The following is a 57,671-nucleotide window of genomic DNA, read 5'->3' as shown; positions in this document are numbered from 1 at the left end:
GTTAATACAGGGAAAATAATATATTTGAATAGCTTTATTTTAACCATCTTAGAATTAAAAAAAATGCATATAACAGCAAATGATCCAAAAAGAAAAACTTGGCTAGAGGTGCCAGAAAATTCTGATTTTCCTATCCAGAACATCCCTTTTGGGGTTTTTCTAACTCGAGATGATATTATTACAATAGGGACACGAATTGGTAACTATGCAATAGACTTAGGCGCACTACACCAATTGGGTTATTTTAAGGGTATTCCCTTAACGGATGATATTTTTTTACAAGATACACTTAATGATTTTATTGCCGATGGTAGAAAAACTTGGCGAACCGTACGCAACCGCATTGCTGATATTTTTGATATTAATAATACGACATTAAAAAATAATGAAGAACATCAGCGGGTGATCCTTTTTACAATGGATGAAGTTGAAATGCAACTTCCTGTTCAAATTGGAGATTATACCGATTTTTACTCTAGCGAGGAACACGCACGCAATGTTGGTGAAATGTTTCGTGGAAAAGAAAATGCTATGGTGCCCAATTGGTATCACATGCCTATTGCTTATCATGGTAGAAGCTCGTCTATAATCCCAAGTGGTATTGCCATTAATAGACCATTAGGGCAAAAAATGCCAAAAGGAGCTAAAACCCCAATTTTTGGTCCAACACGTGCTTTAGATTTTGAACTTGAAATGGCCTTCATTACAACAGATGCCAATAATATTGGTGAATCTATACCTGCGCATGAAGCAGAAGATCACATTTTTGGAATGGTACTTTTTAATGATTGGAGTGCGAGAGACATTCAACGTTGGGAATATGTACCCTTAGGTCCATTTTTAGGCAAAAATTTTGCAAGTACTATTTCTCCCTGGATCGTCACCTTAGATGCACTTGAACCTTTTAGAACAGAAGGACCCAAGAAAAATTCAGAGTATAAACTTTTAGATTACTTGAAAACCGAAGGAAAAAAAACCTTTGATATCAAATTAGAGGTTTCTATTCAACCAGAAAATGATGAACCTACTTTAGTTAGCAAATCAAATTTTAAATATTTATATTGGAATATGAGTGAGCAATTGGCGCATCACACCATTAACGGATGCCCCCTTAACAGTGGAGACATGTTAGCTAGTGGCACTATTTCCGGGTCAAGAGAAGGTACATTTGGTTCTATGCTAGAATTAAGTAAAAATGGTGAAAACCCGATTAAATTGAGTAATGGAAGTGATCGCAAATTTATTCAAGACAATGATACAGTGATATTAAAAGGATTTTGTGAAAACAAAGATGTTAGAATAGGTTTTGGCGAATGTAGTACCAAAATTTTGCCTCATTTATAATATAATCAACACAGGGCTTGCTAATTAGCAGGCTATTTCTGCTTAAATAATATGCAATCCATTTTTATAGCTGCAAAAAATAATAATACCCTGAAAATTAAAAAGCTGACCGAACGGAATAGCTCAATAAACTTGAGAAATGAGCAGCAACAAACTCCGTTAATGGTGGCAACCTATAATAATAATATTGAGGCTGCTAAACTTTTGATAAAGCGAGGTGCCGATGTAAATGCACAAGATAATCGGCTAGAAACTCCTTTTTTACACGCTGGTGCTGCTGGTTATTATGAAATTTTAAATGCGTGCTTAGGAACCGACAACGTGAATTTTTTAAAGCTAAACCGTTACGGTGCTACGCCTTTAATCCCTGCCTGTGAAAGAGGACATGTAAAATTGTGAAACGGTTACTTAAAATAGAAAACTTCCCTGTAGACCATATCAACAACCTAGGATGGACGGCCCTTTTGGAGACGGTTATTTTGGGTGATGGAACACAAAAATACATTGATATAGTACAGATGCTCATTGAGGCAGGTTGTAATATTTATATCGCCGATAAAGATGGAGTAACAGCATTAGAACACGCGCAAAAATCGGGATTTACAGAGATGGTTAATCTACTAAAAGCAAACGGTTAATATTTCCGTTTATAGCAATAGCTGTAGTGAAAATAAATAAGATGTTCTTTTATTGCTTTACCGAACTGTTACAATAGGTTTTTTCTTTTTCTCTCGAATCAGATATATTCCTATTAATATTAAAATAGCACCCAACAGGTAATAAAAATTGAATTGTTCACCATCAATAACTCCCCAAATAACCGCCACAATAGGAAGCAAATAGGAAACCGTACTAGCAAAAACAGCCGAAGTATCTTGAATTAGCTTATAAAATAGAATAATACCTATAGCCGTACCAAAAATACTCAAGAAGCTTAAGTATCCTAAGGCTTCTAATGCTTCAGAAGAGAACGATACATTAAAAAAATCGGTAAACAATAAGATTATTAATGAAGGGATCATCCAGAAGGTAAAAACACTGCTGGATACTTGTATTGATTTTACGTGTTGTAATTTTAATTTGATGATTAAAGCCGATAAAGCATAGGAGGCAGACGCAAAAACCATAAGCAAGGTAAAACCAATTTGACTTTCTTGGGTACTTACTTCTGAAAAATATAATAAAGTAGCTGCCCCCAAAAAGCCAATAAATGCTCCCATTACCTGGGTTGGTTTACTTTTTATTCTAAATATTAAGAAGCCTAACATTAGAACAAAAATTGGTTCTAAACTATTTATTATTCCAGCCAGAGAACTACTTACCTTAGTTTGCGCAATAGGGAATAAAAACATGGGTAAGAAATTGCCAAAAAAACCTGCAAGAATTACCCATAAAAGATCCTTTTTAGGCATTTTACGCATAGCTGGTATACCTAATGAAGCTAATATCAATCCGCTTAAAGCGACGCGAAAGGCACCAATTTGAAAAGGATTAAAAACAAGTAAAGATTTTTTGATTAAAATAAAAGAGCTACCCCACGTAAGCGCCATTATACTCAGTAAAAACCACTTATTTTTAAGTAATGTAGGCATTGAATTTGGTTTAAAGAAAAAGGCAAAGTTAATTGTAATTATTGATTTTTTAGGTTTAAACTTAGATTTAACATCCTATTTTAATATTAGGTGCTTTGCTATTTTTTAATAAAAAAAGCCTAAAAAGAAAAATTTACTTTTTAGGCTTATATGATATTATTTAAGTAATTTACTCCGCTTTCTCTAATTCAATCTCTACTTCATCTTGAAAAGCTAAATAGCGCTCTTTACTGTCGTCGAGTTCCTCCATCCATTCGGTATGATGTTCTTCGGCCTTGGTTCCTGTTACAACACTGGTAAAAGTTTTGTCTCTATAGGTTAAGATGTTTTCTTCTTTATCGCCTAACCATTCCTTAAACATTTCGGCCACCTTATCTACATTAAAATCGGGGTAATCAGATAAACTTAACAAGTCTTTAATGTAATCTGATTGAAAATCGACAGCATCATAGCAACCATCTAAGTTGTTTAATCTTTTCAACCAATCATCCATATCTTTTCTTCGTTGGTCTTTTTCAGGAAGCACTAATTCTTCCATCATAAAATCTCTTGCCACCCAAGCTTGTGCATCAAACATGTTAAAAGTATAATATTGATCTTGCATCCCTAAATAAATTAATTGAGGTAAATCATTGAAGAAAATACCTTTATACACTTGATCTGGATATAAATTATTCTTGGTTTTTAATCTTAATTCATCTGGCAAAAATGGAAATTTATGCTGGTAACCCGTACACATTACTACGGCATCAAATTTTTCTGAAGTACCATCTGCAAAATGTGCAATATCTCCTTCAAAATGAGTAAGTAAAGGCACTTCTTTTATTCCATCTGGCCACTCCACTCCTATTGGGTTGCTTCTATAACTTAGGGTTACCGATTTGGCACCGTGCTTGTAACATTGCACCCCTATATCTTCGGCAGAATAGCTGCTACCAATTAATAATAAATTTTGATTTTTAAATTGGTCTGCTCCCCTAAAATCGTGCGCGTGCATTACACCGCCTGGAAAATCTTCAATTCCTTTAAAGTAAGGCATATTTGGCGTCGAGAAATGACCAGAAGCCACCACTAGATAATCGAATTCTTCGCTATAAGTTCTGTTTTCTTTTAAATTATCTAAAACTAAAGTGAATTTTTGATTGGCATTATTATAATCTACCCAGCGAGCCGTAGTATTAAAACGAATGTATTTTTTTGCATTACTTTTCTTAATACGCCCTTCTATATAATCAAAAAGAACTGGTCTTGGGGGATAAGAGGAAATTGGCTTTTTAAAATGTTCATCAAAAGAATAATCAGAGAATTCTAAACATTCTTTCGGACCGTTTGACCAAAGGTACTTATACATTGAACCGTGAACAGGTTCACCGTAACGGCCTACACCAGTTCGCCAAGAATAATTCCACATTCCTCCCCAGTTCTCTTGCTTCTCAAAACAAACAATTTCAGGTACCTGAACTCCATTTTTTTCTAAGGCTTCGAAAGCCCTTAATTGTGCCAATCCGCTTGGCCCTGCTCCAATAATTGCTACTCTTTTATTTTTCATCTTATAGTAATTTTTATTTATGGCTGTTACTGCCAATTTAATAATAACTTAAACTTAATATCTCTAGGACTTATAGAGGATAAGTAAAATATTTTAAATAATCAAATTATTCTAAATGAAATTAACTATTAAATATAAATAATATAATAATCTTGAATTTTAATGTAAAATATTGTGATTTTATTAATTTGAAACCTGTATTCTATGAAAGTTTTTTAAATCTAGCTGCTTAATTTTAAGTAATAACTCATTCGCAAAAGGGCCTCTTATATTGGTGTGCTACATAATATCTCTAGCGGCTATAAAATTTATTGGAGATTTACCTAAATCAAATTGTTCTCTCCATATCATTTGGTGCTGGCTAGAACATAGAAATACCATATTTCCTATTTCAGACCAAGCGTGAGCACCTGCACACATAGGGCAATGCTCTCCAGATGTGTATAAAGTAGCTTTTAATGAGTATCTGATGTATCAACGCAAACACAAAAAGGAGATTTGCTCGATTGACTTTTTAAAATACGAGGCTATAGAGACACAAGACTATTCGAGCAAAGAACAACTTGAACAAAAAAGCGAAGCGATACAGCAAAGCATTTCTAATTTACCTCCGACCTGCCAAAAAATCCTACGATTAAAAATGAGTGGAGCAAGCCAAAAAGAAATTGCAAATGAGCATAGCTTATCAAAAACTTAGAGTACCACTAAAACATCTTTTTTTGCTATTTTGGTCAAAAATTCGTCTTTAAATCTGGATTATTTATAAATTTAAACTTTTATTCCCCATCCAACATTAAACACACTATGAAAGTCAACTATTTAATTTATTTGTTTGCCACCCTAATTTTAATGAGTTGTAGTGGTTTAAAAAAAACCAAACAAGCCCTTAATAGTGGTAATTATGAACAGGCTATTTATATTGCTACTTCAAAATTGCAAAGAAATAAAGATAAAAAATCGAACGAATCCTACATAAAATTATTAGAGCAAGCTCACAAAAAGTTTGTTCAAGAAAAGGAAGCCCGGTTAAGGTTTTTAAAAAAAGATAAACTAAGCAATCATAATGAGGAAATTTATGACACTTACGCTCAATTAGACGCCATACAGAGAAAAATTAATGCCTTAGTGCCGTTATATTACCAAAACGGTAAAACAGCCAAATTTAATATTCGTGATTATTCTGCTGAAATTATTAAAGCTAAAAACAACTATGTAAGCGATTTATATAATCAATCGCAAACATTGCTGAATGAGACACCAAAAGAATCAGCACGACTAGCTTTTGACAAATTGCAGTTAATCAATCAACTTGCTCCAAATTATAAAAACACGATAGAATTATTAAACCAGGCACATATTCAAGGTACAGATTATATTTATTTGAGTGTTGAAAATCACAGCGATAAAGTAATTCCTAAAACTTTAGAAAAAGATATTTTAAACTTTAGCGGATATGATTTAGATAATTTTTGGCAAAGCTACCATGCTTATATCAATCCAGAAATTAACTACGACTACGGAATTCATTTAGATTTTAAAACCATTGAAATAAGTCCCGAAAAGTTAAATGAGAGAGAGGAAGTAATACAAAAAGAAATTACAATCCGTAAAGGATATCGAAAGGACAGGAATGGAAATTACCTTAAAGACAACGAAGGAAACAAAATAGAATTAAACGAAACAATAACTGTAAAAGCTACATTATTAACTACCACTCAATTTAAAGCTATTTATGTTAAAGGTCAAGTAGATTATCTAGACACCAAAACCAATCAAGTGCTTCGTTCTTTTCCATTAGACACTGAATTTATTTTTGAAAACATTTTCACAAGATTCAATGGTGATAAGCGTGCTCTTAATAAAAAAAAATTAATTTTAGCGCAAAACAATTTTGTCGGTTTCCCGACATCTGAGCAAATGCTTTTTGATGCGGCAACAAATATTAAAGAAAAATTAGCTAGCATTATTAGGCAAAATCGGTTCAATTAAGTAAGTCGGCAACAACATCGGCTTCTATTTCGTGGTGAGAAAAATGCCCTACCACTTGACTATTCTGAAGTATGATAATTTGAGGGGATTGATGCGTTACCTGAAATTTTTCGGCAATTAAGTTAGAAACTTCACGGTATTGGATTAAATCTAAAAAAAAGAAAGCTACTCGGTTAGCATCAAAATCAGCTTCAGCTTCAAAACGATTTAGAGCCATTCTACTTACGGGGCATCTTGTAGAATGTTTAAAAACAATTGCCGTTTGCTCTTTAGAAGCCTCTAATATAGCTTCGACATCACATACTTTTTTAATCTCTAGCCAATCAATTGAGGTTTTTGAATTACTCTCTTTAGCCTTTAAAAATTTATCAAAAAATCCCATATATCATTTTTAAGCTAAACTTACAAAAAATATAATAAAAGTGATTTTTGCGAGTAAATACCAAAAGTTTTTAGATTTAGGGTTTTCTTAAAACTGCTCTTCTTAAATCTACACTCGTATAAACAGAAGTTCGATAATAGACGGCTAAGCAGCTTTCGGTTTGTCTGATTTGCTCAACAACTGTATTTAATGAATCACCATCTAATTTTTTGATAATCTTATTTATAGAAACAGATAAGCTTAGTACAACAACAAGCAAGACAAGCACAACTTTAACAAGAGACATATAACTTTTTTTGCTAAATTAGAGACAAAGCGGTTGGTTTACCATACCCATAATCGGGTATATTAACGTCATTTTGTCATTAAATCAAAACAAAAAACTGCCTTTTTGTCTTGTTTTTGTTAAGGCATAAACTTTGTTAAATTCAAATAAAAATTAAAATTATGAATCTAAACAATTTTACAATAAAATCGCAAGAAGCCATTCAACAGGCACAGCAACTTGCACATCAATTAGGTCATCAACAAATTGAAAATGAGCATATCTTTAAAGGAATTGCTACAGTAGATGAAAATGTTACACCTTTTATTTTAAAAAAGCTAGCCATTAACGTGGGACTGTTTAATCAACTATTAGATAAAACCCTAGAAAGCTTTGCCAAGGTAAGCGGCGGCGATATTATGCTATCGCGAGAGGCTTCAAAAAGTTTGACCGAAGCACAAAGCTTGGCAAAAAATATGAACGATGAATATGTTTCTATAGAGCACCTCATTTTAGCTATTTTTAAGTCAAATTCTAAAGTTGCACAAATTTTAAAAGACCAAGGAGCTTCAGAAAAAGGCTTAAAAGCTGCCATAGAGGAATTACGCCAAGGTGGGCGAGTAACATCACAAAGTGCTGAAGAGACCTATAATTCGCTCAATAAATTTGCAAAAAACCTCAATGAATTAGCAGAGACAGGAAAACTAGATCCAGTTATTGGCCGTGATGAAGAAATACGCAGAATCTTGCAAATCCTCTCCAGAAGAACTAAAAATAACCCGATGCTAGTGGGAGAGCCTGGCACAGGTAAAACAGCAATTGCCGAGGGTTTAGCACACCGTATTGTAGCAGGCGATGTACCCGAAAATCTAAAAAATAAAATTATTTATTCTTTAGATATGGGCGCCTTAATAGCCGGAGCCAAGTATAAAGGAGAATTTGAAGAGCGACTCAAGGCAGTGATTAAAGAAGTAACTTCTAGCGATGGAAACATTGTGTTGTTCATAGACGAAATTCACACCTTAGTAGGAGCTGGTGGAGGCCAAGGTGCTATGGACGCTGCCAACATCTTAAAACCAGCTTTAGCACGAGGCGAATTAAGAGCTATAGGAGCAACCACTCTAGATGAATACCAAAAATATTTTGAGCAAGACAAGGCATTAGAAAGAAGATTTCAACGCGTTACAGTAGACGAACCCGATACAGAAAGTGCAATCTCAATACTACGGGGTATAAAAGAAAAGTATGAAACACACCATAAAGTAAGAATTAAAGACGAAGCTATTATAGCCGCGGTCGAATTATCTCAACGCTATATCACCAATAGATTCTTACCCGATAAAGCTATTGATTTAATGGATGAAGCAGCCTCTAAGCTTAGAATGGAAATCAATTCTAAACCAGAAGAGTTAGATGTACTTGATCGTAAAATCATGCAACTAGAAATTGAAATAGAGGCCATTAAACGCGAGAAAGATGAAGAAAAATTAAAATCGCTTAAAGCGGATTTAGGCAATCTTAAGGAAGAACGTAGCGAACTGAATGCTAAATGGCAAAACGAAAAAGCAATTGTAGATAACATTCAACAAGCTAAAACCGATATTGAGAATTTTAAATTAGAAGCAGAACGAGCGGAACGTGAAGGTGACTACGGAAAAGTTGCCGAGATACGCTACGGGAAAATTAAACAGGCACAAGAGCAGCTTGATAAACTGCAAAAAGAAATGGCCGAACAAAAGGCCCAAGGAACCAAAACACTAATACAAGAAGAGGTTACCAACGAGGATATTGCAGAAGTAGTTGCGAAATGGACTGGAATTCCAGTTACAAAAATGCTCCAAAGTGAACGCGAAAAACTATTACTACTTGAAGAAGAACTCCATAAAAGAGTAGTTGGTCAAGAAGAAGCTATTCAAGCAGTTAGTGATGCCATTAGAAGAAGCAGAGCGGGTTTACAAGATCAAAAAAGGCCTATCGGGAGCTTCCTTTTCTTAGGTACCACGGGGGTTGGTAAAACTGAGTTAGCCAAGGCTTTGGCCGAGTATTTATTTAATGACGAGGCTGCCATGACTAGAATAGATATGAGCGAATATCAAGAAAGACACGCCGTTAGTAGATTGGTTGGGGCACCTCCGGGCTATGTAGGCTATGATGAAGGAGGTCAACTTACAGAAGCGGTAAGACGTAAACCATACTCTGTGGTTTTATTAGATGAGATCGAAAAAGCACATCCTGATACATTCAATATTTTATTGCAAGTACTGGATGAAGGCCGTTTGACTGATAATAAAGGAAGGTTAGCAGATTTTAGAAACACTATAATTATAATGACATCAAATATGGGAAGTCAAATTATTCAAGAAAAATTTGAAGCTAGCCAAAATACAGAATCCGCAACAGAAGCTGCTAAAATTGAAGTTCTTGGCCTGCTAAAACAGCAAGTGAGGCCTGAGTTTTTAAACCGAATTGATGATATTGTTATGTTTACTCCTCTAGATGAGCAAAATATCAAAGCAATTGTTCGCTTGCAACTAAAGGGTTTAAGCAAAATGTTAGCACAGCAAAACATTACCATAGACGCTACAGAAGAGGCTGTCAATTGGCTAGCTCAAAAAGGTTTTGACCCGCAATTTGGAGCAAGACCGGTGAAGAGAACCATCCAAAAAGAGGTTTTAAATACCTTGTCAAAAGAGATCTTGGCTGGCAAAATAAGCGCAGAGAGTATAATATTAATCGATGCTTTTGACGACCAATTGGTCTTTAGAAATAACGCCTAATAGTAATTATCATATTTTTAATAATAGCAGGTGGTTTTTCACCTGCTATTTTATTTTTATGGTATTTTTGTTTCTTTTCATTTACCTTTATGTATAAATTTATTTTTTTCAAATTACTTGGTTGGGAAATTGAGGGAGGTTTTGATCCCAAAGTTAAAAAATCAATCATCATTGTTGTTCCTCATACCAGTTGGCACGATTTCTATATTGGCGTTCTTACGCGCGGAATACTAAATATACCTATTCATTTTATTGCTAAAAAAGAACTTTTTAAATGGCCATTTGGTGCTTATTTTAAAAAAATGGGAGGTCACGCATTAGATCGTACACCAGGACAAAAAAAGGTTGATGCTATTGCTAAAATGTTTAAAAATGAAATTGAGTTTAGACTGGCCTTGGCTCCCGAAGGAACCCGAAAGAAAGTAAACCAATGGAAGACTGGTTTTTATTTTATTGCCTTAAAGGCGAACATACCAATTATACCCGTGGCTTTTGATTACAAAAGAAAGGTAGTTAGAATAGGCACTACCTTTTACCCATCAGGAAATTTAGAGCAAGATTTGAATCGCTTACAATTGTTTTTTAAAGGAATTAAAGGCAAAACAGATTTATAGGTCTTCATTTTTTTAATTTGAAGAAAAAGCTTAACTTCCCTTCATTGGTCTAGTAATATTATGAGAATTTTACATACGGCAGACTGGCATATTGGTAAACGCTTACATAAACATTACCTATACCAAGATTTTGATTTATTCATAGGTTGGTTGTGCGATATTATTTTAGAAGAAAAAATAGAGCTTGTTCTTGTTTCTGGAGATGTTTTTGACTTGGCTAATCCTTCCGCAGAAGCTAGAAAGCAATATTACCAAGCCTTGTTAGCTATAAAGAACTTAAACTGTAAACTTATTATTACGGGAGGCAATCATGACTCCCCTAGTATGCTAGATGCACCCAAAGAATTACTTAATGCTTTAGATTTAAATGTAATTGGCGGTTTACCTGAAAAAATTGAAGACTGCATCATCGCTTTGCCTCAATCCAAAAATCCCGAAATTGTAATAGCCGCCCTACCCTATTTACGTGATGCCGATATTAGACAAGCAAGCGACGGCAATACCTATGAAGATAGACTGAAGGCGATGCGAACGGGGATTCAATTAAAATTTGATGCAGCGGCCAATTGGTGTGAAAAAAATTACAATGGAATTCCTGCTATTGCTATGGGGCACTTATATGCAGCAGGAGTAAGTACTTCTGAAAGTGAAAGAGATATTCAAATTGGTAATCAAGCCGCCTTTAAAGCCGAACAGTTTAATGGCTATTTTAAATACATTGCTTTAGGACATATTCATCAGCCTCAGCAAGTTAAAGCTAAAGTACCTACTTATTATAGCGGCTCACCTATACAGCTTTCCTTTAGTGAACGCCAAGATGAGAAACGCGTATTAATTATCGATACTAAAAAAGGTTTTACTCCAAAAAGTATCACCATCCCAAAGTTTAGAAACCTAAAAAAAATAACGGGTACGCTTGAACAAATTAAAGACAAACTAGCCAAATTAATCTGGCAGGGTACCTTAACCACCTTAATTGAAATAGAGCTACGAGAAGAAAATTATAGTCTTAAAAAGTTAGCTGAACTGGATACGCTTATAAGTGATTTTAGTTTACCAAATTTTGAAATTATAAAGCACCGTGCTCAATTTAGCAACCAACAATTGCAAACGGGAGATGTGTTCTCTGGCAAGCAAAAACTTGAAGACTTAAAGCCTAAAGAAGTATTTGAGTCCCTATTAAATCAAGAAAGCTATTTACCCGAAGAACAGATTGAGTTACGACAGACTTTTGATGAATTGTATGAATTATTGCATACCACCGATTGATTTATAGCCATGAAAATTTTACAGCTAAGTTTTAAAAATATTAATTCCCTCAGGGGCGAACACCATGTCGATTTTACCCAATCGCCTTTTGTTCAAAATAATTTATTTGCCATAACTGGGCCAACTGGTAGTGGCAAAACAAGCTTATTAGACGCAATCTCGTTGGCGCTATTTAATCAAGTACCAAGATTAGGCAAACTAAGCACCACAGAGGTTATAAAAAAAGGAGCTATTCTTACCCGCAATCAAACAGATGCATACGCTCAAGTTACCTATTCTTGTGAAAGTGGAATTTTTGCCTCCCGTTGGGAAATTTCAACCGCAAGAACAGGCAACTTGCGCGATTATGAAATGCGTATCATCTCTTTAAAAGAGGATAAGACCTTAGATTTAAAAAAAAGTGAGGTGCCCAATCATAATGAAAAGTTAATAGGCTTAAATTATGAGCAATTCATTAAATCGGTAGTCTTGGCTCAAGGTGAATTTGCCAAGTTTTTACAGGTTAATAAAAAAGACCGTGGCGCCCTTCTAGAGAAAATAACAGGAACGGGAATCTACAGACAATTAGGACAATTAGCATATAGAAAATACGGTGAGTTAGAAAAACAAATACAGAACCAGAAAGAAAAGATAAACACCTTCAGCGAACAGTTAATCTCTGATGAAGTGTTTAAACACAAAAAAAAGGAAGCGGCTGAAAAGCGAAATCTTAAAAAGAGAATTGCCAAAAAAATAGATGATTTAAAGGAACAAATAAGAATAAAGGAACAAAGCCAGGCAATTCTTAAAAATTTAGTCGAAACTGAGAACAAATTAAATGAGCACAACCTTAAACTTGAAAATTTTAATAAAGAAAAAGGTTTAGCACTTAAAAAGCATCTAGCACTACAGGCTACAGTTACAGAAATTAACGAAGAAAAAAACCTGAGTGTTCGCTTGGGTGACATCACTAAAAAAATTGATAGTAATCAAAATAGTATTCAACAAAATCAGAAAGAATGGCAAGAAAATCAAAATCTTTTTCAATTAAAATTCAAACTAAACAGCTCGGCTTCAGATTTTGAAAATCATCTCCAACAGTACAAACAACACATTCGTAATCTAGAGTCAAACCGTCAAAAAACATTGAATGACTTTAAAAGCTTGGTCAATCAAATTACGTTTAATCTAGAGCCCTTATCTATTCTATTAAAAACCAAAAATCCTCAGCTTACCAAAGTTGAAACTGTAGATATTTTTAGGAAAAATCAGGTTGAATTAAAAGCACTCGAGCAGAAATTTAGTTTTGACACCGTAAATGATTTGGATCATGAAGATAGGCAAATTACCCTTCGTTTAAATAAAATCCGTCAAGCGGAATTAAATTATTTACGTTTTCTCGATATTCAGAAAGACATTAAACAGAAGCAAGAAGAGAAATTAACAAAAGAAAAAAGCATAGCCTCGAGTCCCCAAACCATTACTATCGCTAAAAAAGAAATAGAAAAGCTTGAATTGCAATTGGACAATGAAGAAAAAGAGGAAAAAATTGCCTTTTTACAAAAGAAACTAAGTCATTACCGCGAAGAGTTGCAAACGGGTGAGCCATGCCCCCTGTGTGGAAGTTTAGATCATCCATTTGCCAATCATACACCATTACAAAAAACGGAAAAAAACTTAATAGCCTCATTGAAGGAGAAAATTAAACATCATCAGCTTCAATTAACAAAACAACAAGCAGAGTTTAAAGCTGCAAATGAGAATTTAGAAGCTATACATAATACAATTCAAACCAAGCAAAAAGAACTCAACGCTGAAAGGCAAAAATTTGAGGAATTATTTTCAAAAGACATTAATCAAATCCGTGCAAACGATTTGAAAAATTCAGTAAAATTACTCGAAGAGCGACGAGAAGAATTAAAAAAATACACGTTAATAAAGCAACAACAAAAAGGGCTTAAAAAGGCAATTGAAGATTTAAACAGTTTAGCGAAACTATTGGACAATGGTAGGGCTATTAAAAAGCAAATAGAACAACAATTTAATGGGGAGAATTTCGAAAATGAAATTGAGCAAGCCGAAAAACAATATTATAAGTTAAATCAAGAATTTTTTCAATTAAAATCGACTCAAGAAAGCCTTAAAAAAGAGCAGGATGCTTTAAGTATAAAGCATAAAAATTTGGTAAGCGTGTTAATCCCTCAACTGTCAAAATTAGGCTACAAAAGCGTAGAAACAGCCAGAGAAGATTTATTAAACCATTCAGAGTTTAAGGAATACCAAGAAAGACAGGAGAACTTAAAACGTGCTATTTTAACTTTAGAAACAAGTTTAACAGATTTACGCAATCAAAACAAAAAACTTGAAGCGAACACCAGTGTTTTAAGTCTAGACGAATTAAAAAAATCGCTGGAAGAACATCAGCATACAATGCACTTGAATGACGAGTCTTTAAACGAATTAAATCACGTACTCAAAAATCAAACTACTTTTATAGAAAAGATAGAAGAGCTTCAAGCAGAAATTAAAGCCCAAACTAAAATTAACAAACGCTGGAAGATAATGCGAGATTTAATTGGCGATGCTACCGGTAATAAATTTAATGATTATGCTCAAGATTTAACATTAAGCCAATTATTAATTTTAGCTAACAAACGCTTAACCCATTTGACCGATAGGTATAAAATGGATAAGCCCCTCTCTCAAGAAGATGATAGTTTAATTGCAATCGACCAGCATATGGGTGGCCAACGCAGGTCTATTAAAACCTTATCGGGTGGTGAAACCTTTTTAATGAGTTTGGCTTTGGCTTTAGCCTTGTCTGATTTAGCTTCACACAAAGTAGAAATAAACAGTCTTTTTATCGATGAAGGCTTTGGAACGCTTGATCCCGAAACTTTAGATCAAACCCTAGACACGCTTGAATTGTTACAAGCCAAATCAAATAAAATGATTGGTATTATAAGCCACGTAACCAGTTTAAAAGAGCGTATATCAACACAAATACAAATCAATCAAAACGGTCAGGGCTACAGTAGTTTAAAAATAATTGGATAATAGGGTTATCTCACGATAAAGTCAAAATAAGTAGAAGGAAAAGGCTCATTTTTAAGCGTATAATGCCACCATTCTTTTGCATAAGATAGAAAACCAAATTTTCTCATCCCAACTTTTAGCATTTTTCTGTTCTTCTTCTGGATTTTGGTTAACCCTTTGGCATTATGATGAGAAATTTCATCAAAAAGATCATAGGGGGCACCCATATCTAATTCTTTACCAGTTTTTAAATCTACCAGTGTCAAATCGATGGTACTACCTCTTGAATGCCCAGATTTTGTTGCGATATAACCCAAAGCAAATAGTTTTTCCTTATCTAATCCTGGGTAAAATTCGCTCTTCATCAAGGTATCTTCGCTTATTTTTGACCAATCAAAAAACTGATCTACGGCTCGCTGCGGGCGATATGCATCGAACACCTTAATAATATATCCTTTGGCTAAAAAATATTCACTAGCCTGTTTTAATTGCTTTATGGCTTTTTTAGACATTATCGCTTGTGGTTGCTTATAACCTTTGATGGGTCGCCCTACAAAGTTATGCTTACCCGCGTATCTAATGTCTAAGATTATTAAATCTACATGCTCATCTATATAAGCAAACTCGGGCGGAATTTTATTGTTCTGAGTATAGAGTATACTTGAAAATAGAATTCCGCACAGAATAAGCAAATATTTTTTTCTTAAAACCAATTTTTAATTTTTGGTTTTTTTAGCAAATCCGCGGTCACGCAAAAGCGCTTCCACATCGGCCTCTTTTCCTCTAAATAGCTGATAAGCTTCGGCGGGATCGATAGCATTTCTAGGGGCAAATAAATAACGAACCAATTTATCTGCTAGTTGTTCATCATAAAATCCGCCAAAAGCTTCGGCAAAAGCCTCTGCCGCATCTGATGTAAGCACATCTGCCCACAAATAGCCATAGTAGCCGGCAGCATAGCCCTCGCCTGCAAATATATGCCCGAAATGCGGCGTGCGATGACGCATAACTATTTGTTCTGGTAAACCAAGGCTGTCTAATGTCTTCTTTTCAAAATCAGCTATATCTATATCGGTAGGGTCTGTCATATGCAGTTTCATATCTATCAGTGCCGATGCTAAGAATTCTGTTGTGGCAAAGCCTTGATTAAAAGTAGCGGCCTGTTTAATTTTTGCCACTAATTCTTGAGGGATAACTTTATCTGTTTTATAGTGACGCAAGAATCTATTTATCACCTCATCTGTAGATAGCCAACGCTCTAATAACTGCGATTGAAATTCGGTATAATCACGAACTCCTCCATTTAAAGTAGGGTAATCTACCTTAGCCGATAAAAAGTGAAGTGCGTGACCAAATTCGTGAAAAAAGGTTTCGGCATCATCCCAAGAAATCAAAACAGGTTCTCCTGGTGCAGGTTTAATAAAGTTAGAATTATTCGATGCTAATACAGGCTTATTACCTTCTAGCTTGGTTCTACTTCGATAAGTAGTAGCCCAAGCTCCCGAGCGTTTTCCTTGTCTTGCATACGGATCTAAGTACCAAAGCCCAACCAAATTATTACTATCTTTTTGCCGCACTTCATAAACTTCAACATCTTCATGAAAAACAGGAACACTGCCTTCTTTCACGGGCTCAAATTGATAGCCAAACAATTCTTCGGCAGTAAAAAACAGAGCTTCTTTTAGGTTGTCAAGCACTAAATATTGTTTGATTTCTTCACCATCTAAATCATATTTTTCTTTTCTTACTTTTTCGGCATAGTAGCGATAATCCCAAGGCTTAATTTGAATTTCGTGTCCCAGTTTATCGGCTAATTTTTGCATATCGGCAACTTCCTCTTTGGCTCTATCTACCGCCTTTGGCCAAACATTCAGCATTAATTCCATTGCAGCTTCAGGTGTTTTTGCCATCCTATTTTGCAACCTCCAAGATGCATAATTATCAAACCCTAATAATGCCACTCGTTCATCTCTTAATTTTAAAATTTGAGCAATTATATTCTTGTTATCATAGGTGTCATTGTTGTCGCCACGGGAATAATAATTCTTCCAAACCTTCTCTCTTAAATCTCGATGTTCTGAATAAGTTAAAAAAGGATCTATTGACGATCTTGTATTCACAATAGCATAGGCTCCTGGTTTTCCTTGCTTTTCTGCCGTAGTAGCAGCTGCTTTTATAAATGAATTAGGAAGACCATCTAACTGATCTTTATTTAAAAAGACAACATAATTTTCCTCATCGGCTAATACGTTGTTTGAAAAATCGGTATAAAGTGCAGATAACTCCTTTTGAATTTGTGCATAGCGTTCTTTATCATTTTTTGACAAATTGGCACCATTCATAGTAAATCGCTCATAAATTAAATTTAGTGTGCGCTGTTTTTGCTCGTCAAGCGGATTTTTTTGTGCGTTATCATAAACTTGCTTAATCCTTTTAAACAAGTTTTCATTTTGGAGAATATTAGACTGATAATCTGCTATTTGAGGGGCTAAATCCTTTTGTACGGCTCTAAATTCTTCTGAGGATTTATTGCTGCTATATATACCATAGTAAGTAAAAGCTCTATCTAAAGCCTTACCCGCTTTTTCTATGGCTACAATAGTGTTTTCAAAATTCGGTTCACTTTCTAGATTGCTTATACTATCTAATTCTTTTAGGTGTAAAGCCATACCTTGCTTAATAGCAGGTTTGATTTGGTTCACCTTCATTTTGTCAAAAGCCGGTACACCTTCATAAGGCCCTTCCCAGTCATTTAAAAGCACTGCTTGATTCAAGGTTTCTTTTTCTTTTCTAGGTTGTTGAGAATTTTCTTGGCAAGCACCAAATAAAATTAAAATGGCTATACCTATTCCTGTTGTTGTTTTCATTTTACTTTTTAAAGCTAAAGATACTGTATTTTTTGTGGATATAAAATTAAGTGAGTCGCTACAATAACATATAAACAGCTATTAAATATCACCTTTCTATTTCTAATCTTCGCCTTCTATTTCTTATTTCGAAAAAGCTTCAATGGCGGTTTTTTTTGAGTTTTTTAAATAAAAAATCCACCTTAAAATACATTTAAAGTGGATTGATTTATTTGAAAAGCCTTTGCTTATTTTGCAATATTGACTGCGCGGGTTTCCCGGATTACGGTAACTTTTACCTGACCAGGATAAGTCATATCTGTTTGAATTTTTTGTGAAATTTCAAAAGACAAATTTGAAGCCTTCTCGTCATTCACTTTCTCACTCTCAACAATTACACGTAATTCTCGACCAGCCTGAATCGCATAGGCTTTTTTCACGCCATTAAAACCAAAGGCAATATTCTCAAGATCCTTTAAACGTTGAATATATGAATCTAGGACCTGTCTTCTAGCTCCTGGTCTTGCTCCGCTAATAGCATCACACACTTGTATGATTGGCGACAATAAAGAAGTCATTTCTATTTCATCGTGGTGAGCTCCTATAGCATTACAAACATCTGGTTTTTCACCATATTTTTCTGCCCACTGCATTCCTAAAATAGCGTGTGGTGTTTCTGTTTCGGTTTCGGGCACTTTACCAATATCATGTAAAAGTCCGGCTCTTTTAGCTAATTTAGGATTTAAACCTAACTCAGAGGCCATAACACCACAAAGTTTAGCCACTTCTCTTGAGTGTTGTAGTAAATTCTGACCATAAGAAGATCGATACTTCATTCGGCCTACCGTTTTGATCAATTCTGGATGCAAACCGTGAATTCCTAAATCGATTACAGTACGTTTTCCTATATCAATGATTTCTTCTTCAATTTGTTTTTTGGTCTTTTTAACCACTTCTTCTATACGTGCCGGATGAATTCGACCGTCGGTCACTAATTTATGCAACGAAAGTCTAGCAATTTCTCTTCTAACCGAATCAAAGCAAGATAGAATAATAGCTTCTGGGGTATCATCTACAATAATCTCTACTCCAGTAGCGGCTTCTAAGGCTCGTATATTTCTTCCTTCTCTACCAATAATTCGGCCTTTAACATCGTCGCTCTCTAAGTTAAAAACCGAAACGCAATTATCTATAGCTTCCTCGGTTCCTATACGCTGTATAGTACTAATTACCACTTTTTTGGCTTCTTGTTGAGCTGTCATCTTAGCTTCCTCTATAGTGTCTTGTATAATAGCCATCGCATCGGTTTTTGCCGACTCTTTTAGCGATTCGATGAGTTGAGCCTTAGCATCTTCTGCACTTAATCCACTAATCACCTCTAATTGTTTTACCGTACTTTGGTGAATCTTGTCTATTTCCTCTTGCTTTTTTTCCAAATAAGAAGTTCTGTAGTCGTAATCCTTAAGCTTAGCTTCTAAATCTTTGTTTAACTTCTTGTTTTTTGAAAGTTCATTTGATACTTGAGATTCTTTATCACGTGTTCTTTTTTCTGCATCGGCTATTTTTTTATCACGAGATAAGATTACTTTTTCGTGTTCGGCTTTTAGCTCAATAAATTTCTCTTTAGCCTGAAGTATTTTATCTTTCTTTTTACTTTCTCCCTCGGCATTTGCCTCTTTTACAATGGCATGGGCTTCTTTTTTTGCTTCGGCAACAATCGAATTAGCATCTTTTTCTTGATTTGACTTTAACCAAAAATAAACCGCAATTGCACCTATGATAACACCCCCCAGGGCGCCAATAATAATACTTAATATTTCCATAATTGTTATATATATAAATAAAAAAAGCCTGTATCGGCAAAGATTTTGTATAAACTCCTTTAAACAAGTTTAGGGCTAACAAGCTGATCAAGAATCCGCTCTAGACGGCGCGCTTTTACAACTTAGACTCACCCTTTTTAAAAGAATAAGTGTTGAGTTTATCAAATATAAATAACCAATACAGGCAGTAAAAAAATTTATTTTTAAGAACGTTCAGATAAATGTAGGTCTATTTTGTTTTCTAATTCAACCAACTTTTCTTTAGACCACTCTATCTCTTTATCACTATTTATTGACTGCTGTTCGAGTTTTGCTGCAAATTGTAAGGCGCACATTGCGAGTACATCTTGCTTATCTCGAACCGCATAACTTTGCTCAAATTGCTTGATCACCCCCTCTATACTTTTTGCCGCTTTGCGTAAACCCTCTTCTTGCTCGGGTTTTATGCTTAAAGGGTAAACCCTGTCGGCTATAGAAAGTTTAATTTTCAGCTTATCATTCATGCTCCTTTTCTATTCTGAAAGATGATAAATACAATCATCTATCTCCTTTATCAAGCTATTTATTTTGAGTTTTGTCTCTCTTTTATATTCTTTACTGCCAAGCAAGGCATTTGCAGATTTTAAAGTAGCATTTTTTTGCTTCAGTTGGATCAAATCTGTTTCTAACAAAGCTACCTCTTGCTTTTTTTTAGCTAAGGCCTCTCTTAAGGCTTCGTTTTTCTGCTCCAACAATTGATTTTTTTGTATTAAGCGACTAACTTTAACACGCAGGCTTTCAACAACATCAATCAATTTTGTCATCTACAAAGTACTTATTGCTTCTTGCACAAAGTTAATATTCCTAATTGAAACCTCAATAGATTTTCTTTATATTTTTAATGTCAAGCTTTGTAATTTACTACGGTTATATTTTTTAAATTTGAAAATCAACACTTTTACTCACTCAAACTATGCGTATAATTTATAGCATTTTCTTTTTTTCACTCACATTGTTTTTTTGCCTAAATACAAGAGCGCAATCAACTGGAAGTGGCGGTAAAGAGAATTACTTTGAAAGCCCATTAGAAATTCCATTAATTTTATCAGGAACTTTTGGTGAACTTAGAAGCAATCATTTTCATAGTGGTTTAGATATAAAAACACATCAACGTATTGGTTTAAATGTTTTAGCCAGTGCTTCGGGTTACGTGAGTCGTATAAAAATTTCTCACTTTGGATATGGCAAAGCCATTTACATAAAACATCCTAATGGTCTAACGACCGTTTACGGCCATTTAAATAAATTTGCTCCGCAAATTCAAAAATACATCCGTAAAGTACAGTATGAAAAAGAGCAGTATGAAGTAGAAGTTTTTCCAAAGGCCAACGAACTGCCCGTTGAACAAGGAGAACTTATCGCTCTTAGCGGAAATAGCGGCGGTAGTGGGGGCCCTCATTTACATTTTGAAATTCGTGATGAAGCGCAAAAACCAATGAATGCTTTAAATTTTGGATTTACAGTTCCCGATAATCACGCCCCACTTCTAGAAGGGCTTTATGCTTATACTTTAGATGAAAATAGCCATATAGAAAGTCAACAAGGTAGAATTCAGCTAAGGCCAATACACAAAGGAAATCACCGCTATACCACCGAACCAATTCAGGCGTATGGAAAGATCGGGTTTGGGGTGATAAGTCGCGATTTACTAAATAACGCCTACAATAAAAACGGTATTTATAAAATACAAACTTATTTAAACGGAGAAAAAATTTTTACGGCAAGCTTCGATATTTTTTCTTTTGCAGAAAGCAGATACATCAATCGTTTTATCGACTATGAGTTTTACAAAAGCGATAAAAAAAAGATTCAAAAACTTTTTATCGAAAAAAACAACCCACTTAGTTTGCTAGAACATACTGGCAGTAATGGGTTAATAAATTTTGAAGAAGAACTGGATTACAACTATAAAATAGTAATTACCGATTTCGCCAATAATACCACCGAAATCACACTACCTATTCAAGCTATAAAAAGAGATAAAAAAGAAATAAAAACCCCTACCCCTCTTAAAACAGATTATTTAGTTAAGGCCAATCATGCCATCGCTTTTGAGGAGGGCATTTATGATATATACATTCCAAAAAACGCTCTTTATGATGATACTTACCTCGATATAAAAGCAGAGGAAGATTACATTAAGATTCATAACGATAAAACCCCACTTCATAAGAATTTCACTCTTGGTATTGACGTGAGCGGTTATAAAACAGAAGACAAAGAAAAAATGTATATCGCCCGATTAACAGATTGGGGGAAAGCCTATTATGTCAAAACCTATAAAAAACCAAATCGTTTCACCATAAGAACCCGAACTTTTGGTAAGTATACTTTAAAGCAAGATTGGGAAGGCCCAAAAATAGAACCGGTAAATTTTGTGAATAAAAAATGGATGAGTAAAGAAAAAGTACTTCAATTTAAAATTGAAGATGAATTGACAAACATCCAAGCTTACCGGGCAACGGTCAACGGTAAATTTATTTTAATGGAATATGATTACAAAACCAATATGCTTACACACTATTTTGAAGATGGTGCCGTTGTAGATACTGAAAACCATTTACAATTAATTGTTATAGATAATGTAGGAAATAGCACTACCTTTGAGGGCATATTTTACAGAAAAACTAAACCTTAATCTTTTGAAGAATTTTTTCTTATGGCTCTTTTTCCTTTACGGATTTATTTCCTTGGGTCAAGAAGCACAGCTACAAGGCATAATCCTAGATGAAAACAACGTACCCGTTGTAGGAGCAAATATCAGTACATCAACCAACGGAACCCAAAGCAACATAAATGGGTTTTACACCTTAACTTTACCGGCCAATAAAATTACCAGGGTTAAATTTAGTTATTTGGGCTTAGCACCAATGCAAGTGCAATTTAAACTTCAAGAGGGTGAAACCAAAGAATTTAATCCGGTTCTCAAAACAGATGTTGAACAAATAGGAAGTGTAGTTATTACAGGTGTTAGTCGCAACAAGGTAGAAGGTATTACCTCAATTGAACCAGAAACGATTCGAAGAATCCCTGGTGCCAATGCTGGGGTAGAAAACCTACTAAAGACATTACCTGGTGTTTCCTCCAATAATGAACTTAGTACGCAATATGCTGTAAGAGGAGGAAATTATGATGAAAATCTTGTGTATGTAAACGGAATCGAAGTCTATCGACCGTTTTTGATACGATCTGGGCAGCAAGAAGGTCTTAGTTTTGTAAACACCGATTTGGTTAGAAATGTCAATTTTTCGGCGGGAGGTTTCCAAGCCAAATATGGCGATAAATTATCTTCTGTTCTAGATATTACTTATCGCAGGCCAACTAATTTTGGGGCATCACTTGATTTAAGTATGCTTGGGGCGAGTGCCAGTGTTGAAGGCATTTCAAATGATAAAAAATTAACTGCTATATTAGGTTTACGTTATCGCAACAATGGTTTGTTTGTAAACAGTAAAGAAACAGAGGTAGACTTTAACCCCATTTTTGCAGATGCACAAACTTATCTTACTTATCAATTTTCAAAAAAATTCAGCTTAAGCTTTTTGGGTAATATTTCGCTTAATGATTACCGCTATGAACCTAAATTCAAGGAGACAAAATTTGGTACCATACAAGAAGCTCAGGCACTTCAAGTATTTTACGAAGGGCAAGAAGAAGATCGATACACAACCTACCTGGCAGCCTTAAAGGCAGATTATCAGCTTAACGCCAATTTTGAAACCAGTTTTATTGGATCAATCTATAATACCCAAGAGCAAGAGTACTTTGACATTTTGGCCGAGTATAGATTAGGACAGCCCAATACAAATATTGGTAGTGACGATTTAGGTGAAGTTGAGTTTACAGAAGGCGTAGGCGGTCAATTAACCCACGCACGTAATGATTTAGACGCTCTTATTGTTAATTTTCAACATAAAGGTAAAATTACCATAGAAAATAGTGAAATTAGCTACGGTTTAAAATATACACACGAAAATATTCGTGATCGTATTCAGGAATATGAAATCATAGACTCCGCTGGCTATTCCATTCGTCCACCACTAGAAGGTTTTGAAAATAATCAGCCCTACGAAGCTTTTGAAGCTCCTTTGGCTCCCTACTACTCCATTCGAGCCTATAACGAAACCCAAATTAATCGAATTCAAGCTTATGCACAATACAGCTATAAAACTAAGATAAAGGAGGCCGACTTTTGGCTAAATGCAGGCGTGAGAAGCCACTACTGGCAAGTAAAAGGAAAAGGCATTGACAAACAAGCCTACAATGTAATAAGCCCCAGAGCACAAATAGCTTTAAAACCCAACTGGGAAAAAGATATGCTCTTTCGCCTTTCGGGCGGATTTTATTACCAACCTCCATTTTACAGAGAACTTCGCGGTGAAACAGGTGCGGTAAATCCAAAAGTAAAGGCTCAACAAGCTATACATATTGTCGCCGGAAATGATTATAGTTTTAAGCTAGGCAAAAGGCCCTTCAAATTAATTACCGAGGCTTATTATAAAAATTTAAATGATGTAAATCCTTACACCCTAGAAAATGTTCGCATTCGGTATGCAGCGCAAAACAATGCTAAAGCGTATGCGTACGGCGCCGATCTTCGCTTAAATGGTGAGTTTGTTTTAGGAACCGAAAGCTGGGTGAGTGTCGGCTACTTAAAAACAGAAGAAAATATTGAAAATCGAGGCTATATTTCAAGACCAACCGATCAACGTCTAAAATTTGCCATTCTTTTTCAAGATTATGTACCCAATATTCCAAGACTCAAGTTATACCTAAACATGGTGTATAACACAGGTTTACCCGGGGGTGTACCCAATTATGCCGACCCCTATGTTTACCAAGTTCGTTTAGATAATTACCATCGCGTAGACGCTGGTTTCTCATACGTTTTAGTAGATTCTTCTAAAAAGGAAAAAGAAGAAAGACCCAATTGGCTCAAATCTTTTAAGGATTTAAGTATCGGTTTTGAAATTTTCAACATTTTTGATCGTCAAAATTCAATTACTAACACCTATGTTCGTGATGTTTATTCCAAACGATTATATTCGGTACCTAATTATTTAACGCCTAGAGTATTCAATCTTAGAATGAGTATGCGTTTTTAGAATTAACTAGATACTCCTTTTAGTTTATTTAAAATGGCTTGACGATGAAGCGGTTGCCAATTTAATTTTTAGCACGGTATAAATCCGTAAAAAAACCGACTAGCAAAAGCTGTCGGTTTTAAATAGGATATAATTAATAATGGTGCTCTTCAACAAATTTCTTAAGTACATCAACCACATAATCTAATTCCTCTTTGGTGTTATATGCCGAGAAGGAGAAACGAATTGAGGGTTTTTCAAGATCTTCATCGCTTAAAACTTGAGAAAGTACGTGTGAACCTTTGGTGCTTCCACTTTGACAGGCACTTCCTTTAGAACAAGCAATTCCGTTTAAATCTAATTGAAACAGAAGTAATACCGCTTTTTCTTGAGCTACGGGCAAGCATACGTTCACCAAAGTGTAAGTACTTTTATCAAAGTCTGAACAACTGCCGTTAAACTTTACCCCAGGTACATTTTCTTTTAAAGCATTGATAAAGTCTTTTTTTAATTTTTCGATGTATTGCTTTTCTTCTTCTAAATGCTCATAAGCCAAATCTAAAGCTTTTTGCATTCCTACAATATTATGAACGCTCTCTGTACCAGCTCTTACACCACGTTCTTGTGCACCTCCAAAAATCAATGGCTTGAGGCCTGAATTTTTTCGCACATAAGCAAAGCCTACCCCTTTTGGCCCGTGAAATTTGTGAGCACTTACCGCGGTAAAATCCACTGGTAATGCATCTAAATCTATATCGAAATGCCCGATACTTTGCACGGTGTCACTGTGAAATAAAGCGCCGTGAGCTTTACACATCTGCCCTACTTTCTCTAAAGGTAAAATAGTTCCTATTTCATTATTAATGTGCATTAAGCTTACCAGAGTTTTTGGGCTATCTTGTTTTAGCATTTCCTCTAATTGATCAAGATTTACTTGACCGCAAGGCTTTATGGCTACATAATCTACTTGAATATCATAACAATGCTTAAGCTGTTCAACCGTATATAAGACAGCGTGATGTTCTACCTTACTGGTAATAATTCTTTTAACGCCTAAATCACGAACAGCACTATTTAAGGCTAGGTTATCGGCTTCGGTCCCACCAGAAGTAAAAATGATCTCTGCAGCGGTAACGTTTAAATGCTTAGCGATGGCCTTGCGCGCGTTCTCCATATAAGCCTTGGCTTTTCTACCAAAAGCATGTGTTGAAGACGGATTACCAAAGCTATCTTCAAGTACGCTAGTCATTTCCTTAATTACTTCAGGTCTAACTTGTGTCGTTGCGGCACTATCTAAATATACACTTCTCATAGGGCGAAAATATTTTTTTTGCGAAAATAAGTATTTAAAATTCTTTTTACGCCTTTTAAATTACTCAAATAATTAAATTTGTTGTTATGAAAAAAATAATCCTACTTTTAGCTTTTGCAGGGGTATTACAAGCCTGCGACGACGGAGACCTCATTGTGACCAACTTTTTATTTGATGAAAATAATAAGCTTGCTTATTGTCAAAACAACAATACAACGGTGGCCTTTAGTATTAACACAAGTCCCGATGAAAGTATATTTTTTAAGTTTAATGATTCAAATTTTAGTCCTATTATAAGTGATCTAAGTGAGCAACGCACCCAGAGTTACCCTATTAGTTCCAGCAATATATTGACCTACAGGGCATTTTCTCAACCTATAAGCGCTTCTTATTTCTGCAATAGCGTACCACCAGCAAATAATAATATCACTCAAGAATATGAAGCTGACAATGGAGGAAGTGTTGATTTTATTACACAAGCAATTTTAACCGAAGACTCAGATGGTGATGGCATACCAGATAATCAAGAAGGAAGAAGCAGTAACCAAGATACCGATGGCGATGGTATACCCGATTATCTCGATATGGATGACGATAACGACAACGTAAGTACCTCGATAGAAATTTCGTTAATCGGGCAACCGCTAGACAATTTAAATTTTCCGGATACAGATGAAGATGGTATCCCTAATTATTTGGACGAAGATGATGATAATGATGGTATTCTAACACGTAATGAAGATCTCAATGCGGAAGCCGGTGAGGACGTAATTTTAAACCCTACCGACGATGACACCAACAATAATGGAATCCCTAATTATTTGGATCCCGCAGACCAGGGTGAATTAATTCTAAATCTCTATAAGGACAATACTATTCTTAGAAGATTTAAAACCATTGTAACAGCGAAAAATTTTACGTTCAAAAATTTAAACGCCAATGAAAGCATAAGTATTGAGGAGCTAATTCTTGGAAGTTTTGAAGAAAGCGCCAACGTAACTACCGAAATCAATCCAAACTAGGAAATTGATTTTTGATAAATATATACGGCTGTGGCCGCATCAAAACCATACTTGGTGCTGTCTGCATCTTCATATGCTACTTGGTTATATCGGCTAAATAAGGTTCTAAGCTCTTGTTTCAACACTCCTTCTCCAACACCATGAATAAAAACCAAGCGTTGATTTCTATTTTTTATCGCCTTTTCTAAGTGATGCCTAGCCGTATCAATCTGAAGATTAAGTATATCATACTTGTCCAATCGATTTACCCGATGAGTCAATTTTTCAATATGCAAATCAATTTCTATAGCGGGAATAGTTTTCTCCCTTCTTTTGGCTATAACTTGTTTCCGCTTACTGGGTTGCTTTTCTTTTAAAGCTTGTCGCAATTCCGCCTCGGTAACCTTTAAGCTTGCGTTTTCTAATTTTATTACTTCATCAGATTCTACCTGTAAAATAAAACCATCTGACGTTTGAATGGTTAAACTACTGCCAGAAACATCCTCTACCCAACCGCTAAGATTTTCATCTATAAGTTCAACTTCATCTCCTGGCTTAAAATTCATGAGGTTGTTTTTCTTTGTTATTACTGCTCAAGCATTTATTAATTTGATACAAAGCCAACATCAATAAAATGATGCCAGCAACATTAAGAAAAACGTTATACTTTTCTATAAACAAATTACTCACCAAAACGATTAAGGCTAAAAAAAGCAAAATGTATTTCAGCTTTAGCATAACAGTTAATTATTGAATATAAATTTTAATTGCTTAATTTATATCTGATTTCAACTCAAATATATTATTTTTGAATAAAATACCTAGTCATGCGGCCAATATTATTTATTTTTTGTTTTTTTATGTACGGGCTAATCTCTGCTCAAATATCCGTAAAGGGGGGTGATGATAATACCGAAAGCCCCACAAACTATATATATGTAGAAGGAGGTTATCTATTTAGTACCGGGAAACTGCTACTTACCCGCAACTCAGATACAGAAATTGCCAACATTTATTTACGGAATAACGCCCAATTTATACAAGAAGATGATGTAGCCAATGAAGGAAATGGTACTTTATCTGTTTTTCAAGAAGGAGCTGCCGACCAGTATGCCTATAATTACTGGGGTGCACCCGTTGGCTTAATTAGCAATGGTAATCCTGTAGGAAATTTATCTTTTGGTATTAATGAATTGAGTACTCCCAATTCTAGATTAAAAAGTTCTGGTGTAAATATAATTTCAGGATACAACAGTACGACAACTAATACAACTCCAAATAACTCGACTGCTGTTTTAAATTTGGCTAAATATTGGATTTTTAAATACATCAATCAATCGGGTAACGCATACGCTAATTGGATATCTGTACAAGATGTCAATAACATTTATCCAGGTGAAGGTTTTACTATGAAAGGAGTTGACGGAACCGACAATTTTACACTTTATGGCGTACAAAACAATCCCGGTTCTGCGCAACGTTATGATTTTAGAGGTAGACCTAATAATGGTGACATACAGGTAACCACCTTTACTTCAGCTAATGACATTGCCTTATTAGGTAATCCCTACCCTTCTGCTATCTTTCTATCTAAGTTTTTAATTGAAAATTCAACTGGAGCTTCCCCTACTGATTGTAATTTGAGTATCACACGGCGAAATGCAACCACTGGTGTGGCTTATTTCTGGGACAGTGACCCCAGGGTACAATCTCACAATCTTAGAGATTACAATGGTGGCTATGCTGCATTCTCTCCCAATGGCAGTTGTATAGGTGGGACCTATACCAATGCGGTGTTTTACAATTATGACGCCAGCGGGAATCCTATTGGTAGTGGTAACGGAACAAACAGTCTCGATATAAATAGAAAGTTTATACCCATTGCTCAAGGTTTTTTTGTACAAGCACCCGATACTGGGACCTTAGAAGCGATTCGGTTTAACAACTCTCACCGCGTTTACCAACCAGAAGGGAAGGATAATACTAATTTTGATCGACAGAAGACAATATCCAGCTCTAGCCCAACGGACAGCATACCCCTATTACGTCTTAATTTTGTGTTTGATAACCTGTATACACGTCAAGTTGCCGTAGTCTTTAATGATGCCGCGACAACTGGTGTTGACATGGCTATGGATGCGGCCAATATAGACGCCGTAAATTCTGATGCCGGTATTTTTAATAACAACAGGAATTATGTAATTGATGTGCGACCCTTTAACCAAGACGAGCATATACCACTTTATATTTCTTTAAATGAAGATAAAGAGGTTACTTTTAAAATCAATAATCAAGAACACATCGATTTAGAGCATATTTACATTTATGATTCCCAATATAAAATGTATAATAAAATAAATGACGGCAAGTATTTTAATATCAATTTACCAGCAGGGAATCATCACAACAGATTTTATTTAGCTTTTAAAGATCAACGCTTGGGTATTGATGAATTAGAAGGAAGCAATTTTATTATTACCCAAAATAACAGTTTGCAGACGTTAAATATTGGCAACCCCAATAACGCTAGCATAACGGCAGTACGTGTTTTTGACATGATGGGTAAGCGAATTCTTTTTAAAAACCAACTAGGAAGCAATTCTAATTATAGCTTCTCAACCCAAAACCTAGCGGCAGGAATTTATATTGTACAAATTGTAGATGAGAATCAAAACGCATTTACCCAAAAAGTGAGCATTTACAACAAATAGATATTTTGGAAGATTATCTACTTACTTGTTATACCAAAAAGTTTTTCGCTTTCCCATGTCCAGGTTGCGGCGGTCAGCGGGCTGTATTATTATTAAGTGAAGGCAACCTTAAGGAGAGCTTTTTGATGTATCCTGGTCTTTATCCTTTATTGATTTTTTTACTACTTTTACTTGTAAACAAGATTTACCCTTTTAAAAACTACCATAAATGGATAACACCTTTAGCTTTTCTAACAACGATAACTATCGTTGTTAGCTACGTTTATAAACTTTATCATATATATTTTTAACTTCAATATTTATCAACTAAATACTTAACTCAAATTTTAAAAAATGGAATTAGAAAATCGGAAATTACCCAATGCTACACTATCTTTAATTTTAGGAATATTATCTTTTATAGCCTGCTGCTTTAGTGCAGGATTAGGAGGCGTGATATTATCTGGTGTAGCATTTTATTTAGCGAATAAAGACACACGCTTATACCATCAAAATCCTAATGGATTCGACAACTATGGCCAAGTAAAAACTGCCAAAATTATTGCAATTATCGGATTGGTTATAGGCTTATTAGTTTTAATCTCTAGCATTGCGTTCATCGTTTCTTTAGGCGGAATTAACGAGTACTTTGATTATATTCAAGAAATGCAAATGAAACAATTAGAAATGCAGGGGCAATAACAGCTTCTAACTTTTCATTTTATTACAAACCTTTTTCTGTTTGATTATTTTTTATATTCAGACAGGAAAAGGTTTTTTGCATTATGCCCTACTTCCGTAAAGGTCTTTAGAAGCCATTAGCAGCAAAGTTGACTTAACTAGTAAAATATAATTTAGCGATATATAAGCTAAAGCGCATCAACTCTACTTCCATAAACCCTATAAGTGCATTGTCATTAAAAGCCTAAAAAAAAAAGGTTTAGAATGCTCCCCCATACCTGAATTTAAATAAATTAATAGTCTAATCGAATATTCAAATATGAAAAATTTGAGTTTGGGTAATTCAAGGAATGAATTAAACATATAAAAGTTAAAAAATTTGCTTACAAAAAAGACCCTCAAGCGAAAGCTTGAGGGTCTTAAAATATAAGAACAAAATTTAAGTAAAATTAGTTTTTACCTTCCATTTTATCTTTTAAAGCTTGAAGATCTGCGTTAGCATCACCTATAGTAGGCTTATTCTCTTCTTGAGCTTTTTTAGCTGCTTGTGTAACTATCTTAGCCTCTTCCTCTTTGTGAATAGACATATGAGAAGCCACAACACGCTTAAATTCTTTATTAAATTCGATGATTACAAATTCAGCTTCATCTCCTTTACCTAACTTGGTACCGTCTTCTTTTTCTAAGTGACGAGTAGGAACAAAAGCAGTAATATCTTCATTAAACTCAATAGTAGCTCCTTTGCTTACAACATCTGCAATTGTTGCTGTATGCTTAGTACCTACTGCGAAATCTTGCTCATATTTATCCCAAGGGTTTTCTTCTGTTTGCTTGTGACCTAAGCTCAATTTGCGTCCGTCAACATCAAGTTCAAGAACAACAACATCTAATTTATCACCTACATTACAGAATTCTGATGGATGCTTAATTTTCTTAGTCCAAGAAAGATCTGAGATATAAATAAGACCATCGATACCTTCTTCAAGTTCAACAAATACACCAAAGTTTGTAAAGTTTCTTACAATTCCGGTATGTCTTGAACCAACAGGGTATTTAGTCGTAATGTCTGTCCATGGATCTGGTGTTAATTGCTTAATACCTAGAGACATTTTACGCTCTTCTCTATCTAAAGTTAAAATTTGTGCTTCAACTTCATCGCCTACATTTACAAAATCTTGTGCAGATCTTAAGTGAGTAGACCAAGACATTTCAGAAACGTGGATTAATCCTTCTACACCTTCAGCAACTTCAATAAACGCACCGTAGTCTGCAATAACAACTACTTTACCTTTAACTTTATCACCTACTTTCAAGTCGGCATCAAGTGCCTCCCAAGGGTGCTTGTTCAATTGCTTAAGACCTAATTGGATTCTAGTTTTAGCCTCATCAAAGTCTAAGATTACTACGTTTAATTTCTGATCTAATTCTACAATCTCGTTTGGATGATTGATTCTAGACCAAGACAAATCAGTAATGTGAACTAAACCGTCTACACCACCAAGGTCAACGAACACACCGTAAGAAGTGATGTTTTTAACCACACCTTCTAACACTTGTCCTTTTTCTAATTGACCAATAATTTCTTTTTTCTGCTCTTCGATATCTGCTTCGATAAGCGCTTTATGAGAAACTACTACATTCTTAAATTCGTGGTTAATTTTCACCACTTTAAACTCCATAGTTTTGTTTACGTAAGCATCGTAATCTCTAATTGGCTTCACATCGATTTGCGAACCAGGTAAGAAAGCTTCGATACCAAATACGTCTACAATCATACCACCTTTTGTACGGCATTTTACAAAACCGTTTACAATGGTACCTTCTTCGTGCGCTTTATTTACGCGATCCCAAGCCTTAATTACACGAGCTTTACGGTGAGAAAGAATTAATTGCCCTGTAGCATCTTCACGTACATCAATTAAAACCTCAACTTTATCGCCAACCGCTAAATTAGGATTGTATCTAAATTCATTTAGTGAGATTACACCTTCACTCTTAGCGTTGATATCGATAATAGCATCACGATCGGTGATATTGATTACCGTACCCTCAACAACTTCATCATCAAGTGTATCTACAAAGTTTTCCTCTACAAGTCTCTCAAACTCATCTAACTTACCATCATCAATTGGGTCGATACCCTCTTCATAATTGTGCCAGTTAAACTCCTTTAAAAATTGTTCTGGATTTTGTTGTTGCTCGCTAGGAGCTGGTTGAGAAGAAGCGTCCATCCCGGCTACTTCTTGAATCTCTGGATTGTTTTTTTCTTCAGCCATTGCTGATCTATTCATTTGTATTCTACACACCTTGGAAAATTAAACAGCTGATGCACAGAAGATTGTTTAAAAATAAAAATTAATTCCGCTTGATTTTCCAAATGCTGCCAAACGGATTGCAAAAGTAGCTATTATTTTTTGATAATCAAATACTTATTCTTGTTTTTTTATTATGAGATAACTTTATATTTGTAGAATAACCTAGCCCTATGCATCCTAATAAAAATCACCTATTAATTCTTGTTTTTCTTTTTCTTATATTTCCAATATTAAGCTCAGGGCAAGCCCAAAAATTGGTTTTTGAGCTTGTATATAAAGATAAAAACCTAGGTAAACTTACTGCCCGGCACTACAAAAAAGGCGACACCTTATTTTATATAAGCAATACGAGCATCAAGACAAGAATAATTACTCCCCTTAACGTTGAGTACACTTATTTAGTTAAAAAAGACCTCAACAAACAATTGCTTTTTGCAGAAGTTACTATAGTAGTCAATGGCAAAACTAGAACGCATAGTTTTACCCGTAAAAAAGAAAACGCCTATATTTTTACAGAAAGTAATAAGAGCCATAAAATTAACCGCCCCATAAACTATTCTAGTGTACAACTTCTTTTTGAAGAGCCCGCCGGAGTCAAAGAAATTTATTCTGAAGAACAAGGTAAATTTCTCACTTTGCAACAAGAATCGCGTCACAAATACATTAAATCTTCCAAAAATGATTCAGAATACCATTATGTAAATGGCAACTTGCATAAAGCTGTTTTAGATATAGGAATAATTTCTTTTGAAGTGTTAAAAGCTACCGTTTCAAAATAAAAAGAATTTGGCTTATTCTACAAAATCTGGTGTCCGTAAATTAACCGAAATTTAAGCTATCGAATGAAAACTGGTTCATTTGATTTATCAGTATGCTCTTCGCTGTACTTATAATCCATCCCAGTAAAGCCCAGTAAATCTTCAAATTTACTCACCTGATGGTCAATTAAGTAACGCGCCATAGCACCACGGGCTTTTTTAGCATAAAATGCAATAGTTTTAAGCTTATCTCCTTTAAAATCTTTAAAAATAGGCGTTACTATTTGACTTTTTAATTTGGTTTTATCTACCGCCTTAAAGTACTCATTGCTAGCTAGGTTAACAAAAAGTTCGTTTTCTTGTAACTCTTCATTCAATTGCTTTGTAATTTTGGTTTTCCAAAAAGCATAAAGGTCTTTGTTGCGCTCAATACTCAATTTTGTTCCCATTTCAAGTCGGTAAGGCTGCATCAAATCAAATGGTTTAAGAATTCCATAAAGTCCAGATAAAATACGTAGACTATTTTGCAGGAAATCGGCTTGTTTTTCTTCTATTGTTTCTGCCTCTAATCCAGAATAAACATCACCATCAAACATATAAATCGCCGGTTTAGCATTTTTAGCTGTAGGTTTAGCTTCAAAATCTTGGTTACGGGTGTAATTTAAATCGGCCAATTGGTCGCTGATATTCATTAAATCGGCTAATTCTTTTTTCGAAAAACGAGCCAGCTTTCTATTAATTTGAGCTGCTTCTTCTAGAAATACAGGCTGTGATGATTTTTGTATAGGCCAATCTTGGCTTTCATTCAAAGATTTAGCCGGTGAAATTACTATCTTCATAATTGAATTTTTTCCTAATTTACGATAATGGCTGATTTTAGATTTACAAAGTCAGTAATTTAAAACAATCTTACCATAAATCTAAGTTATAAACTAAAACTAACACCAAATTTGGCCCACCTGCCTGGCAATAAGATATTGCCATAATCAAAGGCGTCTTGGTCTAAAATATTAAAAACATCAAGTAAAAAAGTAAGTTTTTTATACTTGTAAGATATTTTCGTATTCAAAGTAATCACATCGTCGTAAGGCACAAAACCAGTGGCTTCCTCATTGACAAAACGTTGGTAACCCCCGTTGCGTTTTTGATAAAACCCACCTATACTCCATTGCATGTTCTCTAAAGGGCTAATTACCAAATTGGCAGTAAGTTTATGTTTTAGAAAATCAAAAGCATAAGTAGATTCGAAATCTTCATTAGCGTCTGCATTATCTAAGTAGCTATAGCCTACTCTTAGGTTATTTAAAAACTCTGTTTCAAACATCAGAGCCAAATTAAAATCAGTTTCCACCTCTACTCCAAAACTACCTAACTCAGAGATATTCATCGATCTAAACACTTCTTCCCCTGGCGTTAAAGTCCAATCAATTAAATTTTTAGCATCTCGATAAAATACAGCAGCCTGTGCATTAAGGATTTTATTCTTATATGCATAGGTAAGGTCATAAGTTATAGCTTCTTCTGCTCTTAAATTAGGATTGCTTATTTGGGTAGGGCCTTTATAAAAAAGATCGGTAAACGTAGGTAAACGCATCGACTTGTTCACCGAGGCCACTACGTAGTTGCTTCGATTTATCTTATACCCTAAATCTGCTCCTGGGTAAAATTTAGTCACTCCCTCAACATGCAAACTTTTAAGCCCTATATTCAGTGTCAAATCTTTCCAATTGTATTGATGAGCCAATGTTACATCCAGAATATTGCGAGCAAAAAAATGATTGAATTCAGCTTCTTTGGTAGCGGTATAAAATAAATTTTCATCTTCTTTTACAGAAGTTTGTGGTTCACCTAGCACATTACTATTGATGAGTTCCCGCCTCCATTCGCTATGCAAACTCGTTTTACCTATTGCGCTAGTATAATTAACCCCCAAATGAGCCGCCACTACATCGGTTTGGTGTTTATTGTGTTGGGTATACCATGTAGGTGGGTTTTCTCTAAAAAGCTCAAACCTATCATTGCTACGCAGTCCGTATATATTTGCATTTAATTGCAATTTACTTAAGTCTTGACTCCATTTAATTGCTGCAAATTGGGTGGTCACCTCTTCAAATTGATTTGAAAATCGGGGCGTATAAAAATTAAAAGCACCAAATCCTTTATTGGCATACCCTGCCATCCAGTCAAATTGGGTCTTATTTTGTTGATATTTACCGTGATAAAATAGATTTAGACTCTCAAAATCTGTATTTTCCTGGTGTCCATCCCCTTCTTGGTATCCCGCCATAAGATGATGTTCGAACTTATTTCCCGTTTCGAAATAGGTTTTCGCTTGCGCGGATTTAAATCCAAAATCTCCCCCCATAAGTTCTACCTGTAACGGACTTTTATTTAAACCTGTAGTGAAGTTAATGGCACCACTAAAAGCATTATATCCGTAAAGCTTGCCTCCAGCGCCCTTTAAAACCTCAATTTGATCTACCCCAAAAAAAGAAACGGGTAGACTCAGTGTGTTGTGCCCCGTATGCGGATTGGTAACATTTATGCCGTTAAGTAAAACCATGTTCTGATTGAAGGTACCTCCACGAATCGAGATGTCAGTCTGCAAATCTGACATTCCACGTTGTCTAAGATCTAGAGCAGGTAGCAAATCTAGTGTTTCACTTAATGTTTGAACGGGTAAGGATTCTATTTCTGAACGAGTAATTAAGCGCGTAAGCTTACCTTCTTTTTTAAAAGTTCTTCCTAAATGCGTTTTAAGAACAACCTCATTTAAACTAATGGTGTCTTTTTCCTGGGCATAAACGCCATGACCATTACACAAGGCTGTAAGTACAAAAATTAATACAGCAAAATTAAAGGTAAAACTTAATCTATTATTTGTCATAACTTTATTAAAAAAAGCGACAAATTTAAATTATTCCTTGCTAAAAGTTACAATAGTTCCTTCTGATTTTTTGAATAATTTCGCCATCGCGCAACACAATCTTGAATGTCTTGCGGTACTTCAGAATCAAAACTCATCCATTTTTTGGTAACAGGATGCTCAAACCCCAAAGTTTTCGCATGCAAGGCTTGACGTGGTAACACTTTAAAGCAATTATCTACAAACTGTTTATACTTAGTAAAAGAAGTCCCCTTTAATATGCGCTCACCACCATAGCGCTCATCATTAAATAAGGTATGGCCAATATGCTTCATATGCACACGAATTTGATGTGTTCTTCCTGTTTCTAATTGACATTCGACTAAAGTAACATACCCCAATCGTTCTAAAACTCTAAAATGAGTAATCGCTGGTTTTCCCTTTTCGGAATCATCTCCTTCAAAAACCATATTCTGTAAACGATTTTTGGGATGCCTACCTATATTGCCTTCTATCGTTCCTTGATCTTCCTCTACATTACCCCAAACCAAAGCTATATATTTGCGTTCGCTGGTTTTATGAAAAAATTGATTCGATAAATGCGCCATAGCTTGGTCAGTTTTTGCAACAACTAACAGACCGCTAGTATCTTTATCGATGCGATGTACCAAACCTGGTCTTTCACTACTATTATTGGGCAAGTTGTCAAAATGATGCACCAAAGCGTTAATCAAAGTACCCGAATAATTGCCGTGTCCGGGATGAACAACCATCCCCGCAGGCTTATTTACAACTAAAAGCGCCTCATCTTCATACACAATATCTAAAGGGATATTCTCTGGAGTGAGTAAAAATTCATAAGGCGGATGGGATAGCAAAACTTTCACCTCATCGCCTGCTTTAACCTTATAATTTTGTTTGACCGATTCGCCATTGACAAAAACACTGCCATCTCTTGCGGCTTGCTGTATTTTGTTACGAGTAGCATTTTCTATAAAATTCATTAGAAATTTATCCACCCTTAAAGGCTCTTGCCCTTTAGAAGCCGTAAAAGCGTAGTGCTCATACAAATCGTCATTACCATTATCTATTCCTGTAGGCTCTTGTGTCATTATTCCTCGCTATTATAATTTCTACTTCCATCTCCTAAAACCAAATCAATTACAGATGTTTTTGGTAGGCGTTCTCCTGCTTTTACGGCTTTTCCATTGTGTCGCAAGCCAATAACGGCATCTTTTGCTAAATTGGGCTTATAGGTGATTTCTCCTATTTCAAAGCCAATTGATTTCAAAGTAGGAATCACTTGCCTTTTTGTTCTTCCCTCAATCTCGGGAATTTCAATTTTAGCGTAACCCGAAGGGTTAAGGGTAAGGTATATTTTCCTGTTTTCTTTCACATTTTTACCAGGCTTCGGGTTTTGTTCTATAACCGAATATATAGGGTAATCAGGGTTGTAGTTTGCACTGTCAACTACTACATAACGCAAATTATAAGCCTCAAGTTCTTGTTCTACAACTTCCAAAGAGAGCTTTGATAGGTCTGGCACCTCTATACGCTGATCGTGATTAGTGGTACTATCTAACCAACTTAAAGCGGCAAACACAATTATAAAAATCAGCAATAAGGCTATAAGCAACTGGTAAACAAAGAGCTTACTAAATAGGAATCGAAATAATTTCATTATTCTTTTGAATTATTAGGCAAAGATATAAAAACACCCGTATTTTTGTGTTAGTTATAAATTTGGTTTATGAAAAAAAAAATTGCTGTCGCCATGGGCGGTTATTCCAACGAGGCTCAAATTTCTATCAATAGTGGCTCCTTAGTTATAAAACATCTCGATAAAAACCACTATATCCCTTATGCTGTACATATCACAACCAATGCTTGGGAAGTGGTTATGCCCGATGGTGAAAAGTATCCTATCAATAAAAGAGATTTCTCTTTTACCAAGGATGGTGACAAAACACAATTTGATGCGGTTTTTAATATCATTCATGGAACTCCAGGCGAGGATGGCCTTTTTGCAGCCTATTTGCAAACAGTCAATATTCCTCAAACCAGTTGTGATTTTTATCCTGCAGCTCTTAGTTTTAATAAAAGGGACTGTATTAGTGTTTTAAATGCATACCAAATTCCAACCGCAAAAAATTATTTTTATAATGATGGTGATGCTATTGATGAGGAAGAAATAATCAAAAAGGTTGGCTTGCCTTGCTTTATAAAGGCCAATAAAGCGGGAAGTAGTTTTGGAGTTACTAAGGTAAAAGAAAAATCAGAAATTCAATCGGCTATCAACCATGCTTTGAAACAAGACGATGAAGTTATTATTGAAGCCTATTTATCGGGCACAGAAGTTTCGGTAGGAGTGATACAATACCAAGGTGAGATTATAGCCTTACCGGTGACCGAAATCGTAAGTGAAAATGAGTTTTTTGATTATAAGGCCAAATATTTGGGCGAGTCCCAAGAGATTACCCCTGCAAGAATTGGTGATAAAGACACCCAAAAAGTTCAGGAATTGGCTATTAAAGTCTACAAGAAACTTAAATTAAAAGGCTTAAGTAGAGCCGAATTTATATTCCACCAGGGCGAACCTCATTTTATTGAAGTAAACACCTGCCCAGGATTGAGCGAAGCTAGTATTCTTCCCCAACAAATTAAAGCAGCCAATTTAAGCTTGAAAGAAGTATTTGGAGCTTGTATAGAAAGGGCCATTAGCAATCGATAATTTTTTTGTAACTTTAAACTAAAAAATATGCGTAGAGCAGTATTTCCAGGGTCGTTTGACCCTATAACTCTTGGACATTACGATATAATAGAACGCGGTCTTACACTTTTTGACGAAATCATCTTGGCTATTGGCGTAAATGCCGAAAAAAAATACATGTTCAGTCTAGATGAGCGTATAGAATTTCTAAATAAAACCTTCGAGCACGAGAAAAAAATCAAGGTAATGCCCTACAAAGGTTTAACAATCGATTTTTGCAAAGCACAAAATGCAGATTTTATTTTAAGAGGCTTAAGAAATCCGGCCGATTTTGAATTTGAAAAAGCAATAGCACACACCAATAGAAAATTATCTAGCATAGAAACTTTATTTCTACTTACATCAAGTGGAAAAAGCTACATCTCTTCTTCTATAGTTAGAGATGTCATTCGAAATAATGGAGATTATACCGTTTTAGTGCCTAATGCCGTGCGAATAAACAAATAGCAATGAAAAGCAAAAATACTTTTTATTTAATCTTCCTAGTATTTGGGCTATCGAGCTTAATTAGTTGTGATTTCTCAAAATATATCAAAGCAGAAGAAAAGTTTGATTTCGAAACAACTTTCGAAAAATCAAATGGCTCAAAAACAGCCACCTACCAAGAAGTAATCACTTTTTATCAAAATCTCGCGCAACAATTTCCTTCGGTTTCCATACGCGAAATGGGTTTTACCGATAGTGGTAAACCTTTGAATTTAGTTGTTTTTAACCCTACTGCCGTATTTACTCCCAAAGCTTTTCAAGAAAAATTAGTAATGCTTGTTAACAACGGCATTCACCCGGGCGAGACAGACGGAATTGACGCCAGCATGATGTTTTTTAGAGATCTTGCGCAAAATAAGATTGATTCTCCTAAAAATACGATAATTGCCACCATACCAATTTACAATGTGGGAGGCGCATTAAACAGAAATAAATACAGCCGAACAAACCAAAATGGGCCTGAGGCTTATGGCTTTAGAGGAAACGCCAAAAATTATGATTTAAACAGAGATTTCATCAAAGCCGACAGTCAAAACGCCATGGGTTTTACAAAAATATTTCACTATTTGAAACCGGCTGTTTTTTTAGATAATCACGTAACTAACGGCGCAAATTACCAATACACGCTAACGCATTTGATTACGCAAGAACAAAAATTAGACGGACCCTTAGGCACATTTCTAGCAGATGAATTTCAAAAAGAAATAAAGAAAAGATTACTTTTAAAAAATTGGGAGGTAACCCCTTATGTAAATGTATTTGGAAAAAGCCCAGAACAAGGTTTTGATCAATTTCTTGACCTGCCCAGGTATTCGGTAGGTTATGCTAGCCTATTCAACACTTTAGGAATAACTGTAGAAACTCATATGCTTAAAGATTACAAAAAAAGGGTTAGCGCTACTTATGATTATATGCTATCTTGCCTAGAAATAAGCGAGGATTATCATCAACAAATAAAGGAATTAAAAGCAAGGAATACTGCATTTCATCAAAATAAAAAATGGCATAAAACCAATTTTAAATTAGATAAATCAAATTCTTCAACTTTATCATTTAAAGGATTTAAAAGTTATATCCAAAAAAGTGAGGTAACAGGGTTAGATCAATTGTACTATGATGATTCTCAGCCTTACACGGAAGAAATACCATTTTATAACCATTACATCGCTAAAGACAGTATACGCGTGCCCAAAGCTTATTTAATCCCTCAAGCTTGGCAAGGTGTAATTGCAAGACTTAAAGCGAATGAAATAATTCTTGAACCTGCCCAAAAAGACACTCTATTGGAAGTAACAGCATACAGAGTAAAAGACTTTAAAACACTCAGCAAGCCATTTGAAGGGCATTATTTGCATTACGAAACAAAAATCCAAAAAGAAAAAATTTTAAAGCAAGTAAGAAAAGGAGATATTTGGGTACCTGCAAGACAACCTGGTATAAATTATATTTTAGAAACTTTAGAGCCAACGGCTCCAGATTCATTTTTCAATTGGAATTTCTTTGATAGTGTCTTACAGCAAAAAGAACATTTCTCTCCTTATGTTTTTGATCAAACAGCAGCTGAACTACTTAGAGAGATTCCCGATTTAAAAAGAGCCTTTGAAGCAAAAAAAGCGACTGACCCCAACTTTAAGGCAAATGCATACCAGCAATTAGATTGGCTGCATAAGCAATCTAAACACTATGAGAAAGCTCACTTACTTTACCCTATTTTCCGGTTGGAATAAATTCTTTTTTTGATTGAGTAATTCAACAATATTGGCATAAGATTTTTGTAATGCTTTTTGTGTTTTCTCAGCATTTTTCCACTTCACCTTAGTAATACCTTCATTTAATTGAGGATACAAAGGTCCCTGATAATCGGTACTCATCTTATACCAAAAGGTTTCTTTTAACTTATAAGTGCCATTTCGCTTTAAAATATGATAAGTTTTGGTAAGAAAATGATCTATTTTTAAGCCTTCAACCATTGTTTCCTCCTCAACCTCCCTCAGGGCTGTCAATTCTATAGTCTCATTTTTTTCGGCTTTCCCCTTGGGCAAATCCCATTTTTTATTTCTGTAAATAAATAGAATCTCCTGTTTAGGATTGGTCACCACTCCCCCACCAGCTTTAATCGTCTTTAGCTTCTTTTTAAAGTAGTTTAATGCTTTCTTATCGCTTTTATGATAAAGATTCACATATTTTAGTTCGCCTTTGCCTACTTTTTTAATAATACGTTTTATCTTAGCGGCTTGAATTGGAATAGAAGTATAGGGAGATTCCATTTCTGGATTTGCCGACAGCAAAATAGGATGATCATTTACAAATATTTTATACATCGTTATGATTTTAGATAAAGACACGGCCAAAAAAACAGCCGAATTACTTTTACAAATAAAAGCAATTAAATTAGAACCACAAGAACCTTTTACGTGGGCAAGCGGATGGAAATCGCCGATTTATTGCGATAACCGGATAATTTTGTCTTATCCTCCCATCCGTAATTACGTAAGAGAAAATATAGCCAAACAATTAGAGCAGCACTACGGCTTACCAGACGTTATCGCAGGTGTTGCTACCGGAGCGATTGGCATTGGCATGCTAGTAGCAGAATACCTAGGTCTACCTTTTGTTTATGTTAGACCAGAAGCAAAAAAACATGGAAGACAAAACCAAATTGAAGGTCATTTAGATAAAGGCGCAAAAGTTGTTGTTATTGAAGACCTAATCAGTACAGGAAAGAGCAGCTTAAATGCTGTTAAAGCTTTAGAAAAAGGTGGCGCAACTATTAAGGGTATGTTCGCTATTTTCAGTTACGGATTTGATATCGCTCAACAAAACTTCCTAGATAAAAACCTTGATGTGCACGTATTAAGCAATTATGAAAACCTAATTCAGCAAGCCTACGACACCAAGTATTTAAACGATAAAGAATTAGAAACTCTAAAAAATTGGCGCACCAACCCCGCAGAGTGGAACCCAAATAAATAAAATCATGCAACTAGAAACAGATAAAGTACACGTAAATAAAAGCCAGGAAGAGCTATTTCAATTTTTACTTAAAGTGGATAATTTTGAAAAAATCATGCCATCTTCTATTCAAAAATTTGAAACCACTGGAGATGATAGTTTTCTTTTTCAGTTAAAAGGAATGCCAGAAATCAAATTACTGATTAAAGAAAAGCAAGCCTATGATAAAATTACGCTAGGAGCAAAAAGTGAAAAACTACCTTTTTCATTGATTGCCTTAATCGAGGAAGATAGTCAAGCCGAAAATAAAAGCTATGTACAGCTTCAATTTGAAGGTAATTTTAACCCCATGATGAGTATGATGATAAAATCACCACTTAAAAACTTTATTAATACACTTGCCGAAAATTTAAGCAAACTCTAATAAAGCAATTTTACCTCTTTCAGGTTAAACTCACGAATTTTGGCGTCCTCTAAAAGTACTTGTAAAAGGCCTTCTGGAGAGACGCTTTTTATTATACCTGAAATCTTTTCTCCATTCGGAAATTCAAAAACAGCAACCTCATTTCTTTTAAACAGGGTTTGGTGATATTTTGCCCTTAAAAAATCAAATGATTCATTTAAAAATTTTTCCATTTCATTTTTTAGATGGTTCGCCAATTTCGTTTCTAAAACATCTAGATCAAATAGTTTATTTTTAAGCAAACACAATGAGCTAGCTTGAGGTAAATCTCCAAAATCAGATTGATTTACATTCACCCCCACACCTATCACACTTCCTTTAATTTGTTTACCTACAATAATATTTTCAATTAAAATTCCCGAAATTTTTTTACTATCTGCCAAAATGTCGTTTGGCCATTTTATCTTCCAGTTAGCATCAACTTCCTCCTGTAAAACCGAATGAATAGCTATTGCTGCAAGCATACTTATTTTAAAACTATCTTTAATCGGTAAATTCAAATTGGGCATTAATAGACTAAATGCTAGGTTTTTATGAGCAATAGATTCCCATTTTGCGCCTAGTTGCCCTCTTCCTTGCGTCTGATTTCGACAACTTACCAAAACAGGTTCGTCTTGTTTGTAGGATCGATAAAATTCTTTAAGATAAGTATTGGTTGAGGGGGTGGTATGAACTTTGATTATGTGCATATCTAAAATAAAGCACTAAAGTAAATATAACTTTTTGTTAACTGTGCTAAAAGAGCATTAAAAGTTATAACTTTGCCAAAATTTGAAAATTAATTGAATGACAAAAGATAACAGCAACACAGACTTATTACTTACCCACATAATTAAGGGGATTGAGGACGTTAAAGGCAATGATATTGTTTTAATGGATTTGAGAGAAATAGAAAATACAGTTTGTGATTACTTTGTAATTTGCAGTGGTAACTCAAACACCCAGGTCAATGCGATAGTAAATTCTATACAAAAGGTAGTTAGTAAAAGTTTGAAAGATAAACCTTGGCATATTGAAGGAACAGACAACGCAGAATGGGTTTTAATGGATTATGTGGATATTGTCGTTCACGTTTTCCAGAAACAAACCAGAGAGTTTTATGACATAGAGAGTCTTTGGGGCGATGCTAAAACTACTGCAATTGAGACCAATTATTAAAATATTAGTACAATAAATAATGGCTAAACAACAACAGCAAAAAAATCAGCCAAAAGGCAAAAAACCAAAATTTAATTCTTATTGGATTTATATCGGTATCATTCTTATATTTCTGGGTATTAACTTTTTTAGCGGAGGAGGCTTTAATGAACCCGAAAAAATAAGTCCGGCTAAATTTGAAGAAATCCTTAAGAATGGAAACATCAAGAAATTGGTGGTTATACGGAATGTTCAAAAAGCAAATGTATACCTTACACCCGAGGCAGAAGAATCGCTAGCAAAAAAAGGTAAAGAAAATCCTGGTGTTTTGGCGGTAGGGGAAACTCCTCATTACACGGTTAATTTTGGAAGTCTTGAAAAGTTTCAGGAGGATATTGAAAGAATTGAAAAAGAATATGATGTCAAAGCAAATATTTCTTTTGAAACCGAAAGCAATATTTGGGGGGAGTTATTATGGACACTCCTGCCCTTTATTCTTATCATCGGGTTGTGGATTTTTATAATGAGACGAATGAGCGGCGGTGGAGCCGGTGGCCCTGGTGGTCAGATTTTCAACATCGGTAAATCTAAGGCAAAATTATTTGACCAAAATACAGACGTAAAAGTGTCCTTTAAAGATGTAGCTGGTCTAGAAGGGGCGAAAGAAGAGGTTCAAGAGATCGTTGACTTTCTAAAACAGCCAGAGAAATATACATCATTAGGAGGTAAGATACCTAAGGGGGCACTTTTAGTTGGTCCTCCAGGAACAGGTAAAACCTTATTGGCTAAGGCGGTAGCAGGAGAAGCCAAAGTGCCGTTTTATTCGTTATCAGGATCTGATTTTGTAGAAATGTTTGTAGGGGTTGGAGCTTCACGTGTCCGTGACTTATTTAAACAGGCAAAAGAAAAATCACCTTCTATTATTTTTATAGACGAAATCGATGCAATTGGTAGAGCAAGAGGTAAAAACAACTTCTCTGGTTCTAATGACGAAAGAGAAAACACCCTGAACCAGTTACTTACCGAAATGGATGGTTTTGGCACCAATACCAATGTCATTGTTTTGGCCGCCACCAACCGCGCAGATGTTCTTGACAAAGCTCTTATGCGAGCTGGTCGTTTTGATAGACAAATCTACGTAGATCTACCCGACTTAAGAGAGCGTAAAGAAATTTTCGAAGTACATCTTAGACCATTAAAACGTCTAGATGATGAACTAGATATTGAATTCCTAGCCAAACAAACACCAGGCTTCTCTGGAGCAGATATTGCCAACGTTTGTAATGAAGCTGCGCTTATTGCTGCTAGAAAAGGAAAAAAAGCGGTAGGTAAGCAAGATTTCTTAGATGCTGTAGATCGAATAGTAGGAGGACTTGAGAAAAAGAATAAAATTATTACACCAGAAGAGAAAAAGACTATCGCTTATCATGAAGCTGGACACGCTACAGTAAGTTGGATGTTGGAACATGCAGCTCCTTTGGTTAAAGTTACCATTGTTCCTAGAGGCCAATCTCTTGGAGCGGCTTGGTATCTTCCCGAAGAACGCTTAATTGTAAGACCAGAACAAATGCTTGATGAAATGTGTGCCACTATGGGTGGTCGCGCAGCTGAGAAAGTAATATTTAATAAAATTTCTACCGGAGCTTTAAGCGACCTTGAAAAAGTGACCAAACAAGCTAAAGCAATGGTTACCGTATACGGTTTAAATGAGAAAATTGGCAACCTAACCTATTACGATTCGAGTGGACAGTCAGAATATACTTTCACAAAGCCTTATAGTGAAAAAACTTCAGAATTAATAGATAAAGAAATCTCTAATATTATTGAGGTGCAATACCAAAGAGCTATTGACTTGCTAGAGCAGCATAAAGAAAAATTAAGTGAACTAGCCGAAATACTATTAGAAAAAGAAGTGATTTTTAAAGATGATTTAGAGAAAATTTTTGGAGAGAGACCATTTGCAAAAAAAGACAGTAAAGTGGTTGAAAAACCCTCTGAAGAATTTTATGAAGAGCAAAAAGGTGACTCTACTAACTAAATAGCAGATTTTATACTCATCTAGACACAAAAAAGCTTGATTTATCACTTGTATAAATCAAGTTTTTTTATCTTTGAACGAGATGCTATTAAACGTTTGTTAACACGTATATGAACTTATTTCGTAAATTTATTGGTTATGTCACTTCTGCCAAAACAGAAGAGGAACAAAATCATAACAAAAACCAAAGCAAATTCATGCCGGAGGAAGAACTTCCTACCGACGAAAGTTTTATGATTAAGTTTAAAGAAAATGGCGGAAAGTTTCTTTATTGCACAGATGAGAAAGAGATGAAAGAAACTTTCGGATTAATTTTAAAAGAGAATAATTGGCATGAAGAAGAGGTTATTTGCTTTGACCAAGAGCTCCAAAACAAATTAATACATTTTAATTTAAACTTTACAGATCAAAAAGAAGCCACTTTTTTTATTTCGGGATGTGAATATTTAATTGGTAATACTGGCGCCTTACTTATATCTTCAAACCAAATTAAAGAAAAGAAACTTGCAGACCTACCCAATAACTTCATCATTATTGCACGCACCAGTCAATTGATTAATAGTATTGGTGAAGGCTTATCTGGCATAAAAAATAAAAGTAAAAACCGAATTCCTACCAATATTACCACTATTAAAACCTTTGGTGAAGATCAAGAAAACGATTTCTTGAATTATGGTAGTACATCTAAAAACCTATATTTGCTGCTTGTAGAAGATTTGTAAATCGCATGAAAGAAACCCTCACCCGCGCCTTGTCTGGTGCTTTGTATGTTATACTTTTATTGGTAGTTCTATGGCTACCTAACCCCTACCTCTTTAAAGGATTGTTTTTCATTTTTGGGTTATTTGGCGTATATGAATTGCAAAAACTACTAGGATTAAAAAGCTATTTATCCTACCTTATTTTTGTTATATTTTACTTGTTTTTCTCGGTTCTAGATAGTGATGAATATTTATCTAGCAGCACACTTATACTCAACACCTTGTTGGTGCTCACCCTACTTATTAAATCACTATTATTAAGAGATTTAGTTATTGTGAGCAGAATACCACTTTTTGAGGAAAAAAAATACCTAGTGGTTATTTTTTACCTAATCTCATCGTTTATTTTTATTACTCGTATTCCTTTTTTTAACGGTGATTATGAACCTTTACTGCTTCTTGGAATTTTTATAATGATTTGGACCAACGACACATTTGCTTATTTAGTTGGTAAAAGCATAGGTAAACGCAAATTATTTGAACGCATTTCGCCTAAAAAAACAGTTGAAGGTTTCCTTGGCGGATTTATTTTTACGCTTATTGCAGCTATTATTCTAGCCAATTATTTACCACTTCTAACTTTAGCACAATGGATGATTTTAGGTGCCCTATCTTCAATATTCGGGACTTGGGGAGATTTGATTCAATCAAAACTAAAGCGGCAAGCTGGTGTTAAAGATAGTGGAAATTTAATGCCGGGCCACGGCGGCATTTTAGATCGTTTGGATAGTATACTTTATACTGCTACATTTGCATATACCTATTTATATTTTATAAAATATGTTTCATAAAGAAGGTTTTAAGATTCTGGGCGTAAGCGCTGCACTATTTTTAGCGATTAATATCGCGAGCTTGACACTCCTCTCAACCACGTGGATAAAATTGCTTATTTTTATCGTATCGCTGTTTTTTTTCATTCTAATCGCTCAGTTTTTTAGAAACCCAAAAAGAAACACCGCCATAGATAACAGTACGGTTGTTTCTCCCGTAGATGGCAAAGTAGTAGTAATTGAAGAAGTTTACGAAAAAGAATATTTTAAAGAAAAAAGAGTTCAGGTTTCGGTATTTATGTCGCCTATTAACGTTCACGTGACCCGTTACCCTATAGGCGGAGAGGTAGTGTTTAGTAAATACCATCCGGGAAAGTTTCTTGTTGCTTGGCATCCAAAATCTTCAGAAGAAAATGAAAGAACCACCGTAGTGGTAAAAAATCAAAGTATAGGGGAAGTTTTATATAGACAAATAGCAGGCGCACTTGCAAAACGAATTGTAAATTATGCTAAAGAAGGAGATACAGCGAAACAAGGAAGCGATAGCGGATTTATAAAGTTTGGCTCACGAGTTGATTTATTTTTACCCTTGGGAACACCTATACATGTAGAATTAAACGAAAAGGTACGCGGAGGAGAATCTATAATAGCTAAAATTTAACTGGATATGACCCAGAAAATGTCTCAAGAAGAGCTAGACAAGTCTTTCAAGGAAGCTTACAATAAAGCTCGAAAAACTAAGTTGCGCTTCCCTCCCGACTTGATGCTAGAGTTTTATGCCTATTATAAAAAAGCCACCAGTGGTAGTAAGCGTTTTAACCATAAAGATGAGCATCAAGAAAAATTGATTACTGCATTCAAAATGAACGCTCTCTTTCAGGTTGAAAATTTAGAACCCAACCAAGCTAAACTAAAGTATATTGAAATGGTGAATAAGTATATTCCCCATTAAAAAATTAGTTCCTAAATTTAATAGGTTAAATAAATACAGAAAAGATGCTCAGAACAAAATAATTCGTATTTTGTGAGTTATAAAATGCCTGTATTTGATGGAATCAACTTTTACAAGTTATGCCGAGCCTTTTAAGCCGCAAATTATAGCTATAGGAGCCAGTGCCGGTGGTCTCGAAACGCTACAAAGTTTCTTTAGAAATCTTCCGAAATCTGATATAAACGCCTATGTAATAATTCAGCATCTCTCCCCCAATTTTGAAAGTATGATGGCAGAGTTGCTAGAAAAATTCACCCATCTTACAATAAAAAAAATTGAAGATAAAGAGTGTATAAAGCCAAAACATATTTACCTCATCCCTCCACAATATAATGCCGAAATTATAGACGGATGTTTTAAACTTATGGCTAAGCCAAAGGGCAACACAATGAATTTCCCTATAGATATTTTATTTAATTCGCTGGCTAAATACAAAAAAGAAAAAGCTATTGGAATTATTCTTAGTGGTACAGGAAGTGACGGCACACGTGGTCTTAAAACTATAAAAGAGTGTGAAGGATTAATTATGGTTCAAGATCCTGAAGAAGCTAAATTCGATGGCATGCCCAGAAGTGCCATAAAAACTGGTTTAGCTGATTTTATTCTACCAGTAGACCAAATGGGGAAAGAACTTAAGCATTTCATAAAAAACAGTTTTGCTAACCCTCTAATGAAATATCAAGAAATTGAATATGACAGGGAAGCTATAAAAAAAATTCTACATTTGGTAGATCAAAAAACAAATTTAGATTTTTCTAATTATAAGTATGCTACGCTTTCCAGAAGGCTAATTAGAAGGTTTCAAGTTTGCAAATGCAACACATTTCAAGAATACCAAGATTATGTAGAAGAAAACAAAGCTGAACTACATCTACTCGCTAAAGAGTTTTTAATTGGTGTCACGCAATTTTTTAGAGACGAAGAAGTGTGGATAAAATTGCAAGATGAAATTATACCACAGGTGGTGGCAAAAATCAAACCTAATGAGACACTAAAAATTTGGGACATAGCTTGCAGTACTGGCGAAGAAGCCTATTCCATTGCTATATTAGTAAACGAGGAGATTGAGCACCAAGAAAAAGATGTCAAAGTTAAAATTTTCGCTACAGATGTATCTCAGGAATTTTTAAATATTGCTAGTACAGGTGTTTATCCCGAAAGCATTGCCGCCGGAATTGACCCTTATTTATTGAATAAATATTTTACGCATACACATCAAGGTTATAGAGTGATTGAAAAAATTAGAAATCACATAATTTTCTCTCAACATAATCTTTTAAAAAATCCCCCTTTCGGGCAAATGGAAATGGTTTTTTGTAGAAATTTACTTATCTATTTCCAGAATAAAATACAAAATCAAAGTCTAGATATTATTCATTATTGTTTAAATAAAGAGGGTTTTTTAATCTTAGGCACAAGTGAAACCCTTCACTCTCATAATGAATACTTTAAATATGTTGACCGGAAATTAAGAATTTTTCAAAATCAAAATCCAACAGGAAGATTACAAAACACCCCTGAACTTAGGAACAATACTCAAAAAATGATTAAAACCACACCTAAAAGTGATACTTCTATAATTCAGCATTCAACACGTAATAAAACTAAAAATAATTTACAGTTTTTAGATCTTTTCAATGAGTTGATTTTAGAACAATTCAACTCAGCTGCCGTATATATCGATGAAGAATTTACTATCCTACAAGGCATTGGAGATTTTAAGAGATATGCTCAATTACCCAAAAAAGGATTTAGCGTCAACCTATTAGATATGTTGAATAATAGTCTTAAAAAATTAATAAAATCTGGGGTATACAGAGCTAGAAAGACAGGAGAAAAGCAGCTATTTTCGCAATTGAAAGTAGGAGATTTAACCGAGGATAAAACGGTGAAATTAATCATTAAACCTATAGAAAATCTAGAAAGAAACTCCTCTACTCATTTTATTATCTGCTTTGCTGAAGAAGAATTTGATAAAAATCAAAAGGCTACTAGAATTGAAGTCAGCAACCAAACTATCGAACAAGAATATATAAAGCAGTTAGAGGAAGAATTAAAAGATGTAAAACTTGAGCTTCAAACATCTTTATCTAATTTAGAGACTAGTAATGAAGAGCTTCAAGCCGCGAACGAAGAACTATTGGCTTCTAATGAGGAACTGCAAAGTACCAATGAAGAATTGCAAAGCGTTAACGAGGAAATTAATACTGTAAATGCAGAAAATTTACAAAAGGTTGATGATCTCGAGCAATTAAATTCAGATATGAACAATTTACTAGAAAGCACCAATATAGGTACCATTTTTTTAGACAAAGAGTTATGTATCCGTAAATTCACACCTGCAATTAATAAACATTTTAATTTTATAGAAGGTGATATTGGACGTCCTATTCATCATTTTACTGGTGCTTTTAACAAACGATTCAAAAATAAAATTGTAGAAAAGTGTAAACACGTGTTGAAAAACGGTGGTGTAATCGAGAAAAAAATATTAACACAAGATGGGACAAATTATCTACAACGGGTTTCTCCATTCTTTGATTCTAATGGTAATAAAAGTGGTGTAGTAATTACTTATATTAACATAGAGTCTTTAGAAGAAGCTAAACGCAAACTAATGCTTAGCGAAAAAAGATTTAAATCATTTTACGAAGAAGACCCGGTAATGCATTTTAGTGTAGACCCAATTACATCAAAAATAATTCATTGTAATCAAGAAGCTGCAGAAACCTTAGAATATGCTAGTAAGGAAGAATTAAAAAACATCAATTTCTTTAATCTTTACAAGAATAAGCAACAACTCAAGGCGCTTAAGTTTGAAAAACTATTTAAAGAAGAAAGCCAGCTTAAAAATGTTGAGCTTGAAATATGTTCAAAAACAGGGAAAACCATCCCAATAATGCTTAATTTCACGGTAGAATATGATGAATTCGATAAGCCTATTCTTAACCGATTTACTTGTATAGATATAACCGAACTTAAAAAAACACAAAAAGCCTTAAGCAAACAAAAGAAAAACCTAGAACGTACAAATAAAGATTTAGAGCAATTTGTGTCTATTTGCTCACATGACTTACAAGAGCCTTTAGCCACAATTAAGTTTGCTAGCGATGTTATAAACAAAGTGTACGCTAAAGAATTAGATGAAAAAGCAAAAACCTATATTACCTATATCGATCAAGCTTGCGACCGACTTTCAGAGCAAATCAAAGCATTGTTAGAACATTCTCGAATTGGTAGAGATTCTGAAAAAAAACTTATAGATACCCAAGAATTGGTCGAAGTAGTAAAGTATGATCTTGGTAAACGCATTAAAGAAACAAATGCCAAAGTATTTGTTGGTGACTTACCAAAAATTCGTGGCTACGAAGTTGAATTACGCCTACTTTTTCAAAACTTGTTAAGCAATGCTATTAAATATAAAGATAAAAATCGTCACCCAGAAATTAGAATTTCTTCTTATCAAGATGGTAAATACCACGTCTTTTCAATTACAGATAATGGAATTGGAATACCTAAAGAAAATCAAAAACAAATTTTTGATATTTTCAATCGGGTACCTACAGAAGAAAAATACGAAGGAACGGGCGTTGGATTAGCACACGTAGAAAAAATTATTAGCTTGCATAAAGGTAGTATTTGGGTAGATTCTCAACCAGGTGCAGGAAGTACATTTTATTTTAAATTGAAAGAAAAGTAATTGAAAAAGGACAAAGACATTATTTTATCCAATTGTGATCGTGAGCCTATACATTTAATCAATCACATTCAACCCTTTGGTACGCTGTTAGTTCTAGATAAAGAATCCTTAAAGGTAATTCAATGCGCAAAAAATGCATCGGAATACTTAGCCTTTACGGAATCATTTATCGGTAAAAAAATTAGCTTCTTAATAGGAAAAGAACTAGAGCAACGCATTGCAAATTTTGAGCTTGGTAGTAAAAATCGTCTTGAATTTAATGGAAAAATTAATGCTGACAAATTTTCTTTTGTTGCTTATAAAACCAAACAAGGCATTTTACTTATGGTAGAACGATTTACAATTTCAAACCCTATTAAACTTCAAGATCAATTAACTACCATAACAGAAGCTTTGCGTTCTTCAGATTCTGCACTTGAAGCATGCCAAAATGCGGCAAACATTGTCAGTAAAATATTTAATTACGATCGTGTATTAGTGTACCGCTTTGATAAAGATTGGAATGGTGAAGTCATAGCTGAATGCAAACAAAAAAACCAAACAAGCTGGCTAGGATTACATTATCCTGCCACCGATATTCCTCAACCAGCAAGGGCTTTATTTTTAAAACAAAAAATACGCATAATTGCAGATGTAGACTATCAGCCCATTGCCATTACGCCCCAATTAAACCCTACAGATCAAAAAATAGTAGATCTCAGTAATTCAGAACTCAGAGGGGTTTCTCCAGTACATCTACAATACTTAAAAAATATGGGGGTAAAAGCCTCGCTTACTACCTCTATAATTATCGAAGGAAAATTATGGGGACTTATAACTTGTCATCACAATGCTGCTAAAACCATAAACCGCACACAAAGACAATTGTGCAGTATATTGGTAGAAATATTTACGAATAAAATTAATAGCCTCAATTACAAATCCGCTATAAAGGCCAACCAAGAAAGAATTAAAATTGTAGAGCAGTTAAAGTTTCAAATAGACCAGGAAAAAGATTGGTCAAATGCTTTTTTGAGTCAAGCTGATAATTTGTTAGATCTATTCAATGCCCAAGCTCTAATCATTCTGCAAAAAAATAGAACTCACATCATTGGTGAAAAAATCAATAAAGATTTTCAAATTAGAATTTCACAATTTTTAAAGCATCAAAAATCGGGTAGATTGGTTTCTTCTAAATTGAGTTTAGATTATCCAAAATATTTTACAGCGGCTGATTCTTGGGCTGGACTTTTATCATTAAAATTGAATGGGGAGCAAAATAATACCATCGTTTGGCTTCGAAAAGAAAAAATACAGCAAGTCAACTGGGGTGGTAAACCCAAGAAACCCGAAAAAATTATTGATGGTATTGCTTATTTAAATCCTAGAACTTCTTTTGCAAAATGGTCAAAACAAGTTGAAGGTCATAGCGAAGAATGGGATGAAGAGGATTTGAAATCAATCAAAATCATCAAAGAGCTATTGCAAAATCATTTGCTTCAACAGCAGCAAAATAAAATTAAAACGCTCAATAAAAGGTTAAAGCAAAACAATAAGGATCTCAAAGCTTTTAGTTATAGCGTCTCTCACGATTTGCGTTCCCCTCTAAGGGGCATTGAAGGGTTTACTAATATGCTTTTAGAAAAACCAGGAATTGATGCGTCTACAGAGCAAATCGGTAATAAAATACTACATTCTGTTAATTCGATGAACAATCTCATCGATGGCATTTTGAAATTGGCCACGCTCAACCTGAAAGAAATCAAAAGGCAAAACATCAAGGTACGCGATTTAGTGCTGGGTTACCTAGAAGAGATCAATTTCTCAAATCAAGAAGGTATCCTTATTCAGATTGAAGAGGAAATTCCAGACCTTACTGGAGATTTCATTTTAATTAAACAAGTCTTTACCAATTTAATTGATAATGCGTTAAAATATACGCAGCATAACAAAGTTGCGAAAATAGTTATTGGTTATTCACCACAAAAAAACGCTTACTTCGTAAAAGACAATGGTATTGGGATTCAACCTTCAGCGCAAAAGAAAATTTTTAAATTATTTCAACGATCTAGTGCGGCGCGTAAAAATTTTGAAGGGGAAGGAATTGGTTTAGCGCTTGTAAAGAAAATAGTAAAAAAGCATAACGGCAAAATTTTCATCGATTCTGAGGTAGATAAGTATAGCATTTTTTATATACAACTACCAAGCTAGCTAATATTACTTTATATTTGTTTATAATTTGTTTTTAAATGATAAATGAATCTTTTAGAATAGTGTTAATTGAGGATAATCCAACCGATATTGAATTATTTAAGTTTCAATTAGAAAAAGTTTTATCTGACTTTCAATTGGTACATACCGATAATTTGAAAGAATTTGAAAGAAGTCTTAAAGAATTTGTCCCCGATATAGTTTTTTCTGATTACAACCTACCAGATTGTACCGGTTTAGACGTACTGAGAAAAACTCAAGAAATCGATTCTGATATACCATTTTATTTTTTAACCGGAACTATAAACGATGAAGAACTGGCCGCAGAAACTATTTTGGCTGGAGCCGATGGCTATATTTTAAAAAAGCATTTACCTTATTTGAGTGAGAAATTAGCTCCGTTGTTCAAGCGTTTGTTATTTAATATGGAAGCGAAAGTAGAACTTAGGGAGCGACAAAGAAATCAGAAAATTGCGATTAATAAAATCTACGATTATCTAGAAGAATTAAAATCAGATAACACAAATCATAAATCAAACATCAACAAAATAAAAGAAGAAATAGAAAAAGTAAATGATAACCACTCGTCTTAAAGAAGAAACAAAAGAACTACATCAAGCCGTTGAAAACGAGAATCTAGCCTATAAAATTATAAATCATACTATTTCTGCTAAAGAATACCTTAATTTGTTGAAACAAAACTATGCAGCATATAGCAGTGTTGAAAAGGCTATATTAAAGCATGAAGAAAAGTACAAGCCTATAAAATTTGAACTTTTACTTAAAGATTTAAAGCAAGCTAATGCCAACATAGAAACCTTAAATTCTTCATTTAATTTAAAGAACAAAGACCAGAGTATAGGTGCTCAATACGTTATCAAGGGCTCAAGCCTTGGCAGTTCGTTTATTGCTAAGCAGATGCTAGATTGTCCCGAATTAAAACCTTTTTTACCAGCTTACTTTTTTAGCACCGATAAATCAGCTATTAAAGATTGGAACAAATTTACACGATTCTTAAAAGAAAATGAAGCTGCCTTGAACCACGATGAAGTAATTGTAGGGGCAAAGAAAAGTTTTGAGCATTTTTTAAAGATTTTCACTATCCCACAGATAAACCAATAGCAAAACCTAACAACAATAAAACACGGGTTAAAAAGTGCTAATTTCACTATAATAACCGATTTTTAAATTAAATTGAACTGCACAATTAAAGAATATGAATTTTAATAAACTAGTTACTTTAGGCCTCTTTTTTTTATCATTGAATACTTTTGCTCAAGATTTAAAATTAGCCACAGACACGCTTATAACCACCCAACATCAAATAAAAACCCAAAATAAGACGTTTTCTTACACAGCAGAAGTAGGAATGCTACCGGTTTATGACTCAGAAGGTAAGGCTTTGGCAAGTTTACACTATACCTATTATTATAAGAATATTGGTAAAAAAGGAAAACAAGAAAAACAAAACAGACCCCTTCTTATTTCTTTTAATGGTGGCCCAGGATCTGCATCAGCTTGGATGCATTTAGCCTTTACGGGTCCCAAATTGTTACAGATTGATGATGAAGGATACCCGATTCAACCTTACGGGATTAAAGACAACCCGTACACCCTGCTTGATATTGCCGATATAGTTTACGTAAACCCTGTAAATACGGGATATTCTAGAATAATAAAAACTAAGGATGCTTCGCCCAATCGCGATTTATTTTTTGGAATTAATGCCGATATAAATTACCTAGCCGATTGGCTTAATACATTTGTTACGCGCAAAAATAAGTGGACCGCGCCCAAATACCTAATTGGAGAAAGTTATGGTGGTACACGAGTGTCTGGATTGGCTTATGCACTGCAACAAAAACAATGGATGTACCTCAATGGTGTGATTCTCGTTTCTCCTGCAGATTATTTAAGTTTTGAGTCAGACACGCCACTTTCAAATGCCTTATTTTTGCCTTATTATACCGCCACTGCTTGGTACCACAACCAATTGCCTGCCTCTCTACAAGAGAAGAAATTAGAAGAATTACTTCCAGTTGTCGAAGATTATGCAATGCAAAATCTTTTACCTGCATTAGCAATGGGAAATTCTTTGAGTAAAAACAAAAAAGATGCTATTGCACAACAGTTGGCTAATTTTACAGGAATAGACAAAGAAGAATTTTTGGCCTATGAGCTTGCATTGCCAAGCCAAGTATTTTGGAAAAAACTTTTAAAAGACCAACCCGAGTTGAGTGTAGGTAGGTTAGATAGTAGATACAAAGGTCTAGATAAATATACAGCTGGAGAAAGACCCGATTACAATTCAGAATTAATCGCCTGGTTGCAAGCTTTTACGCCTGCCATTAATTATTATATGCAAGAAGAATTACAGTTTAAAACCAACTATAAATACAATATGTTCGGACCGGTTCACCCGTGGGACCGAAATAACAATCAAACCCGCGAACAATTGCGAAAAGCCATGGCACAAAATCCGTATTTGCATGTGCTTTATCAAACCGGTATTTATGATGGTGCTACCACCTACTTTCATTCCAAATATAGTATGCGTCAATTAGACCCTAGTGGAAATTTAAAAGATAGAATTGAATTTAAAACCTACTTGAGCGGACATATGATGTACTTACGTGAGCAAGATTTAATTCAATCTACTCAAGATTTAAGAGAATTCATCATAAAAACCAGTACTCCAAAGAAAGCTGCCAAATATGATTAAACATTCCCTTAGTTTTATAACCTTAGTATTATGTTTATGTACACAAGCGCTATTTGCCCAATACGTGCAACCCATAAACTTTGGCAGCAGCCAAAGCTTTGAGGTACTTACTTGGAATACTGAATGGTTTCCTAAAAACGGATACAAATCCGTAAATTACCTAACAGAGTTTGTTGATGAGCTTGATGCAGACCTTATTGCCTTTCAAGAAATAGATGATATTGGTGCTTTTAATCAAGTGGCAAATAATTTAAGTAAATATAATGCTGTTACCTACTCTTCAGACTTTGCGGGATTGGCATTTTTATATAATGCTAATGTGATACAAGTGCTAGATGTTTATGAAATCTATACCTCCAATCAATACTGGCAAGCTTTCCCAAGAGCTCCATTAATTTTAAAAATCGATTATTTAGGCGAAGAAATTTATATTATAAACAATCATTTTAAATGTTGCGGAGATGGCAATTTAAATCAAAA

51 protein-coding genes and 1 other RNA gene (1 of these 52 only partly in view) are annotated in these 57,671 nt (G+C 34.7%); 33 read left to right on the top strand and 19 right to left on the bottom strand.

What is annotated here, in order from left to right; genetic code table 11:
- Positions 1-63 precede the first annotated feature (63 nt).
- Genes fahA through ACH2AZ_RS00495 form a run of 3 tightly spaced genes read left to right on the top strand, consistent with a single transcriptional unit; the run spans position 64 to position 1,982 of the window.
- On the top strand, positions 64-1,344 hold the full coding sequence (gene fahA / locus ACH2AZ_RS00505) for a fumarylacetoacetase (RefSeq protein WP_379044975.1): 1,281 nt from the start codon (positions 64-66) through the stop codon (positions 1,342-1,344).
- A gap of 51 nt (positions 1,345-1,395) precedes the next feature.
- Positions 1,396-1,743, top strand: a complete 348-nt coding sequence (locus ACH2AZ_RS00500) for an ankyrin repeat domain-containing protein (RefSeq protein WP_394906151.1) — start codon at positions 1,396-1,398, stop codon at positions 1,741-1,743.
- Positions 1,740-1,982: an ankyrin repeat domain-containing protein gene (locus ACH2AZ_RS00495; RefSeq protein ID WP_394906150.1), complete on the top strand. Its 243-nt coding sequence runs from the start codon at positions 1,740-1,742 to the stop codon at positions 1,980-1,982. Before ACH2AZ_RS00500 ends, ACH2AZ_RS00495 begins: the two co-directional genes overlap by 4 nt.
- Positions 1,983-2,039: 57 nt before the next feature.
- On the opposite strand, the gene ACH2AZ_RS00490 is transcribed toward ACH2AZ_RS00495, so the two are convergent.
- Together ACH2AZ_RS00490 and ACH2AZ_RS00485 are read right to left on the bottom strand one after the other, a co-directional pair.
- Positions 2,040-2,936, bottom strand: coding sequence for a DMT family transporter (locus tag ACH2AZ_RS00490; protein WP_379044980.1), 897 nt, complete (start codon positions 2,934-2,936; stop codon positions 2,040-2,042).
- Between the two features lie 169 nt (positions 2,937-3,105).
- Positions 3,106-4,485 (bottom strand): NAD(P)-binding domain-containing protein, encoded by a 1,380-nt coding sequence (locus ACH2AZ_RS00485; protein WP_394906149.1) that lies wholly within the window; start codon positions 4,483-4,485, stop codon positions 3,106-3,108.
- A gap of 439 nt (positions 4,486-4,924) precedes the next feature.
- On the opposite strand from ACH2AZ_RS00485, the gene ACH2AZ_RS00480 reads away from it, so the two are divergent.
- Both ACH2AZ_RS00480 and ACH2AZ_RS00475 read left to right on the top strand, forming a co-directional pair.
- Positions 4,925-5,182: a hypothetical protein gene (locus ACH2AZ_RS00480; RefSeq protein WP_394906148.1), complete on the top strand. Its 258-nt coding sequence runs from the start codon at positions 4,925-4,927 to the stop codon at positions 5,180-5,182.
- Between the two features lie 107 nt (positions 5,183-5,289).
- Complete coding sequence (locus ACH2AZ_RS00475; protein WP_394906147.1) at positions 5,290-6,474, top strand: hypothetical protein; 1,185 nt, start codon at positions 5,290-5,292, stop codon at positions 6,472-6,474.
- Here ACH2AZ_RS00475 and ytxJ read toward each other — a convergent pair.
- Positions 6,467-6,856 carry a bacillithiol system redox-active protein YtxJ gene (ytxJ, locus tag ACH2AZ_RS00470; protein WP_379044991.1) on the bottom strand — a complete coding sequence of 130 codons (390 nt, stop codon included), beginning with the start codon at positions 6,854-6,856 and terminating at the stop codon, positions 6,467-6,469. The genes ACH2AZ_RS00475 and ytxJ overlap by 8 nt on opposite strands.
- A 76-nt stretch (positions 6,857-6,932) precedes the next feature.
- Positions 6,933-7,142, bottom strand: coding sequence for a hypothetical protein (locus tag ACH2AZ_RS00465; protein WP_394906146.1), 210 nt, complete (start codon positions 7,140-7,142; stop codon positions 6,933-6,935).
- 161 nt (positions 7,143-7,303) lie between these two features.
- Here ACH2AZ_RS00465 and clpB point away from each other — a divergent pair, with 161 nt between their 5' ends.
- From clpB to ACH2AZ_RS00445, 4 genes are all read left to right on the top strand, one after another.
- Positions 7,304-9,898, top strand: coding sequence for an ATP-dependent chaperone ClpB (gene clpB / locus ACH2AZ_RS00460; protein ID WP_394906145.1), 2,595 nt, complete (start codon positions 7,304-7,306; stop codon positions 9,896-9,898).
- Between the two features lie 89 nt (positions 9,899-9,987).
- Positions 9,988-10,512 carry a 1-acyl-sn-glycerol-3-phosphate acyltransferase gene (locus ACH2AZ_RS00455; protein WP_394906144.1) on the top strand — a complete coding sequence of 175 codons (525 nt, stop codon included), beginning with the start codon at positions 9,988-9,990 and terminating at the stop codon, positions 10,510-10,512.
- 60 nt (positions 10,513-10,572) lie between these two features.
- The gene (locus ACH2AZ_RS00450; RefSeq protein WP_394906143.1) at positions 10,573-11,781 is read left to right on the top strand and encodes an exonuclease SbcCD subunit D C-terminal domain-containing protein; all 1,209 of its coding nucleotides are present in this window, start codon (positions 10,573-10,575) and stop codon (positions 11,779-11,781) included.
- Between the two features lie 9 nt (positions 11,782-11,790).
- Entirely contained in the window at positions 11,791-14,817 is a 3,027-nt protein-coding gene (locus tag ACH2AZ_RS00445; protein WP_394906142.1) for an AAA family ATPase, read from the top strand.
- Between the two features lie 5 nt (positions 14,818-14,822).
- On the opposite strand, the gene ACH2AZ_RS00440 is transcribed toward ACH2AZ_RS00445, so the two are convergent.
- The 6 genes from ACH2AZ_RS00440 to ACH2AZ_RS00415 all read right to left on the bottom strand — a co-directional run bounded on the left by ACH2AZ_RS00440 (position 14,823) and on the right by ACH2AZ_RS00415 (position 20,268).
- On the bottom strand, positions 14,823-15,509 hold the full coding sequence (locus ACH2AZ_RS00440; protein ID WP_394906141.1) for a M15 family metallopeptidase: 687 nt from the start codon (positions 15,507-15,509) through the stop codon (positions 14,823-14,825).
- 3 nt (positions 15,510-15,512) lie between these two features.
- The gene (locus ACH2AZ_RS00435) at positions 15,513-17,663 is read right to left on the bottom strand and encodes a M3 family metallopeptidase (protein WP_394906140.1); all 2,151 of its coding nucleotides are present in this window, start codon (positions 17,661-17,663) and stop codon (positions 15,513-15,515) included.
- 227 nt (positions 17,664-17,890) lie between these two features.
- Positions 17,891-19,465: a ribonuclease Y gene (gene rny / locus ACH2AZ_RS00430; RefSeq protein WP_394906139.1), complete on the bottom strand. Its 1,575-nt coding sequence runs from the start codon at positions 19,463-19,465 to the stop codon at positions 17,891-17,893.
- A 51-nt stretch (positions 19,466-19,516) separates the two neighbouring features.
- Positions 19,517-19,623: non-coding RNA, 6S RNA (ssrS, locus tag ACH2AZ_RS00425), on the bottom strand.
- A gap of 45 nt (positions 19,624-19,668) precedes the next feature.
- Positions 19,669-19,968, bottom strand: coding sequence for a cell division protein ZapA (locus ACH2AZ_RS00420; RefSeq protein ID WP_147862672.1), 300 nt, complete (start codon positions 19,966-19,968; stop codon positions 19,669-19,671).
- Between the two features lie 9 nt (positions 19,969-19,977).
- On the bottom strand, positions 19,978-20,268 hold the full coding sequence (locus tag ACH2AZ_RS00415) for a hypothetical protein (protein ID WP_379045015.1): 291 nt from the start codon (positions 20,266-20,268) through the stop codon (positions 19,978-19,980).
- Positions 20,269-20,417: 149 nt separating this feature from the next.
- Between ACH2AZ_RS00415 and ACH2AZ_RS00410 the strand changes: the two genes are divergently transcribed.
- Positions 20,418-22,142, top strand: coding sequence for a M23 family metallopeptidase (locus ACH2AZ_RS00410; RefSeq protein ID WP_394906138.1), 1,725 nt, complete (start codon positions 20,418-20,420; stop codon positions 22,140-22,142).
- 4 nt (positions 22,143-22,146) lie between these two features.
- A complete protein-coding gene (locus tag ACH2AZ_RS00405; RefSeq protein ID WP_394906137.1) occupies positions 22,147-24,609 on the top strand; it encodes a carboxypeptidase-like regulatory domain-containing protein in 2,463 nt (820 codons plus the stop codon).
- A gap of 133 nt (positions 24,610-24,742) precedes the next feature.
- On the opposite strand, the gene ACH2AZ_RS00400 is transcribed toward ACH2AZ_RS00405, so the two are convergent.
- The gene (locus tag ACH2AZ_RS00400; protein ID WP_394906136.1) at positions 24,743-25,900 is read right to left on the bottom strand and encodes a cysteine desulfurase family protein; all 1,158 of its coding nucleotides are present in this window, start codon (positions 25,898-25,900) and stop codon (positions 24,743-24,745) included.
- Between the two features lie 86 nt (positions 25,901-25,986).
- Between ACH2AZ_RS00400 and ACH2AZ_RS00395 the strand changes: the two genes are divergently transcribed.
- On the top strand, positions 25,987-26,922 hold the full coding sequence (locus ACH2AZ_RS00395; protein ID WP_394906135.1) for a hypothetical protein: 936 nt from the start codon (positions 25,987-25,989) through the stop codon (positions 26,920-26,922).
- Here ACH2AZ_RS00395 and ACH2AZ_RS00390 read toward each other — a convergent pair.
- A complete protein-coding gene (locus tag ACH2AZ_RS00390; protein WP_394906134.1) occupies positions 26,919-27,467 on the bottom strand; it encodes a Smr/MutS family protein in 549 nt (182 codons plus the stop codon). The genes ACH2AZ_RS00395 and ACH2AZ_RS00390 overlap by 4 nt on opposite strands.
- Before the next feature lie 261 nt (positions 27,468-27,728).
- Here ACH2AZ_RS00390 and ACH2AZ_RS00385 point away from each other — a divergent pair, with 261 nt between their 5' ends.
- Genes ACH2AZ_RS00385 through ACH2AZ_RS00375 form a run of 3 tightly spaced genes read left to right on the top strand, consistent with a single transcriptional unit; the run spans position 27,729 to position 30,293 of the window.
- Entirely contained in the window at positions 27,729-29,612 is a 1,884-nt protein-coding gene (locus ACH2AZ_RS00385) for a T9SS type A sorting domain-containing protein (protein ID WP_394906133.1), read from the top strand.
- Positions 29,613-29,617: 5 nt separating this feature from the next.
- The gene (locus ACH2AZ_RS00380) at positions 29,618-29,902 is read left to right on the top strand and encodes a DUF2752 domain-containing protein (protein ID WP_394906132.1); all 285 of its coding nucleotides are present in this window, start codon (positions 29,618-29,620) and stop codon (positions 29,900-29,902) included.
- Between the two features lie 43 nt (positions 29,903-29,945).
- Positions 29,946-30,293 carry a CCC motif membrane protein gene (locus tag ACH2AZ_RS00375; protein ID WP_394906131.1) on the top strand — a complete coding sequence of 116 codons (348 nt, stop codon included), beginning with the start codon at positions 29,946-29,948 and terminating at the stop codon, positions 30,291-30,293.
- Between the two features lie 428 nt (positions 30,294-30,721).
- On the opposite strand, the gene rpsA is transcribed toward ACH2AZ_RS00375, so the two are convergent.
- Positions 30,722-32,548 carry a 30S ribosomal protein S1 gene (gene rpsA / locus ACH2AZ_RS00370; protein ID WP_379045382.1) on the bottom strand — a complete coding sequence of 609 codons (1,827 nt, stop codon included), beginning with the start codon at positions 32,546-32,548 and terminating at the stop codon, positions 30,722-30,724.
- Positions 32,549-32,757: 209 nt separating this feature from the next.
- Here rpsA and ACH2AZ_RS00365 point away from each other — a divergent pair, with 209 nt between their 5' ends.
- Positions 32,758-33,366, top strand: coding sequence for a DUF6134 family protein (locus ACH2AZ_RS00365; protein ID WP_379045044.1), 609 nt, complete (start codon positions 32,758-32,760; stop codon positions 33,364-33,366).
- Between the two features lie 56 nt (positions 33,367-33,422).
- Here the strand turns inward: ACH2AZ_RS00365 and yaaA are convergent, their stop codons facing one another.
- The 4 genes from yaaA to ACH2AZ_RS00345 form a co-directional block, all read right to left on the bottom strand.
- Entirely contained in the window at positions 33,423-34,184 is a 762-nt protein-coding gene (gene yaaA / locus ACH2AZ_RS00360) for a peroxide stress protein YaaA (protein WP_394906130.1), read from the bottom strand.
- Positions 34,185-34,270: 86 nt separating this feature from the next.
- Positions 34,271-36,232 (bottom strand): TonB-dependent receptor plug domain-containing protein, encoded by a 1,962-nt coding sequence (locus tag ACH2AZ_RS00355; protein WP_394906129.1) that lies wholly within the window; start codon positions 36,230-36,232, stop codon positions 34,271-34,273.
- 47 nt (positions 36,233-36,279) lie between these two features.
- Positions 36,280-37,323: an RluA family pseudouridine synthase gene (locus tag ACH2AZ_RS00350; protein ID WP_394906128.1), complete on the bottom strand. Its 1,044-nt coding sequence runs from the start codon at positions 37,321-37,323 to the stop codon at positions 36,280-36,282.
- Positions 37,323-37,892, bottom strand: a complete 570-nt coding sequence (locus tag ACH2AZ_RS00345) for a PASTA domain-containing protein (protein WP_394906127.1) — start codon at positions 37,890-37,892, stop codon at positions 37,323-37,325. The genes ACH2AZ_RS00350 and ACH2AZ_RS00345 overlap by 1 nt, the downstream gene beginning before the upstream one ends.
- A gap of 69 nt (positions 37,893-37,961) precedes the next feature.
- Between ACH2AZ_RS00345 and ACH2AZ_RS00340 the strand changes: the two genes are divergently transcribed.
- The 3 genes from ACH2AZ_RS00340 to ACH2AZ_RS00330 are packed head-to-tail and all read left to right on the top strand — an operon-like array spanning position 37,962 to position 41,194.
- Entirely contained in the window at positions 37,962-38,942 is a 981-nt protein-coding gene (locus ACH2AZ_RS00340) for a D-alanine--D-alanine ligase (RefSeq protein WP_394906126.1), read from the top strand.
- A 27-nt stretch (positions 38,943-38,969) separates the two neighbouring features.
- Positions 38,970-39,428, top strand: a complete 459-nt coding sequence (coaD, locus tag ACH2AZ_RS00335; RefSeq protein ID WP_379045062.1) for a pantetheine-phosphate adenylyltransferase — start codon at positions 38,970-38,972, stop codon at positions 39,426-39,428.
- A gap of 2 nt (positions 39,429-39,430) precedes the next feature.
- Positions 39,431-41,194 carry a hypothetical protein gene (locus ACH2AZ_RS00330; RefSeq protein WP_394906125.1) on the top strand — a complete coding sequence of 588 codons (1,764 nt, stop codon included), beginning with the start codon at positions 39,431-39,433 and terminating at the stop codon, positions 41,192-41,194.
- On the opposite strand, the gene ACH2AZ_RS00325 is transcribed toward ACH2AZ_RS00330, so the two are convergent.
- A complete protein-coding gene (locus tag ACH2AZ_RS00325; RefSeq protein ID WP_394906124.1) occupies positions 41,165-41,788 on the bottom strand; it encodes an NUDIX hydrolase in 624 nt (207 codons plus the stop codon). The two genes, ACH2AZ_RS00330 and ACH2AZ_RS00325, sit on opposite strands and share 30 nt — an antisense overlap.
- Before the next feature lie 4 nt (positions 41,789-41,792).
- On the opposite strand from ACH2AZ_RS00325, the gene pyrE reads away from it, so the two are divergent.
- Together pyrE and ACH2AZ_RS00315 are read left to right on the top strand one after the other, a co-directional pair.
- On the top strand, positions 41,793-42,440 hold the full coding sequence (pyrE, locus tag ACH2AZ_RS00320) for an orotate phosphoribosyltransferase (protein WP_379045071.1): 648 nt from the start codon (positions 41,793-41,795) through the stop codon (positions 42,438-42,440).
- Positions 42,441-42,444: 4 nt separating this feature from the next.
- The gene (locus ACH2AZ_RS00315; RefSeq protein WP_394906123.1) at positions 42,445-42,843 is read left to right on the top strand and encodes an SRPBCC family protein; all 399 of its coding nucleotides are present in this window, start codon (positions 42,445-42,447) and stop codon (positions 42,841-42,843) included.
- Here the strand turns inward: ACH2AZ_RS00315 and ACH2AZ_RS00310 are convergent.
- Positions 42,840-43,571 carry a biotin--[acetyl-CoA-carboxylase] ligase gene (locus tag ACH2AZ_RS00310; protein WP_394906122.1) on the bottom strand — a complete coding sequence of 244 codons (732 nt, stop codon included), beginning with the start codon at positions 43,569-43,571 and terminating at the stop codon, positions 42,840-42,842. The genes ACH2AZ_RS00315 and ACH2AZ_RS00310 overlap by 4 nt on opposite strands.
- Positions 43,572-43,668: 97 nt before the next feature.
- Between ACH2AZ_RS00310 and rsfS the strand changes: the two genes are divergently transcribed.
- From rsfS to ACH2AZ_RS00250, 12 genes are all read left to right on the top strand, one after another.
- A complete protein-coding gene (gene rsfS, locus ACH2AZ_RS00305) occupies positions 43,669-44,040 on the top strand; it encodes a ribosome silencing factor (protein ID WP_379045079.1) in 372 nt (123 codons plus the stop codon).
- A gap of 19 nt (positions 44,041-44,059) precedes the next feature.
- The gene (gene ftsH / locus ACH2AZ_RS00300; RefSeq protein ID WP_394906121.1) at positions 44,060-46,057 is read left to right on the top strand and encodes an ATP-dependent zinc metalloprotease FtsH; all 1,998 of its coding nucleotides are present in this window, start codon (positions 44,060-44,062) and stop codon (positions 46,055-46,057) included.
- Positions 46,058-46,167: 110 nt separating this feature from the next.
- Complete coding sequence (locus tag ACH2AZ_RS00295) at positions 46,168-46,779, top strand: LUD domain-containing protein (RefSeq protein WP_379045085.1); 612 nt, start codon at positions 46,168-46,170, stop codon at positions 46,777-46,779.
- A 5-nt stretch (positions 46,780-46,784) separates the two neighbouring features.
- On the top strand, positions 46,785-47,609 hold the full coding sequence (locus ACH2AZ_RS00290) for a phosphatidate cytidylyltransferase (RefSeq protein WP_394906120.1): 825 nt from the start codon (positions 46,785-46,787) through the stop codon (positions 47,607-47,609).
- Entirely contained in the window at positions 47,599-48,249 is a 651-nt protein-coding gene (locus tag ACH2AZ_RS00285; protein ID WP_379045091.1) for a phosphatidylserine decarboxylase family protein, read from the top strand. Before ACH2AZ_RS00290 ends, ACH2AZ_RS00285 begins: the two co-directional genes overlap by 11 nt.
- 6 nt (positions 48,250-48,255) lie before the next feature.
- Complete coding sequence (locus ACH2AZ_RS00280; protein ID WP_379045094.1) at positions 48,256-48,540, top strand: acyl-CoA-binding protein; 285 nt, start codon at positions 48,256-48,258, stop codon at positions 48,538-48,540.
- 97 nt (positions 48,541-48,637) lie between these two features.
- Complete coding sequence (locus ACH2AZ_RS00275; protein WP_394906119.1) at positions 48,638-52,279, top strand: chemotaxis protein CheB; 3,642 nt, start codon at positions 48,638-48,640, stop codon at positions 52,277-52,279.
- Positions 52,280-54,469 carry an ATP-binding protein gene (locus tag ACH2AZ_RS00270; protein WP_394906118.1) on the top strand — a complete coding sequence of 730 codons (2,190 nt, stop codon included), beginning with the start codon at positions 52,280-52,282 and terminating at the stop codon, positions 54,467-54,469. It abuts the gene before it with no gap.
- Positions 54,470-54,507: 38 nt separating this feature from the next.
- Positions 54,508-55,062: a response regulator gene (locus ACH2AZ_RS00265; protein ID WP_147862701.1), complete on the top strand. Its 555-nt coding sequence runs from the start codon at positions 54,508-54,510 to the stop codon at positions 55,060-55,062.
- On the top strand, positions 55,043-55,591 hold the full coding sequence (locus ACH2AZ_RS00260) for a biliverdin-producing heme oxygenase (protein WP_394906117.1): 549 nt from the start codon (positions 55,043-55,045) through the stop codon (positions 55,589-55,591). Before ACH2AZ_RS00265 ends, ACH2AZ_RS00260 begins: the two co-directional genes overlap by 20 nt.
- A 94-nt stretch (positions 55,592-55,685) precedes the next feature.
- Positions 55,686-57,191, top strand: a complete 1,506-nt coding sequence (locus ACH2AZ_RS00255) for a S10 family peptidase (RefSeq protein WP_394906116.1) — start codon at positions 55,686-55,688, stop codon at positions 57,189-57,191.
- A protein-coding gene (locus ACH2AZ_RS00250; protein WP_394906115.1) for an endonuclease/exonuclease/phosphatase family protein crosses the window boundary here: on the top strand, positions 57,184-57,671 show its 5' portion. 676 nt of this gene lie beyond the right edge of the window; the window shows 488 of its 1,164 coding nt (coding positions 1-488); the start codon lies at positions 57,184-57,186; its stop codon lies beyond the right edge, outside the window. The genes ACH2AZ_RS00255 and ACH2AZ_RS00250 overlap by 8 nt, the downstream gene beginning before the upstream one ends.

Source organism: uncultured Mesonia sp., assembly GCA_947499595.1.
Taxonomy (GTDB): Bacteria; Bacteroidota; Bacteroidia; order Flavobacteriales; family Flavobacteriaceae; genus Mesonia; species Mesonia sediminis.
This window is presented reverse-complemented; position numbering and strand designations above follow the sequence as displayed.

Excerpts from the sequence above, each read along its gene's own strand:
- rpsA (WP_379045382.1), bottom strand. The coding sequence starts at position 32,548 with ATGGCTGAAGAAAAAAACAATCCAGAGATTCAAGAAGTAGCCGGGATG.
- ACH2AZ_RS00445 (WP_394906142.1), top strand. The coding sequence starts at position 11,791 with ATGAAAATTTTACAGCTAAGTTTTAAAAATATTAATTCCCTCAGGGGC.
- fahA (WP_379044975.1), top strand. The coding sequence starts at position 64 with ATGCATATAACAGCAAATGATCCAAAAAGAAAAACTTGGCTAGAGGTG.
- ACH2AZ_RS00315 (WP_394906123.1), top strand. The coding sequence starts at position 42,445 with ATGCAACTAGAAACAGATAAAGTACACGTAAATAAAAGCCAGGAAGAG.
- rsfS (WP_379045079.1), top strand. The coding sequence starts at position 43,669 with ATGACAAAAGATAACAGCAACACAGACTTATTACTTACCCACATAATT.
- ACH2AZ_RS00365 (WP_379045044.1), top strand. The coding sequence starts at position 32,758 with ATGCATCCTAATAAAAATCACCTATTAATTCTTGTTTTTCTTTTTCTT.
- ACH2AZ_RS00400 (WP_394906136.1), bottom strand. The coding sequence starts at position 25,900 with ATGAGAAGTGTATATTTAGATAGTGCCGCAACGACACAAGTTAGACCT.
- ftsH (WP_394906121.1), top strand. The coding sequence starts at position 44,060 with ATGGCTAAACAACAACAGCAAAAAAATCAGCCAAAAGGCAAAAAACCA.
- ACH2AZ_RS00450 (WP_394906143.1), top strand. The coding sequence starts at position 10,573 with ATGAGAATTTTACATACGGCAGACTGGCATATTGGTAAACGCTTACAT.
- ACH2AZ_RS00435 (WP_394906140.1), bottom strand. The coding sequence starts at position 17,663 with ATGAAAACAACAACAGGAATAGGTATAGCCATTTTAATTTTATTTGGT.
- ACH2AZ_RS00395 (WP_394906135.1), top strand. The coding sequence starts at position 25,987 with ATGAAAAAAATAATCCTACTTTTAGCTTTTGCAGGGGTATTACAAGCC.
- ACH2AZ_RS00455 (WP_394906144.1), top strand. The coding sequence starts at position 9,988 with ATGTATAAATTTATTTTTTTCAAATTACTTGGTTGGGAAATTGAGGGA.
- ACH2AZ_RS00330 (WP_394906125.1), top strand. The coding sequence starts at position 39,431 with ATGAAAAGCAAAAATACTTTTTATTTAATCTTCCTAGTATTTGGGCTA.
- ACH2AZ_RS00255 (WP_394906116.1), top strand. The coding sequence starts at position 55,686 with ATGAATTTTAATAAACTAGTTACTTTAGGCCTCTTTTTTTTATCATTG.
- ACH2AZ_RS00485 (WP_394906149.1), bottom strand. The coding sequence starts at position 4,485 with ATGAAAAATAAAAGAGTAGCAATTATTGGAGCAGGGCCAAGCGGATTG.
- ACH2AZ_RS00345 (WP_394906127.1), bottom strand. The coding sequence starts at position 37,892 with ATGAAATTATTTCGATTCCTATTTAGTAAGCTCTTTGTTTACCAGTTG.
- ACH2AZ_RS00500 (WP_394906151.1), top strand. The coding sequence starts at position 1,396 with ATGCAATCCATTTTTATAGCTGCAAAAAATAATAATACCCTGAAAATT.
- ACH2AZ_RS00410 (WP_394906138.1), top strand. The coding sequence starts at position 20,418 with ATGCGTATAATTTATAGCATTTTCTTTTTTTCACTCACATTGTTTTTT.
- ACH2AZ_RS00375 (WP_394906131.1), top strand. The coding sequence starts at position 29,946 with ATGGAATTAGAAAATCGGAAATTACCCAATGCTACACTATCTTTAATT.
- ACH2AZ_RS00310 (WP_394906122.1), bottom strand. The coding sequence starts at position 43,571 with ATGCACATAATCAAAGTTCATACCACCCCCTCAACCAATACTTATCTT.
- ACH2AZ_RS00475 (WP_394906147.1), top strand. The coding sequence starts at position 5,290 with ATGAAAGTCAACTATTTAATTTATTTGTTTGCCACCCTAATTTTAATG.
- ACH2AZ_RS00350 (WP_394906128.1), bottom strand. The coding sequence starts at position 37,323 with ATGACACAAGAGCCTACAGGAATAGATAATGGTAATGACGATTTGTAT.
- ACH2AZ_RS00490 (WP_379044980.1), bottom strand. The coding sequence starts at position 2,936 with ATGCCTACATTACTTAAAAATAAGTGGTTTTTACTGAGTATAATGGCG.
- ACH2AZ_RS00285 (WP_379045091.1), top strand. The coding sequence starts at position 47,599 with ATGTTTCATAAAGAAGGTTTTAAGATTCTGGGCGTAAGCGCTGCACTA.
- coaD (WP_379045062.1), top strand. The coding sequence starts at position 38,970 with ATGCGTAGAGCAGTATTTCCAGGGTCGTTTGACCCTATAACTCTTGGA.
- yaaA (WP_394906130.1), bottom strand. The coding sequence starts at position 34,184 with ATGAAGATAGTAATTTCACCGGCTAAATCTTTGAATGAAAGCCAAGAT.
- ACH2AZ_RS00280 (WP_379045094.1), top strand. The coding sequence starts at position 48,256 with ATGACCCAGAAAATGTCTCAAGAAGAGCTAGACAAGTCTTTCAAGGAA.
- clpB (WP_394906145.1), top strand. The coding sequence starts at position 7,304 with ATGAATCTAAACAATTTTACAATAAAATCGCAAGAAGCCATTCAACAG.
- ACH2AZ_RS00465 (WP_394906146.1), bottom strand. The coding sequence starts at position 7,142 with ATGTCTCTTGTTAAAGTTGTGCTTGTCTTGCTTGTTGTTGTACTAAGC.
- rny (WP_394906139.1), bottom strand. The coding sequence starts at position 19,465 with ATGGAAATATTAAGTATTATTATTGGCGCCCTGGGGGGTGTTATCATA.
- ACH2AZ_RS00325 (WP_394906124.1), bottom strand. The coding sequence starts at position 41,788 with ATGTATAAAATATTTGTAAATGATCATCCTATTTTGCTGTCGGCAAAT.
- ACH2AZ_RS00260 (WP_394906117.1), top strand. The coding sequence starts at position 55,043 with ATGATAACCACTCGTCTTAAAGAAGAAACAAAAGAACTACATCAAGCC.
- ACH2AZ_RS00415 (WP_379045015.1), bottom strand. The coding sequence starts at position 20,268 with ATGACAAAATTGATTGATGTTGTTGAAAGCCTGCGTGTTAAAGTTAGT.
- ytxJ (WP_379044991.1), bottom strand. The coding sequence starts at position 6,856 with ATGGGATTTTTTGATAAATTTTTAAAGGCTAAAGAGAGTAATTCAAAA.
- pyrE (WP_379045071.1), top strand. The coding sequence starts at position 41,793 with ATGATTTTAGATAAAGACACGGCCAAAAAAACAGCCGAATTACTTTTA.
- ACH2AZ_RS00340 (WP_394906126.1), top strand. The coding sequence starts at position 37,962 with ATGAAAAAAAAAATTGCTGTCGCCATGGGCGGTTATTCCAACGAGGCT.
- ACH2AZ_RS00290 (WP_394906120.1), top strand. The coding sequence starts at position 46,785 with ATGAAAGAAACCCTCACCCGCGCCTTGTCTGGTGCTTTGTATGTTATA.
- ACH2AZ_RS00295 (WP_379045085.1), top strand. The coding sequence starts at position 46,168 with ATGAACTTATTTCGTAAATTTATTGGTTATGTCACTTCTGCCAAAACA.
- ACH2AZ_RS00265 (WP_147862701.1), top strand. The coding sequence starts at position 54,508 with ATGATAAATGAATCTTTTAGAATAGTGTTAATTGAGGATAATCCAACC.
- ACH2AZ_RS00385 (WP_394906133.1), top strand. The coding sequence starts at position 27,729 with ATGCGGCCAATATTATTTATTTTTTGTTTTTTTATGTACGGGCTAATC.
- ACH2AZ_RS00275 (WP_394906119.1), top strand. The coding sequence starts at position 48,638 with ATGGAATCAACTTTTACAAGTTATGCCGAGCCTTTTAAGCCGCAAATT.
- ACH2AZ_RS00355 (WP_394906129.1), bottom strand. The coding sequence starts at position 36,232 with ATGACAAATAATAGATTAAGTTTTACCTTTAATTTTGCTGTATTAATT.
- ACH2AZ_RS00390 (WP_394906134.1), bottom strand. The coding sequence starts at position 27,467 with ATGAATTTTAAGCCAGGAGATGAAGTTGAACTTATAGATGAAAATCTT.
- ACH2AZ_RS00420 (WP_147862672.1), bottom strand. The coding sequence starts at position 19,968 with ATGAATGATAAGCTGAAAATTAAACTTTCTATAGCCGACAGGGTTTAC.